Source organism: Halomonas rhizosphaerae (assembly GCF_030012485.1).
GTDB classification, from domain to species: domain Bacteria; phylum Pseudomonadota; class Gammaproteobacteria; order Pseudomonadales; family Halomonadaceae; genus Halomonas; species Halomonas rhizosphaerae.
Window position 1 is genome coordinate 1 of sequence record NZ_JASCQQ010000002.1, and the last position, 51878, is coordinate 51878.

The window sequence follows — 51878 nt, forward strand, 5'->3', positions numbered from 1 at the left end:
GACGCCAAGCAATTTGACACCGCCCAGCTTGAGTCCGTTTTCTTCGCCCCGGCGCGGGCTTTCGCCGCCCTCTCCGTCGACTTCACCGAGAAGCTGGTCAATACCCAGCTCGAGGCCACCAAGGTCTATGCCGACATCAACCTGGCGCAGCTGCGCAGCCTGACCGAGGTCAAGGACGCCGAAGGCCTGAAGGGCTATCTGGAAGGCCAGCAGCAGGTGGTCCAGGACCTGACCGAGCGCCTGAAGGGTGATGCCGAGAAGGTGATGGCCCTGCAGCAGGAGTTCGTTCAGGAAAGCCAGAAGCTGACCGAGGGCAGCGTCAAGCAGGCCCAGGAAAGCGCCAAGGAGACCACCGAGACCGCCACCAAGGCCGTCAAGGAAGCCACTCCCAAGGCCAAGTAACTCCTGGCCCGCCGCGCGGGCCGCGATGACGTAATACCACAGGCCGCCGATCCATGATCGGCGGCCTGTTTTCGATGTGCGTCAGGCATGGCGCGCAGCGCGTGACTGACGCACCTACGAAGAACGCCGGGTTCAAGGCCCCGGCGTCGTTGCTGGAAACGCTCCAGCCTGGTCGCAGGTGTCGCGCTTCTCTCGGGTGGGTTACGCCCCCTCGGCGTCCGGGAGGGGGTCCGTGGTGTCGCCTGGCAGAGCAGCCCGTCGAGTCTACTCGGCCGTCGCCAGCAGGCTTGCGTTGCCACCCGCGGCGGTGGTGTCGATGCACAGATGGCGCTCCACCGCATAGCGCTCCGGCGAGATGGTCTGGGTCTCCAGCGACACGATGGCACCGTCGCGCTTGGCGAGCGCGATGCGCAGCTCGCGGGTCCAGTCGCTGTCGCCGGCAGCGGCCACGGCCTCGATACCCTTGACCGCGGTCAGCGTCTCGGCCTCGACGCTGCCCTCGAGCGCGGCGACGGGCGCCCCGGCATCGATCAGCGGCTGAACGGCCTGCGCCGCGCCCGGGGCGACGAGTACCGCCGGGCAGCCCGCACCGAGCGCCTGCGCTGCCTGGGCGACGGCGATGTCCAGGGTCGGCCCGAGGCAGAGCACCGGGCCCTTCGGGTACATGGCCAGGCGGTTGCTTTCCCCCGTCGGCCCCGGCAGCGTCTGCGGTGTCATGTCCAGGGCCGCGGTCTCGGCGAGCGCCTTTCGGACCACGCCGCCCTTGCCGGAAAGCGCCTTGCGCAGCACCTCGACCCGGTCGGGTCGCGCCGCCCAGTTGCGCGCGTCCAGCCCGTCGAGGGCCGACTGGAGGTCGCCGAGTGTCACGGTTCGCCCTTTCGGCGCGTCATGGCGCTCTGCTGCGGCGGTGCGGCGGAAGCGGGTGACGTAAAGGGGACCGCCGGCCTTGGGCCCGGTGCCCGAGAGACCTTCGCCCCCGAAGGGCTGGGAGCCGACGATGGCGCCGATCTGGTTGCGGTTGACATAGATGTTGCCGACATGGACACGCTCGACGATCTGCTGCACGCGGTCGTCGATCCGGGTATGCAGGCCGAAGGTCAGGCCGTATCCCCTGTCATTGATCGCGTCGACCACCTTGTCGATGTCCCGCGCCTTGAAGGTGGCCACGTGCAGGACCGGGCCGAAGATCTCGCGCTCGAGATCCTCGATGCCCCCGACCTTGACCACGGCCGGTGTCACGAAGGTGCCGACGTCCGGCGCGGACAGTTTCTTCAGCACCTTGCCGCCCTTTTCCTGCGCCGCCACATAGGCGTTGATGTCGGCCTGGGCCTCGGCGTCGATCACCGGCGAGACGTCGGTGTCGGTGTTCCAGGGATCGCCGATGGTGAGCGCGTCCATGGCGCCATCGAGCATGTGGAGCAGGCGGTCGCGCGCCTCTTCCTGGACGTACAGCATCCTGAGCGCCGAGCAGCGCTGGCCGGCCGACTGGAAGGAGGAGATCAGGATGTCGCGTACCGCCTGCTCGGTCAGTGCCGTGGAGTCCACGATCATGGCATTCAGTCCGCCGGTCTCCGCGATCAGCACCGCATCCGGCCCCGCATTCTGCGCCAGGGCCTTGTGGATGATCTGCGCTACCGGGGTCGAGCCGGTGAAGCAGACGCCTGCAATCCGCGCATCGCTGGTCAGCGGCCCGCCCACCGTCGGCCCGTCACCGGGCAGCAGCTGCAGCGCCGCCTCGGGCAGGCCGGCCTCGCGCATCAGCTCGACGGCCCGGGCGGCGATCAGCGGTGTCTGCTCGGCCGGCTTGGCCAGCACGGCGTTTCCCGCCGCCAGCGCCGCCGCGATCTGGCCGGTGAAGATGGCCAGCGGAAAGTTCCATGGGCTGATGCAGACGAAGATGCCGCGGGCATTGCCGGGCTCTTCCGCCTCCAGCCGCTCGCCCTCGTTGGCGTAGTAGCGCAGGAAGTCCACCGCCTCGCGCACCTCGGCGATGCCATCGAACATCATCTTGCCGGCCTCGCGGGTCGTGATCACGGTCAGCTCGGCGATGTGTTCCTCGTAGAGGTCGGCGGTGCGGCGCAGGACCTCGGCCCGCTCGGCCGCAGGCCGCGCCGACCAGTCGCGGTAGCCATCCTCGGCGGCGTCGAGGGCTGCCGCCACCTCCTCCGGGGTCGCCTCGTGCACCTTGCCCACCACGCGAGAGCCGTCGGCGGGAGACACGGCATCGCGAGCCGGTCCCTGCGGTGCCGGGCTCCCCGACAGCATGGGGCCGGCGGTCCAGGTGGCGTCGGCGAAGCGCTCGCGCGCCGCCAACAGCGGCAGGATCGAGGCGGGTTCGTTGATCCGGTAGCCGCGGGAGTTCTTCCGCTCGGGGGCGAAGAGCTCGCCGGGCTGGCGGATCAGCGGACTGGCGATGGCGTCGCCCAGCTGCTGCATCCCGGCCACCGGGTCCTTCGAGACCTCGCTCGGGGGAATGGAGTCGTCCACTACCTGGTTCACGAACGAGGAGTTTGCCCCATTCTCCAGCAGACGGCGCACCAGGTAGGCCAGCAGGTCGCGATGCGCGCCCACCGGGGCGTAGATCCGGCAGTGCGTCCCCTCCGACTGCTTGACGATGTGGTGTAGCGATTCGCCCATGCCGTGCAGGCGCTGGAACTCGTAGCTGTCCTTGTCGTCGCCCGCCATGGCCACCACGGCGGCGCAGGTATGGGCATTGTGGGTCGCAAACTGCGGATAGATGCGGTCACGCCGGTCGAGCAGCATCTGGGCGCAGGCCATGTAGCTGACGTCGGTGTTGACCTTGCGCGTGAAGACCGGGAAGGTCTTGACCCCCATCTCCTGGGACAGCTTGATCTCGGTATCCCAGTAGGCGCCCTTGACCAGCCGTACCATGATCTTGCGGTCGTACCGCTCGGCGAGGTCGTAGAGCGTCTCGATCATTGGCGCAGCGCGGCGTCCGTAGGCCTGCACCACGACCCCGAAACCGTCCCATCCCTCGAGGCTGGGGTCGGACATCAGCGCCTCGATGACGTCGAGGGACAGGTCCAGCCGGTCCTGCTCCTCGGCATCGATGTTGAACCCGATATTGGCCTTGGCCGCCTGCTGCACCAGCTCCTTTGCTCGCGGCACGAGTTCTGCCATCACCGTGTCGCGATGGGTGTATTCATAACGGGGATGCAATGCCGAGAGTTTCACCGAGATGCCGGGGCTTCCGCGCACGTCGCCCTTGGCCTGCTTGGCGATCGCAGTGATCGCCTTGGCGTAGGCCTGATGATAGCGGACCGCATCTTCGTCGGTACGTGCCGCCTCGCCGAGCATGTCGTAGGAATAGGTATAGCCCTGCTTCTCGAGCTCACGGGCATTCTTCATGCCTTCCTCGATGGTCTGGCCAAGCACGAACTGGCGCCCGAGGATCTTCATCGACTGGCCGACCGCGGTACGCACTACCGGCTCGCCCATGCGACGCACCAGGCCGCGCAGCGCCCGCGCCGGGCCCTTGGGGTCGTCTTCCAGTACCTTGCCGGTCAGCATCAACGCCCAGGTCGAGGCGTTGACCATCGACGACGACGACTTGCCCAGGTGCGCCCCCCAGTCGGATGGCTCGATCTTGTCGTGGATGAGGTCGTCGATGGTTTCCGCATCGGGTACACGCAGCAGCGCTTCCGCCAGGCACATGAGTCCGACGCCCTCGGCGGTCGAGAGTCCGTACTCGGCCAGGAACGCCTCCATCATCGACGGCGACCTTTCCTTGCGCACACGCGCCACGTAGTTGGCGCCGACATCGGCCACCTTGCGGCGGTCGTCCTCGGACAACTTGAGTCGTTCGACAAGCCCATGCAGCACCGTTGCCTCATCGGCGTCATAGTTGGCGCGGATGCGCGCCCGGAGCTCGCTCACGGCGCCATGCGGGTGAAGGTTTGCTTCGTTCATGTTCGATACCCTTTTGCTACTCGAAACGCATCGCCGATGCCCAGGCTCGGATGCTGTCGTCATTGTCGAAAGTCGTCCATCCAGCTTAGGCGTCCTGGCGGGAATTGTGTGCACTGCCTGTGGACACGCTATCAACGGACGACCCGCCGGGTTGTCCGGGTGGGTATCGAGCATCGGCAGGGAATCGGGCAGGGGGCGAGCGCTATCCGGCGATGGCGGGGGTGCCGGCGGTGCCGAGTCCGCACGGCGTTCGGTGAAACGCCGGATTCCACGGCCCCCTCGAAGGTGAGACACCGACCTTGCTCTCCGCTGACGACATGGGTTGGCAGAAATGTCGCTTAATGTGGAATTTTCGTCGCGCTGCGTCAAAGCGTCAGGCCGGGATGCCCCCACACTGTAGGCACATCCTTGTTGAGCCACAGGAGGCCGAACGTGAACCGCCATGTCATCCTGACCTGCGCCGTCACCGGCGCCGGCGACACCACCGCCAAGAACCCCAACGTCCCCGTCACGCCGAAGCAGATCGCCGACGACTGCATCGCGGCCGCCCGCGCCGGCGCCAGCGTGGCCCATATCCACGTGCGCGACCCCGAGACCGGCGCCATCAGCCACTCCGTCGACCATTTCCGCGAGGTGATGGAGCGGGTGCGCGAGGCGGATGTCGACATCGTCATGAACATCACCGCCGGCGGCGGCGGCGACTGGATCCCCGATGCTGAGGACCCTGCCCGGGGTGGCCCGGGCACCGACATCCAGACCCCCGCCCAGCGCCACGAGCCGGTGGGTGCGCTGCTGCCGGAGCTCTGCACCCTGGACTGTGGCAGCCTCAACTTCGGTGACATGGTCTACGTGAACCCCGCCGACTGGCTGCGCGAGCACGCCCGCCTGGTGCAGGCCGCCGGCGTCAAGCCGGAGCTCGAGTGCTTCGACCTCGGCCACGTCTGGTTCGCCCGCCAGCTGCAGGAGGAGGGCCTGATCGATGGCGACCCCCTCTACCAGCTTTGCCTGGGCATTCCCTGGGGCGCAGAGGCCGACACCGAGTCCATGCTGGCGATGCGCAACAGACTGCCGAGAAACGCCAACTGGGCGGCCTTCGGCATCGGCCGCCAGCAGATGCCCATGGTCGCCCAGGCGATGCTGCTCGGCGGCCACGCCCGGGTCGGCCTGGAGGACAACCTCTACCTCAAGAAGGGGGTGCTCGCCACCAACGGCGGGCTGGTCGAGAAGGCCGGGGACATCATCGAGAACCTCGGTGGCCGGGTGATGACGCCGGCCGAGACCCGCGCCCACCTCAGGCTGCGCGACCCGCGCACCGGTGAGGTCGTTGCACAGGTCCCAGGAGGTGGGGCATGAGCCGCCAACTCTCCGTGATCGGTACCGGGGTGATCGGCAACGGCTGGATCGCCCGCGCCCTGGCCCGCGGCTGGGACGTGGTGGCCTTCGACCCCGACCCCGAGGCCCCCGCGCGCACCCGTGCCTTCGTCGATAACGCCTGGGGATCCCTCGAGCGCCTGGGCCTGGCCGAGGGCGCCAGCCCCCAGCGGCTGACCTTCGTGGATAGCCTGGAAGCCGCCGTCCAGGGCGCCGACCTGATCCAGGAGAACGTCCCCGAGCGCCTGGCACTCAAGCGAGAGGTCCTCGCCGCCCTGGACGCCGCCGCCGAGGAGGGCGTGGTCATCGGCTCCTCCACTTCCGGCTTCAAGCCCAGCGACCTGCAGCACGACTGCCCCCGGGCGCCGGGCCGGGTGATTGTCGCCCACCCCTTCAACCCGGTCTACCTGCTGCCGCTGGTGGAGCTGGTGGGCGGCGAGGCCACCGAACCCGGGCACATCGAGCGCGCCCAGGCCCTCTACCAGGCGCTGGCCATGCGCCCCCTGGTGGTGCGCCGCGAGATCGAGGGGCATATCGCCGACCGCCTGATGGAGGCGCTGTGGCGCGAGGCGCTCCACCTGGTCAACGACGGCGTGGCCACCACCGAGGAGATCGATGCCGCCGTGGTCTACGGCTGTGGGCTGCGCTGGTCGCTGATGGGCACCTTCCTCACCTTCCACCTGGCCGGCGGCGAGCAGGGCATGCGCCATATGCTCGAGCAGTTCGGCCCGGCGTTGAAGCTGCCCTGGACGAAACTGGAAGCCCCCGAGCTCACCGACGAGCTGATCGACCGCGTGGTGGAGGGCTGCGAGCACCAGGCCGCCGGTCGCCCGGTGGCCGAGCTGGACCGCCGCCGCGACGACTTCCTGGTCGAGCTGCTCGACCTGGTACACAAGTACTGGCCCGAAGCCGAAGGCCTGGAGGGACGCATCTGATGGTGATCCTGGAGAGCCGCGTCGCCCCCGAGTGGGTCGACTACAACGGCCACATGAACGACGCGGAGTACGCCCGGGTGTTCTCCCTGGCGGTGGAAGCGCTGATGGATCGCATCGGCCTGGACGCCGCCGGCCGCGCCCGTCATGGCGTCACGATCTACACCCTGGAGACCCACCTCTGCTACCGCCGCGAGGCCCACGAGGGGCAGCCGCTCAGGGTCGAACTGACCCTGCTGGATCGCGATGCCAAGCGTCTGCACGTCTTCTTCGAGCTGTTCGACGAGGCGGGCACCCTGCTGGCCACCAGCGAGGAGATGTTGATGGGCATCGACAGCCAGGCGGGGCGCCCGGCGCCCTTCCCCGCGCCCATCGAGGCCGCCATCGCCGCGCTGCCCCACGCCGCGCGGGACGCCTGGCCGGCGCTGGCCGGGCGCACCATCGGCATACGCCGCTGAGTCCGCTCCTGCGCTCCCCCCTTCTCCTCTGTAACGCCCAGGAGGCCGAGATGCCCCGAGAACTTCCTCAGACGCCCGACTACGATGCCTGGCCCATCGAGGCCGACCTCGAGACCGTCTCCTTCTCCCCGCGCCTGGTGGCGGTGCGCTGGGACGATGGGCGTGAGAGCCGCTACCACGGCATCTGGCTGCGCGAGAACGCCGCCGACGAGTCCACCGTCAACCCGGCGACCCGCGAGCGCATCCTGGATCTCTCCACCCTGCCCGGCTGGCCGGAGATCACCGGCGCCGAGATCGATGACGCCGGCGCGCTGTGCGTGACCTTCGCCCCCGAGGATCGCCGTCTACGCTTCCATCCCGGCTGGCTGCGCGCCCACGACTACGACAACGCCGTCGATCCCGAGGCGCCGCCGGTGCCAGTGACCACCTGGCAGGGCGGCCCCGGGGAAGGCCCGGACAGCCTCGACGCCGTCGGCCTGCTCGACACCGAAGCGGGCGGCGAGGCCGAGGAGGCGATCCTCGCCCCGGCCCTGGAAAGCGTGCTGGGCAAGGGGCTGGTGCGCCTGCGTGGCCTGCCCACCCGGCCCGGCTCGCTGGAGGCCATCGCCCGGCGCATCGGGCCGCTGCGACCCACCAACTTCGGGCTGCTGTTCGACGTCAAGGCCAAGCCGGACCCGGACTCCAACGCCTACACCGCCATTGCCCTGCCGCCCCACGTCGACCTGCCGACCCGGGAATACCAGCCGGGGCTGCAGATGCTGCACTGCCTGGAGAACAGCGTGGAAGGCGGCGAGGCGGTGATGCTCGACGGCTTCGCCGTGGCCGAGGCGCTGCGCGAGCGACATCCCGAGGCCTTCGCCACCCTGATCCGGGTGCGCTGGTGCTACGCCAATACCGCCCGGACCACCGACTACGTCTGGTACGCGCCGATGATCCGCCTCGACGCGCGCGGCGAACTGCTCGAGGTGCGCATCGCCGACTTCCTGCGCGGTCCCCTGCAGGCACCCTTCGCGGAGGTGGAATCGGCCTACGAGGCGCTGATGACCCTGCAGCGGCTGCTGCACGAACCGGCCTTCGCCATCCGCTTCACCTACCGGCCCGGCGACCTGGTGATCTTCGACAACCGCCGGCTGCTGCATGCCCGTGACGCCTTCGAGGGCAGTAAAGGCCATCGCTGGCTGCAGGGCTGCTACATGGAGCGCGACGAGATCCGCTCGCGTTACCGCATGATCCTACGCGCGCGGCGGCAGCGGCGACTCACCGGCGAGGCCTGAGGCTTCAGGCAGGTCCTGCAATGGGCAAGAGGGGCGTCGGGCCCTCAGGGCCCGGCGGGGTTCCACGGGTAGCGGGTGAGAACCTGAAACGCCCCGGCCTTAGCCGGGGCGTCCTCTCGCGAGAGATGAGCGGGATGGGCCCCCCTCAGAGCGTCATGAAGGCCGCCTCCTGTCGGTCGGTGAACTGGTAGACCTCGTAGGGTGCCTGCTGGGGGCCGGGCATGCCGGGGGTGCCGATGGGCATGCCGGCGAGGCCGATGCCATCGATGGCCGGCCGCTCCTCGAACAGCGTCTCCACCGCCGCCAGCGGCACATGGCCCTCGATCACGTACTCGCCCATCTCGATGGTGTGGCAGGAGCCGAGTCCGTAGGGGAGGCCCGAGGCTTCCTTGATCTGACCGAGATCCCGGTCGTCGATGACGGTGACCTCGATGCCCATCTCCTCGAGATGTTCGGCATAGCCATCGCAGCAGCCGCACTGCGGGTTCTTGTAGAGCGTGGCCTCGTCCGGCAGGGCGGCCTGGGCGGTAGCAGCGCCGGCCAGCAGGGCGGTGGAGAGGACGAGGGTGGGGGCGATGCGGTTCATGAGCGGTCCTCCTGGGAGCGACGGGACGTGAAGACATATTTGGCCAGGGCGGCGATGCCGAGGCCCAGCAGCAGCATGAAGGCCAGCGGCATCAGCCAGCCGATCCAGCCCATGGAGCCCATGAGGGCGAAGCAGTCGGTGCTCATCATGTCGAGACTCCTGACGAAAGTGCACAGGTAAATCCGGTGGCAGGCGGAGGGCCAGCTTCACCGAGGTGATAGAGGCACGGTCAGGGTCTGGGAGGTTCGCGCGGGGGCGGGGCGATGAATTCGACCGCGGCCGGTCCGTCGGTGTCGGCCAGGGTATCGGGGGTGGCAGGAGTGACGAGGGGCATCGCCGCCAGGGCCGCGCAGCCGGCGCATTCGGGGTCGGCGTGATCGAACATCTCGACCTGGGTCGTGCTGCAGTCAGCGGCGCAGCTCTCCATGGCCGCCTGGCCGGCCAGGCTGGTCACCGACAGCAGCACCGCGAGCAGAAACGCCAACAGGCGTCCTCCTCGGGTGAGATGCAGTTGTCCGGCCTTGGCGGTCATGGTGATTTCCTCGTCATCGCTACGTCATTCTGCGCCAGTCGTGCGAGTCGCCACATTGATCCAGCGCAAGAGAGAACGGGATGGCTGAGCGGTGCCCGCCAGGCGGCGGGCATCAGGTTCACTGCGGGCTTTTGCGAGAAGAGGCGCCCTGCTTCAACTGTTCGCGCTGCTCGTCGGTCAGCAGGTCCTGCATCCGATTCCGCATGCGCACCTTGTCCGCCATCATCTCGCCGTGGAGGGTGGCCATCTGACCATGGAGGGCCTGCACTTCCTCCGGATCCGGGCGCTCTGCCTGCATCAGCAGCATCATGTCGTCACGCAGGTTCATCATCTCGCCCATGCGTTCGAAGTGGGCGGAACGGTGCTCCCTGCGCATCTCGCGCAGGGAACTCAGCTGCTCCTCGTCGAGGATTCCGGCCATGCCGCCCTGGCCACCCATCATCATGCTGGGGCCCATGCCGCCCTGGCCGCCCATCATCATGCCGGGGCCCATGTTGCCCTGGCCGCCCATCATCATGCCGGGGCCCATACCGCCCTGGCCGCCCATCATCATGCCGCCAGGCCCATGGGCGCCCTGCTGCATACCCTGGGCAGCAGCGGTGCCACTGGCGACGATCCCCATGCTGGCGGCCAGGACGACGGCGAGAAACTGCTTGTACTTGACCATGGTATTTCCCCTCATCTTGCGGATAGTAGAGAAGTTGACTTCCTCGGCAGAAGAAGGCGAGCTAGCTATCGTTATAAGCCTACAACCCATGGGCGGCCCCAAGGTCAAGATGTCGCGTTGCAGCGAAACCCTTTTGGCCGAGTTCAGCCTCGTTTCAGGTTGTTGCGGTACAACCGAGTCTCCCCTGATACGACACGAGAGGTACCATCGATCATGCGCAAGATGCTTCTGGCCCTGGTCCTGGGGCTGACGACCACGACGGCCTTTGCTGCCGGGCAGCACGACGCTTCCCACGCAGCGACAAGCGAGGCCGACGTCGACCGCACCATTCGCGTCGAGGCGGGCGACATGTGGTTCGATCCCGAGGGGATCGAGGTGGCGCCGGGCGAGACCATTCGCTTCGAGATCACCAACACCGGTAATATCGAGCACGAGTTCGTTATCGGCGACGCTCAGGCCCAGGAGGCGCATCGCGAGATGATGCAGGAGATGGATGGCAGCCACGGCGACGGCCATGAGGGACACGGCGGCCACGACATGGCGGAGGGGGCGCATGGCGGCGAGATGCCTGCCGTGACCATCGCCCCCGGTGAGACCGCCGAACTCGTGTGGACCGCTCCGGGCAACGTGGAGCGCCTCGAATACGCCTGCAACCTGCCCGGGCACTACGAATCAGGCATGTCGGGGAACATCGATATCCGGGAGTGACCCGCCTCCATGAAACTGTTGCTGCTCGAAGATGACGACCTGCTCGCCGAGAGCCTGGTCGAGTGTCTGAGGGACAACGGTTACCGTGTCGATCTGGCCACTTCACTGAGAGTGGCCACGTTGCTCATGGCAACCGAGCACTATGAGCTCGCGATCCTCGACCTTGGCCTTCCAGACGGTTCCGGGCTGGATCTGCTCAAGCAGTGGCGCAAGCAAGGCCGGGACTTGCCGGTGCTGATTCTCACCGCGCGCGACACCTGGGAAGACAAGGTGGTCGGACTCGAAGGCGGTGCGGATGACTACATGACGAAGCCCTTCCATGAAGCCGAGCTCATCGCCAGGGTGATGGCGCTGCTGCGCCGGAAGTCCGGACACCTGTCCCGGGAGCTGACGCTCAATGGCGTCTCGCTGGATGAGGCGAACCAGCGTGTCCGTGTCGATGGTGGGACCTGGCACTCCCTCACCGGCACCGAATTTCTCCTGCTGCGCTACTTCATGCACCACCCGGGGCGCGTTCTTTCCAAGGACCACCTCCTCAACCAGCTCTATACCCTGGATCAGGATGCGGCGGCACCCAACCTCATCGAGGTCTACATCGCGCGGCTGCGGCGCTATCTGGGCAAGTCGATCATCCAGACCCGGCGGGGCCAGGGTTATGTCTTCGTCACGCCTTGATCGGCGCAGCCTGCGTATCCGGCTGCTGGCGTGGCTGTCAGGCATCGCCCTGGTGGTGACCGGGATGACCTGGCTGCTGCATGGCATCCTGCTGAAGGATCTGGCGCGCGACTTCCTCGGGGCGCGGCTCGAGCGTGAAGCCGCACATGCCATCGAGCAGCTGCGGCGCGACTACCTCTCCACCGCCGCCGTGCTGGATTCGGCCAGTCGCGGTTTCCAGGTCTTCCACCACCTCTACGTGTTGCGCCTCGGCGATGACACCTCGGCCTCGGATCCGCGCTGGCAGGCAGCGCTGCAGTCGCTGCTCGGTGCGTCCAGCGAAACGCTCGTGGAGGTGCGGGAAGGGCAGCAGCACCTGCTGGTCTATCGGCAGCCCTTCGTGCTCAACGGCGAGGATGGGGTGCTGCTGATCGGCGAGGACTTCTCGCAGGTGGAAGCGGGGCTCCACCGCTTGCACTGGTGGGTCGGCGGTATCGCGGCAGCCCTGCTGGTGATGCTCGTGGCGCTCAATCTGCTGGCGGTCAATCGTGGGCTTATTCCCCTTTCACGGCTGCACGACCAGCTGGGCGAGCTGCGCAGGGGGGAGCGCGAGCGTCTCTCCCTGGATGTGCCATCCGAACTGGACGATCTGGTCATGCAGCTCAACCGCTTCATGGACGAGATCGATAGTCGCCTGCAGCGCTCTCGCGACTCGGTAGCCAACCTCTCCCACGCCCTCAAGACGCCGCTGGCGGCGGTGACCCAGGTGTTGCGTGGTACCCGCCCCATCGATGAGTCGCGCCGCCGGCGGCTGGTGGAGCGCCTGGACGTGGTTCATGCCCAGCTGGATGCCGAGCTGCGCCGTTCGAGAATCGCCGGTCCTCACGCCGGGCGCATGTCGGAGCTGCGCCACGACGGCTCTCGACTGGTGGAGATGTTCCGCGCCCTCTACCCAGACAAGCGGTTCCGCCTGAGCCTGCCGGATCGGCTCGACCAGCGTATTCCTGTCGAATCACAGGACCTGTCCGAGATGCTCGGTATCGTGCTGGATAATGCCGGCAAATGGGCCTCCCACCAGGTTCACTGCCAGCTGCGCCTGGATGGCTGTCTCACCATTCTCGTCGAGGACGATGGGCCCGGGGTGGCCGAAGCGGACCTGCCCAGTCTCGGCCAACGCGGCAGACGCCTGGACGAGAGCCAGCCCGGCTACGGCCTTGGCCTCTCGATCCTGAATCAGCTGCTGACACGCTACTCGGGGCGGGTTCGGTTCGCGCCGAGCTCCCTCGGGGGATTGCGCGTGGAGATCACGGTGCCTGTCGGCGAGTGCCTTCCGTGAGCCTTCACGTTCAGCTGTGATTCAGCTTGACCCGTCAAGATGCTGCGACCAGACATTGACGGGAGTCACACATGGCAAGCGCGCGCGTCATCACCCACCCGCTGTCACGCCGTCAGATCCTGAAAGGCGGGGCGGCGCTTGGTCTTGGGTCGGCAGCGGCCCTGGGCTTGCGTCCCAGCTGGGCCAACCCTTGGGGGCAGACCAATATCTATTCCAAGGGCATCGAAGAGGGTCCCGAAGTGTCGCTGGCCATCCGCCGCGAATCGATCCCGATCGATGGCAAGGAGGCACGGCCGTTCAGCATCAATGGCACCAGCCCCGGGCCGATGATCCGACTCAAGGAAGGCCAGGACGCCGTGCTGCGAGTCACCAACCTGCTCGACGAGCCCACGTCCATCCACTGGCATGGGCTGATCCTGCCGCCCGGGATGGATGGCGTGCCTGGGGTGAGCTTTCCCGGCATCGCGCCGGGCGAGACCTTCACCTACCGTTTCCCCGTTCACCAGAACGGTACCTACTGGTATCACAGCCACTCCGGCCTGCAGGAGCAGCTCGGCCATGCCGGTCCGCTGATCATCGATGCCGCCGAGCGCGAGCCCTTCCGCTACGACCGTGAGCATGTGCTGCTGCTCACCGACTGGACCTTCGAGGACCCCATGTCGGTCTTCCGCAACCTGAAGACCTCCGAGGGCTACTACAACTTCCAGGAGCGCACCATCGCCGACTTCTTCGCCGACGTGCGCGAGAAGGGCCTTGCGGCGACCGCCGAGATGCGCGGCATGTGGGCGAAGATGCGCATGAGCTCGCGCGATATCGCCGACGTCACGGGCAGCACCTACAGCTACCTGCTCAATGGTCACTCGCCGGAGGAAAACTGGACGGCGCTGTTCCAGGCCGGTGAGCGGGTACGCCTGCGGGTGATCAACGGCTCGGCGATGTCCTACTTCGACCTGCGTATTCCAGGGTTGAAGATGACCGTGGTATCAGCCGACGGCCAGCCGGTACAGCCGGTTCCCGTCGACGAGTTCCGCATTGGGGTGGCCGAGACCTATGACGTCCTTGTCACGCCCGAGGACGACTCCGCCTACACCATCTTCGCCGAGGCAATGGATCGCAGCGGCTACGCGCGTGCCACCCTGGCGCCGCGCGAGGGCATGGCGGCCGAGATTCCCGAGCGTCGCAAGATCGCCGACCGCGGCATGGAGGCCATGGGCGCCCATGATATGGAAGGCATGGACCACGCCGAGATGGAGCGGGGCGCGGACGGCGACAGGGAGGGCATGGATCACTCCACCATGCAGGGCATGGACCATTCCAACATGCAGGGCATGTCGGGTGAGCGCAGCAGGATGAATGCCAACGGCATGTTGGCGGCGGGGGCAGCCCAGCCGGGCTCTCGCTACGACCAGGCCGGCATCGGCATCGATTCCGGCGAGCGTCGGGTGCTGGTCTACCGGGATCTCAAGGCCTTCACCCCCTGGCCGGACCGCCGTGAACCGGAGCGAGAGCTGGAACTGCACCTCACCGGCAACATGGAGCGCTACATGTGGTCCTTCGACGGCAAGAAGTTCAGCGAGGTGACGGGGCCCATTCGCGTCAACAAGAACGAGCGCCTGCGCCTGATCCTGGTCAACGACACCATGATGGAGCACCCCATCCATCTTCATGGCATGTGGATGGAGCTGGAGAACGGTCAGGGCGAGCTGATCCCGCGCAAGCACACCCTGAACGTCAAGCCCGGGGAGCGCGTCTCGGCGCTGATCACCGCCGACGCCGAGGGCAGCTGGGCCTTCCACTGCCACCTGCTGTACCACATGGATGCCGGCATGTTCCGGGTCGTCAAGGTTGCATAAGGAAAGCGCATGAAAACCAGGAGATTACTGAGCGGAACCGGCACCGTATTGGCCATACTGACGTTCTCCACTGCCTACGCGGAGGAGGGTTACGATGCGCCCGCTGACTGGCCGTCCCCCATGGCCGAGCACAACATGGCCATGGCACTGTTCGACCGACTCGAGTACGCCGTGCCCGACAAGGGGCACGAGGAACTGGTCTGGGACTTCCAGGCCTGGTATGGCGGCGACGTCAACCGTGTCTACCTGAAGTCCGAAGGCGAGAACGTCCAGGGCGATGGCGAGGATGCCGAGTTCGAATCGCTGGAGCTGCTCTATAGCCGGTTGATCGCCGACTTCTGGGAACTCCAGGGCGGCATCGGCTACCAGGGTGGTGTGTTCTCGGATGACCATGCCGAGCGCACCTATGGGGTGATCGGCCTGCAGGGGGTGATGCCCTATGGCATCGAGACCGACGTTGCGCTGCAGGTCAGCGACGAGGGTGACGTCTCGGGGAGTTTCGAAGGGGAGTACGACCTGCGCCTGACGCAACGCCTCAATCTGCAGCCGCGCACCGAGATTGCCATGGCCGCCAGCGAGGTCGAGGAATTCGGGGTCGGGGAGGGGCTCAATTCCGTGCGGGTCGGCATGCGCCTGGGCTACGAGGTTTCCCGCCGTCTCGCCCCCTACGTCGGCGCCTATTGGGAGAAACGGTACGGCGATACTGCCGACCTGGCCCGAGCGAGTGGCGACTCCACCGAGGATACCGGGGTCGTGGCCGGGGTACGGCTGATGTTCTGATTGGCCTCGGTGAGCATCTCCTTGACCCTTGGGTGGCACAAGGGTTCTAGGTTGAACAGGGTGGGGTGACCACGAACATGCCTGCCAGTAAGCGTATGGCCGCAGGATCCTGCCCCCGAGTCATCTCTTGGTACCGCAAGGAGGTTGAGCCCATGAGTACCGTCACTTCGGCGTCTTCCACACAGCACGAGACGGCTCGCGTCTACCGCATGAAAACGGAAGAGCACCTCTGCCCGTTCGGTCTGAAGACCGTGGACCTGCTCAAGCGCAAGGGCTACGAGGTGGACGATCACACGCTCACCTCGCGCGAGGCCATCGAGGATTTCCAGGAGCAGGCCGGGGTCGACACCACCCCTCAGGTCTATATCGGCGAAAAGCGTGTGGGGGGCTATGAAGAGGTTCGTGCGTTTCTGGGATTGAGCGTGCCCGGCGAGAAGGAGACGACCTATCAGCCGGTCATCGCCATCTTTGCGACCTCCCTGCTGATCGGCCTGGCGGTGAGCTGGGCGGCCAGCGGTACACTCCTCTCCTTGCGCATGCCGGAATATGCGATTGCCACCGCCATGGTCCTGCTGGGGCTTCAGAAACTGCAGGATGTCGAAAGCTTCAGCACCATGTTCCTCAACTATGACCTGCTCGCTCAGCGCCATGTCCGCTACGGCTACGTCTACCCCTACGCCGAGACCCTGGCCGGACTCCTGATGCTGGCAGGGGCTCTGATTTGGTTCGCCGCCCCCTTGGCGCTGTTCATCGGCACGGTGGGCGCCATCTCGGTCTTCAAGGCCGTCTATATCGACAAGCGTGAGCTGAAGTGCGCCTGTGTCGGGGGAAACAGCAATGTCCCCCTGGGATTCGTGTCCTTGACCGAGAACCTGATCATGATCGCCATGGGTCTCTGGATGCCCCTGAAACAGCTCATCCTGTGATGACAAGGAGGCTTGGGTGACGGATTCCACGGATCGAACCCCCAAGTACGAGGAAGGGAGCCTGTCTCTGGTGGGGGCGATTGCCTTGGGAACAGGTGTCATGATCGGGGCAGGCATCTTTGCCCTGACGGGACAGATGGCCGAGATGACGGGTCGCCTGTTCCCGCTGGCTTTCCTGTCGGCCGCCCTGATCGTCTCCTTCAGCGCGTATTCCTACGTCAAGATGTCACGTGCCTATCCCTCGGCAGGGGGGATCGGCATGTATCTGCAGAAAGCCTATGGCCCGACGCTACCTACCGCTTTCCATGCATTGCTGATGTATTTCTCCATGGTGATCGCCCAGAGCTTCCTGGCGAGAACCTTCGGCTCCTACACCCTTGAGCTCTTCGATGTGGAAAACAGGTCTCTGCTTGTCCCTTCGTTGGGCGTTGCCTTGCTGATTTCCGCATTCTTGATCAATCTCTCTGCCAACAAGCTGATTCAGGGTGTTGCGTCAGTGCTGGGCGTCATCAAGATCGGCGGCATCATCGTGTTCGGGGTAGTAGGCGTCCTGGTCGCCGACTCCTTGGAGATGGAAGTCTCGAGCTCGGCGCCTGATGCCTCACTGTCGGGGTTCCTGGGCGCCACAGCGCTGGGTATCCTGGCCTTCAAGGGCTTCACGACCATCACCAACAGCGGTTCAGAGATCAAGGATCCCCACCGCAATCTGGGCCGGGCGATCATGATCTCGATCGCCCTGTGTGTGGTGATCTATGCGCTGGTGGGCTTCGCCGTCGCCAGTAACCTGTCGCTGAGCGAGATCATCGAGACGAAGGATTACTCCCTGGCAGCTGCCGCCCGGCCCGCACTGGGGGAGGCCGCCGTCTGGTTCACCGTCATCCTCGCCATGATAGCCACCGCGGGTGGCATCATTGCCAGTATATTTGCGGTCTCACGCATGTTGGCGATGCTGACGGAAATGAAGCTGGTGCCGCATCGCCATTTCCACATGCCTGGCAGCATCCAGAAGCATACCTTGGTTTATACGGTCGTGCTTGGCTTGATCCTGACGGCATTCTTCGATCTCAGCCGTATCGCTGCACTTGGTATCATTTTTTATCTAATCATGGATATCGCCATTCATTGGGGAGTGTTGCGTCATCTGCGTCGGGAAATTGATGCAAGCGCAACTGTGCTAGTGATTGCGATACTGCTGGATGCCGTCGTACTGGCAGGCTTCCTTTGGGTGAAAGCGACGACAGATCCCCTAGTGCTGATTGTGGTATCGATTACCATGGCGGCTATCCTGGTTGCCGAGCGTCTCTTTCTTTCTCGGTAAGAGGCATCAAATCACAGTGATAACATTCATCCTCATTGATTTCAGAGGAGAAGTATCATTGAAATAAGAACCTTTGGCGATTTTGTTGACTGGACGCGGCAGCTTCATGAACATTTGGCGCACTGTCTTGCTCACTGTTCTGATCATGGCGAAGAAGAGCGTGCCAATATGCTCCTGAATTATCTGTCAGCTCATGAGGATGAGATGGAGTATGTTGTCGGTGAGTTCATGTGGCCGAGGACGTCATGTTCATGATTCGCCGATTACGTTCTTGATTGAGGACTAAGAAAGACGGATGTGGGCCAGTGGTCTAAAGGACCAGTGACGCGCAGGACCTGCAGCCCTCGTCGTGTCGTCATTCGTTTCAGGAAAACCAGCGATACAATGGAACGAACAAGACGGCGAGGTACCAGCCGTACAGATAGGTTTCTACCAGGCCGATCACAAAGCCCCTCCAGGTGAGCCATTCGAAACCGGGCAGCAGCGGCGCCCATGATTCGTACATGCGCACATTTTCCGGAGCGAGCAAGCTGAAGCCCACGCACAGGAGATAGCTGATCACCAGCAGCAGCGACAGGCTGTTGCCCAGAGGGGTGATTCGCAAACGGCTGGCAGCGTTTAGGTGTGTCATGTCTAGCCTCCTTCTCCGTTCAAGTCAGGCTGCAGGACAATCCGGCAGCTTTGACATGATGAGGTTGTTAAAGGGTCCCGAAGTGAAGCGCAGCAGCACGAAGTCTGTTGTTAGAGCCTAAAGAACGGAACCGAGAAGGATCGCCAAACGCGTGAGTTCCATGTCTCCGGCTGCCGTCACCTCATCGACCCGCGAGGAAAAACTGGGCGGCCAGTCCGATGATCAGTGTAGCGGCAAACGTGATCATCACCACGACGCCGGGCCATGTGGCCGGTGCAACGGTTGTCGTTTCCGCCGGCCGGTACATCGGCATGACGATGCGTAAATACACCGCGAGCGACAGCACGCTGTTGATGATAGCCACGACTGCCAGCCAGGTGAACTGGACATCGATGGCGGCAGCGAAGAGCAGGAACTTGCCGACGAAGCCAGAAAGTGGCGGGATGCCGACCAGCGACAACAGGAAAATCACCATTGCGATCCCTGTCAGCACCCGTGCGCGCCCCAGCCCGCTGAACTCTTCCAGAGTTCGCCCGGTCGCGGAGGCGACAGCGAAAGCGCCTAGGTTCATGGCGGCGTAGGCAGCGGCGAACAGGATGATCGACGGCAAGGCAAGCTCACTGGAGCCCACCGCCACGATGCCGAGAAGGAAATAACCGGACTGGGCAATCGACGAGTAGGCCAGTAGTCGGATGACGTTATCCTGCACCAGTGCGGCTAGATAACCATAGGTCATGCTCAGCACGGCCAAGCCCGCCATGACGGCAGGCCAGCCACTGTCCACGGGCAGGTCGCGCACCACCTGGGTTAGTGCGAAAAGGGAACCGACCTTGGGCACGACGGACAGGTAGGCGGCAATCGACAGCGGCGCACCCTCGTAGGCGTCGGGTGCCCAGAAATGAAACGGAACCAGTGACGCCTTGTAGCCGAGGCCGACGACGACGGCCACCAGCCCGAGGATGGCAGCCAGCGGCATCGCGTCCGTGCGTGCTAGATCGGTGAGCAGCGTGGAACCGGTGGCGCCGAACCAGTAGCTGAGCCCGAAGATCATGACTGCCCCGGCAACCGAGCCGAACACGAAGAACTTCATGGCGGCCTCGGTGGCCGGGTCGTCGTCCGGATAGGCGACCAGCGCGAAGGTAGCCAGGCTGGTCAGCAGCATGCCCAGCACCAGGAACATCACATCGCCCGCTCCAGCCAGCACCAGCGCGCCGAAGGTCGCCAGGCATATCAGACTGTAGACCGTGCCCTCGCGGACGGTGCCACCGATGTCGTTTCGTGCCAGCAGCAGTGACAGTACGGTAGCCGGCAACAGGATAAGCTTTGCCCAGATGCTTAATGCGTCGATCCGGAAGCTTCCGCCGAACACGGTGGTGTCCGTGCCGAGCAAGGGTACCGTCAAACTCGTGGCGACGAGCAAGCCCGCGGCGGCGAGGGCCAGCGAGATTCGAGGTCGGCGCAGCATTTCCGCGATCAGCGCGCCGACGGCCGTCAACAGGACGGCGATTTCGGGAGTCAGTAAAGCGAGGTCACGGCCCATTACAGCACCAACGACGATGTGGTCCGGTGAATGACGTCAAGCACCCAGGATGGTGCTACGCCGGTGGCGACGGTGAGGACCAGGAGCGGCGCTACGGCCAGCAATTCTCGTTTACTCAGGTCCGGCATGGCATGCCACCGTTGGCGGGGCTCGCCGAGGAAGGTCTCGCGGATCGCCTTGAGAAAGGTGCCGGCAATGATGGCAATACCCAGTACCACGACAACCGCTGCGGGCACGCTACCCAGCGTACCGAGGAATATCTGGAACTCGGCCGGAAAGTGCGCCAGCCCTGGCAGGCCCAGGGACGCAAAGGCAGCCAATATAAATGACCAGCCAATCAGCGGGACCGTCTTGAGCAGGCCGCCGAACTCGCCCATTTCACGGCTATGGGCGCGTTCCTGAATCATGCCCACCAGGAAGAACAGGGCGCCGGTGACCAGGCCGTGGCTGAACATCTGCAGCACCGCGCCATCCAGGGCGACGGTACGCACCGACGGGTCCAGCGTCAGTGCGGCCACGGAGACGCCGACGATTACATAGCCCATGTGGTTGATCGAGGTATAGGCCACCAGACGTTTGAGGTCCGTCTGCGCCAGGGCGGCAAAGGCGCCGTAGAGTGCGCTGACGACGCCGAAGATCAAGACAACGATGCCGGCTTCGCGGAACGCCCCGGGGGTCATTTGCAAGGCAAAGCGGACCAGGCCGTAGGTGCCGAACTTCAGCATGATGCCGGCCAGGATGACGCTGCCGACGGTTGGCGCCTGGACATGGGCGGCGGGCAACCAGGTGTGTAGTGGCACCGCGGGGATCTTGACTGCGAACGTGATCAGCATGGCGATCAACGCCCACATGGCCGCCGCCCCCTCTAGAGGCGGATTGGCGATCCAGGCTCGCATGTCAAAGCTGAGCTCGGGGCTGCCCAGATAGAGTCCCAGGATAGCGAGCAACAAAGGCAGGCTGCCGAGCAGCGTGTAGAGGAAGAACATCAGGGCCGCCCTTTGCCGTTCCTCATGCCCCCAGCCGGCGATCATGAAGTACATCGACACCAGGGAGACCTCGAAGAACACATAGAACAGAATCCCGTCGAGGGCGGTGAAGGTCCCGATTGCCGTGGTTTCGAGAAGCAGGACCAGGACCACGTAGGCGCGCGGGCGTTCGCGAAGCGACGAAGTGAAGATGAACGCCACCAGGAACATCACGGCGCTCAGCAGCACCAGCGGCAGGCTGATGCCGTCGACCCCGACCCGGTAGGCGGCGCCGATGGCCGGGATCCACTCCAGCTCCTCGACCTGGGAAAAGCCCGCGCTACTTACTCCCTCCAGCCACATGGCCAGGGCGCCGGCCAGGGTCAGGACTGCGGTGCCAATGCCGATGCCGTGTACGGTCCGCGCCGTGGGTCTCGGCAGGCACAGAATCAGGACGGCGCCGACAAGTGGCAAGAATAGGGTAATGGAGACGAGTGGTAGCATGGGCAGGGCTGTCCTCTAGAAACGCAATGAAGCCAATATCAGGATGAGCAGCATCACGGCGGTGACCACGGCGCTGATGGCGAGACTATGGTGAATCAGGCCGCTTTGCAGGGTTCGAGCGCGATCTCCCCAGGCGCGCACGCTAGCTACCAGGGCAAAGATCAGGCCGTCGATGCGGCGCTCATCGCCGACGCGCACCAGATGGCCCATGGCCAGGTTGGCATGGCCGGCACCCAGCACGACCGCATACAGGCTCAGTTCCAGGCGCTCGCACCCCCGCGCAATGGTGAGGCCTCTCCGGCCGACGCGAAGCGCGGCCGCATACAGGCGGTCTTCCAAACGTTCACAGCCCCGGGAAACGGCCATTGCGGGCCTCCCCACCACGGCCGTAAGCCCGCCCGCGACCGTTAGCCCCGATTGCGCCCATGGGTTGGCAGGGCCAAGCAGTCGCCGGGCCGGCACTAGCCAGCCCAGCGCCAGGCCGCTCACCGCAGCGAGGAGTCCGAGCAGCACGGCCCATGCCCCTTCGGCTTCAGGGGCGGGTAGGTCGAGAAGTGCCTCGATGGGGCCAAAGGCCAGGCCCAGGGCAGCGGCTGGGATCGCCAACCCCCAAACACCTACGCCCATCCAGGCGGCACCGGCCACCGGCCGGGTTCCGCCAGCGCCGCGCCACAGCAGGCGCAGCGCCCGGGCCAGGTAGGCACCGGTCAACAATGTGCCCGCCAGCGCCAGCGGTGCGAGCCAGACGGCGCCAGCTGCGGACAGCGCGGCGGCGATCACCGCGTCCTTCGAGAAGAACCCGCTCAGCGGCGGGATGCCCGCCAGCGCCAATGCTGCCAGTGTAAAGCCAGCGAAGGCCCAGGGCCTGATGCGACCAACGCTCTCTAGTCGATCGAAACCGGTACCACCGCGTGCATGCTGGAAGTCGCCGGCGGCGAGAAACAGGGCACTCTTGATGGCGGCATGGGCGACCAGATGCAATAGGGCAGCCAGCGGCGCCCCGGCGCCGATCGAGATCAGCATCAGGCCATATTGACTGGCGGTGGAGGCGGCCAGTAGGCGCTTGAGGTCGCGCTCGGCGAGAGCGACCAGACCAGTCGTCACCGTGGTAAAGCCGCCCACCAGCCCGATGGCGAGGAGGACCCCCGGCGCGAGCAGCGGTGTCACGCGGATCAGCAGGATGGCACCTGCGGCCACCAGCGTCGCCGAGTGCAGCAGCGCCGAGACCGGCGTCGGGCCCGCCATGGCGCGCATGAGCCAGTCCTGCAAGGGAACCTGGGCGGACTTGCCCATGGCGGCCAGCAGCAACAACAGCCCCGCGGCAAACGCAACACTTCCGCCAACATTCATTGTGGCGGCGATTTCGCTGGTGCCCGCCGACCCGATGAGGATGAATACCGCGATGTACAGGCCAAGGTCGGCGCTACGAGTGTAGAGGAAGGCGCGGCTGGCGGCGTTCGCAGCTTCGGACCGCTGAAACCAGAAACCGATCAGCAGGTAACTGCACAACCCGATCAGCTCCCAGGCGGCCAGCAGCAGAACCCAGTCGCCAGCCAGCACCAGGGCCTGCATCGCGGCGAGGAACAAGGACATGACAGCATAGAAGCGGGGCAGGCCGGATTCCTGCTTCATATAGCCGACCGAATGGATGAGTACGAACGTCCCCACCGTGGCGATCACCACAGTGAGCAGCGCAGTCAGCGGCTCGGCGGTCAGCCGCAAGGGCATATCCGGCAGGCCCGGCAGCAGCAGTGTTTCAAGGTGACCTTCGGCGACTCGGCCCATGAGCCAAAGGCTCACTGCCAGGCTTAGCGTGGCGCCGGCCAGGGCCAGGGCGGGTGCCCAGCGCCGCAGCACCAGAATCGCCACGGCTGCGAGAAGGGGAAACACTACCGGCAGCGCTATCTCGTTCATCCCTTGAGATCCCCCGCTTCCTCCATCTCGACCGAGCCCTTGGCCCGGAAGCGCGCGATCGCGATGCCCATGCCGACTGCCATCTCCACCGCCATGACCGTCATTACCACCAGCACGAACATCTGCCCGGCGTAGATCTCGGGATGCAGAAAGCGCCAGAAGGCCACCAGATTCACCAGCGCGCCCGCGAGGATGAGTTCCACGCCCATCATGATCATGACCAGGTTGGTCTGCGACAGTGCACCATAGAGGCCGACACCGAAGAGGATGGCGCCGGTCAGAAGCGCCACGATCAGGACCGGGGTCATCTTGAGGCCTCCTTGTCGTTCTCGTCTTTACCATCGTTACGGGCCGGCTCGTGCACCGGAATCGCTACTGCCGTGGCCGCGATCATCGCGGTCAGGATGGTGACAGCGGCGGTTTCGAAGATCAGCATCGACCGCCCCAACATCTCGATGCCCAGCTCCCGCGCTTGCATGGCCGCATCCGGAGCCTCGACTGTGACAGGACCCCAGTCGGACACTAACGCCACCGCGAAGGCGGTGCCGGCGGCAATCACCCCTGCGCCGATTGAAAAGCGTTTCTGGTGACTCATATCCATGCCACCAAGCCCACCGGGATCCATCATGAACATCACCATGAAGATGGCCATGATGCTCATTTCAGTGGCCATCATCATGATCTGCAGTACGCCCAGGAATTCGCTCTGCATGGCCAGGAACATGCAGCCGACCGCGGCCTGCGAGAACAGCAGCGCCAACGCGGAACGCACCATGGACGCGGTACGAAACACCGCCACGCCGAAGCCGATCGCGGCCAGACCGAACACGGCGACAAAAAAGGCCTGTAAAAACATCAAGGCACCACCAGGATCATCAATCCGACGATGAGGATATTGAGCAGCGCCAGGGGAATACCCAGCTTCCAGCACCAGCTCAGCAGATCCGCCTCGCGAATACGCGGGAGATAGTGGCCGGCCAGCAGCATCGACACGGCCACGGTCAGTGTCTTGATCAGGCTCCACGCCCAAGGCGGCAAGAGTGGCCCGTGCCAACCGCCGAGATAGAACACCGTGGTTGCTGTGGCCAGGGTGATCACCAGCACCAGCCGCGCCAGCCTCAATACCGCCAGGCGCATGCCTGTATATTCAGCGTCTACGCCCCCGGCCAGTTCCCCTGGCGCAGTTGGCAGGTCGAAGGGCGCACGGAAGGCCAGTGCCATCGCGGCGATGAAAAACAGCACGAAGCCGAGCGGTTGGTAGACGATGTTCCACAAGCTTGCCTGGGAGGCGACGATGGCGGTGTTCAGCAGTGACTCGGCGCGCATGGCCACGGCCGTGATGGGCATCACGATAAGCATGGCGTAGGCGATGAGCTGCCCCAGGAAGCGCCAGCCGCCGACCATGGCGTAGGCGCCGTTCGGGCCCCAGCCGGCCATGATCAGCGCAACCAGTACATAGGCCAGCGCCGCGTTGACGAACAGGGCGCCGGTGGCCAGGTCCGCGATCACCAGTCCTGGCGCCAGGGGCAGGACCGCGGCGCCAAGCACCGCTACCACCAGCAGCAGTACCGGCGCGGTCTCGAAGAACAGCCGGTCGGGTTTGCGCGGCAGAAGGGACTCCCTGCCCAGGTGTGACAGGCCGGCAAGCAGCGGCGCGACGGGGCGCAGGCGTCCGGTCGAAAGCCAGGCCTCGATCACGGCAAGTAGCCAGGCGCTAACCATCAGCGCGAGTAACACGGCAGCGATGGTCAAGAGATCACCTCCCAGGGCGACAGATCTAGCGACCCGACCGCCACCAAAGCATCGCCTAGCTCTCGGCCCTCGACGAGGTTCGCGACCAGGCCGATATGGTGGCTGCAGGCGGTATCCAACTCGACCGATACCACCTGGCCATGCTCCAGAGTCAGCCGCAAAGCGGCGCGCCCGCGCGGGGTTTCCACGCTGGCCTCACTTATCCCGGAGGTACTGCCGATGTCGCGCAGGGTGGGCATTCCAGGGTCCACGCCAGCCTCGATAAGGTCTAGGCTGGCCATGATCTCCATCAGCCGCTGCTGAAGACGCCCCCAGGCGTCGCCGCCGGTGGTGCCAGTGCGTATCTCGAAACCCAGCTCGCGATAGATAGTATCCGCCTGCCGAACGTCTTCGGCGCTGCCCGCGGCGCGCGCTACCGGACCCCGAAAGTCGTGGGAACCGCCCGGCAGAGCGCCGATTCCTTTCAAGCGCGCCTTGAGCAATGGCGTGAGCTCTAGTCGAACGTTCAGCGCCCACAGTGCCGGTCTCATGGCCACAAGCTGCTCCCGATTGGCGCACCGGGTTTTTAATTGCAGAGTCGTGGCGCGACGCATCAGCCAGACGAAGCTGAGCTGACGACCCAACTGGGCCAGCCAGCCCAGATGGCTGGCGATGCGCTCGCGTTCCAGGGCACAAGCGCGGGCCCGGGCGGTAGCCGGGTCTTCCTTCAGACCAGCCGCCTGCTCGATGGCCCGGCAGGCCAACAATCGGTAACTTACCGGCGCCAGCGCCATTGCTGTCGCCAGACGCTCGACGAAGGTCTCGGCAGCGCCCTCTTCAGTGACGGCACTCATGCCCACCAGGGACGTCGCTTGCCCTTCGGCCACCCCGTCGCCGTCGAGCGTCAGCGTCAGTCTCAGTCCACCCGGCAGGCCGGGAAAGACCGGACCGAACGGCACCTTGATCCAGTCCATCGCTAAACCATCGGCGCTGCGGGGCAGGTCCTTGGTAACTTCGACCATGGACATGAACCCCGAAGCACCGTGGTCGTGACCGGAATGGTCGTGGCCACCATGATCGTGCTTGTGTTGCCCGTGTTCATGGTGGTGTTCGTGGTCATGGCCCTGGTGTCGTTCGTGCTCATGATGCTCGTGATCATGGTGATCGCCGTGCTCCGACATCCCTTCCGTCGCGCCCGATTCGGCGCCGGCCTCGCGGGCCACCAGATCCATGCCGCATTTGGGGCAGCGGCCCGGCTCGTCCTCGACCACTTCCGGGTGCATGGGACAGACATACTCAATCCTGGCTTGCAGGACCGAGGCGTCGAAATCCTCGGGCGAGGCCGTAAAGGCGCCTTCGGCAAGCGCCTGCTGTAGCCGACCGGTCGCTTCGATCAGCTCGGCTTGAGAGAGGTCCGTGGAGACATCGGCCGGTGGTAAAGATGACGGAGTTGGTCCACCCAGCACGAGCACGGCGCGCGGCCGGGGCATCTGCGCATAGAGCACCGCCGTGGCCTCATCCAGTTTCCGTGACAGCTCCCCGATAACCACGAGCACGGCCGCGTCGCGCGGCGTGGCGGCGATGCGCATGCCAGCCGCTGCCAGGTCCAGACCGTGCGCCAGAGCCACTTCCGGTCCTGGGACGATCAGGCAGCTCAGGTTGCGCGCCTGGGCCCGTCCAACCAGCCTCTGCACGATAGATGGGCGCCCCTTGCGCGCTCCTGCAATGGTCATTGTTGACTCAGACATCACTGCCGCCTTAGAGCACCCTGGCTCCATCCGTAGAGCAGGCCGAGAAAGAGAATGGCAAGAAACACGCCCATATCAAGAAGAGCCACCAGCCCCTCCTGCTTGTACACCACGGCCCAGGGGTACATGTAGGCCATCTCCATGTCGAAGGCCAGAAACAGCAGTGCGTAGCCGTAGTATCGCGCGTGATAGCGCCCCCACACCGGATCCCGCGAAAGCACCCCGGCGCTTGCCGGTACGTCCTTGCCCGGCTCCCCGTGTGTCGGCCCCATGCTGCGGGCCAGACCGTACAGGCACAGCACCACTCCCACGGTACCCAGCATCAGGCCCAGTAGTAGTAGGTATTGTTGCGTAGCGCTCATGAATCCTCCCACTTACTCTGTTGCACGTCGGTGAGCCTCTGATTCGCTATTTCAAGCTGGTCGCTGGTGAACCCCTCGAGCGAATGCTTGACGCACATTCACTGGTAGGGCAATGCTACCCAGTCAGGGCTATATGCGCCCTCGCTGTCGGTCAGTATGAACGGGATCAGAGGTCAGCTCTTGCACAAAACCGGCGATTTCTCAGAAAAGACAGAAGCAGAAAAGCTGAACCAGCACTGTGCCTGCGTTACTCTCGATCGACGAGCAATCACCCGGGCACTCGCTGACCAGTTGGGTGATGACGCCTACGAGATCCAGACCAACCCAAACTGGCGTCAACTCTTCTCAAATGTAGCCGTCTTCGTTCCTCCTCGGGACCTGGAACAAATGGGAGCCATTGTTCAAGCCCTGGAGGAAGCTGCTGCGCTCCCCGCCTATCAGCGACGGGTACTGTCCTGGGCCCCGCAAAGTGCACAGTTCAACCCCGGCCCGGTGGGTGCCTTCATGGGCTACGATTTCCATCTTAGCAAAGAGGGGCCTCGCCTGATCGAAATCAATACCAACGCCGGAGGCGCGTTCCTCAACGCCATGCTGGCACAGGCCCAATTGCAGTGCTGCAATGACTTCACGCGTGCGGCCGGGGCCAATGACTTCGATGCCGCAGTGACTGCCCAATTCGAGAGCGAATGGCGCGCTCAGCGTGGTAGTGGACGTCCGGAGAGGATAGCGATCGTCGATGACCAGCCTAGCGGGCAATACCTCTATCCTGAATTCAGGCTGGCGCAGCAGTCATTACGAAGGAATGGTATCGATGCCCTCATACTTTCGCCTGCTGACCTCCGGTATGATTCAGGAACGCTATACGGTAGTGGCAAGCGAATCGAACTGGTCTACAATCGGCTCGTGGACTTCGGGCTCGAAGACCCCGAACACACCGCCTTGCGGTGTGCCTGGTTGGACGGGCGAGTGGTCATAACCCCCAACCCCCATGCCCACGCACTGTTCGCAGATAAACGCAACCTGGCTGTGTTGTCAGATCACGAGACCCTTTCGGCTTGGGGCTTGAGCCCTGAAAAAGCCGAGTTGCTTCACTCTGGTATTCCACGCACCGTAAAGGTTACGGCTGATAACGCTGATGCACTCTGGCAACAGCGACGGGAGTGGTTCTTCAAACCTGTCGCAGGGTATGGGAGTAAAGGCGTTTATCGGGGCAGCAAACTCACCAAAAACACATTCAACCGAATTCTGGAAAGCGACTACATTGCCCAAGCCTATATTCCCCCATCGGAGCGCCTGGTTCTAGTTGACGGTGAGCGGGAGATGCTCAAGGTCGATGTTCGACTATATACCTACCGCGGCGATTTTCTCATGGCTGCGGCGAGACTTTACCGAGGACAGGCGACCAATTTTCGTACACTCGGCGGCGGATTCGCGCCTGTACTCCTCATGGTAGATTAACATCATAAAGTGTGATTTAAGAAATATGTTTCACAACTCCGGCAGTTGCCGCGACAGGGCGCGGAACTCTGACCTTCCCCCTGGTTCAGGTCCAACACACAATGTGAGAAACCGCCCCTTCATGCACATCGCTGGGCATAGGCGATGGGTGGCATATAGCCCAGTGAGTTGTGCGGTCTGACAAGATTGTAGTGGCCTCTCCATTGGTCGATTTCATGCCGCGCATCGGCAAGGATCAGAAACCAGTGCTGATTGAGGCAGCCATCCCGGAATTTGCCGTTGAAGCTCTCGATGAAGGCATTCTGCGTCGTCTTGCCCGGTTGGATGAAGGCCAGCGTAACCTTCCACTCACGCGCCCAAAAGAACATCGCCTTGCTGGTCAGCTTGGGACCGTTATCACAGACAATCGAGGCAGGTAGAGCGCGCTACTGTGCAAATTCGTAAAAGAACCTGGCCAGGCGCCGCCCGGAAATGGACGTGTCCACCAGCTGGCCGACGCGTTCCCGACTGAAGTCATCCACGATGTTTAGCACGCGGAATCGGCGCTCCGAGGCCAACTGATCCGAGACGACATCCATCGACCAGCGTTGGTTGGCCCTGTCCGGACACGGCATAGGTGCTCTTGGCCGTACCAGTCGCTTACGCCGCCGGATGCGGACCTGAAGCCCACTCTCACGGTACAGCCGGTAAGTTCGCTTGCGATTCACCACCATCCCCTCATGATGTAACAGGGCGTGCAGCAACAGGTAGCCGTAGCGGGGGTAGCAGGTCGCCAAGACGTTTAGCCGAGCCCTAAGCGGCTCATCATCACGCGGCAACGCCTGGTAGCGGGCCACCGATCGTGGCAGGCCCAGCAATCGATAGGCATGTCGCTGGCTGAGCCAGCCGCCTGTCACCAGGTGCGTTACCGCCCGACGCTTCGCTTCGGGCGTCACCACTTTCCCGAGACGATCTCCTTGAAGGCAGCATTGTCGAGGGCGCTTTCCGCCAGCAGCTTCTTCAGGCGGGCATTCTCTGCCTCCAACTCCCGGAGACGCTTGGCCTCCGATACCTCCATACCACCGTACTTGGCCTTCCAGCGATAGATGGTCTGCTCGGTCACGCCATTCTGTCGGGCCAGCTCGGCGACCGACACGCCGCGCTCATGGGCCTTGAGGAGGGTGATGACCTGCTCTTCGGTATGTCGATTACGCTTCATCGCGAGATCTCCGGCTATCAGGGTAAACGTAGCGGAAATCTCGCATTGCCGGTGGACCGGTTTATGGGGTGAAGGTCAGGGCAACGAAGCGCCTTGCTATGTTTCCCATGGGTCAGACCATGTCGGAGATCCTGACATGGATTTTACTCTAAAACTTGATATCAAGCACTTAGTGTGTGCTAACGCACAGAAGCCCGAGTGGATAGACACCTACCATGATGATGAGGTTCGTTCGCGTCGGTTGATCGCCGTAGTATCGGTCGCCACTACCTGCGCCAGGTAGCTAATGGCGCATTATGGAAATGCCATCTTAACAATGTAAGCAGGGAGCTCATCATGATAAGAGTCAACACTGCGGTAATCACTTTTTGTCTTCTCGGTGCACTGCCTATGGCAGCATCCGCCCAATCCTCAGAGTCCGGCCCACACGAGGGCGACCGTGAATTTTCTATCTCCGGGACCGGCAGTAACGACCGGAATTTCAATAGCGGCAACTTCGGCGTGACCGGCGACCTTGGTTGGTATCTGCGGGATAACATGGTTGCCGGTGTCAGGCAAAGCGTCAATTACGCTGATATCGAAGGTGAAGACGTCACAGATGATTTCTGGAACGGATCAACCCGTGGTTACATCAACCATCAGTTCCTCGATGATCGTGCGCGGCCCTTCATCGGCGCCAGCCTTGGCGGAATATACGGCGACGGCGTCAAGGACAGCGCCTTCGCGGGTCTGGAAACGGGCATAAAGTACTATGTTCAGACCAAGACCTTTTTCCTCGCCCGCGCTGAGTATCAGTTCTTGTTCAGCGACACCGATGATGCTACCGATGCGTTTCAGGACGATGGTGTCTGGGCCTATACGGTTGGCCTGGGCTATAACTTCTGAACCACGTCAAGGCGTTGGTTTGAAATGATGGGTTCTTCGTCACATCATGTGGATTTGGCCTGATCCAGCAGGCCCCCCACGGGGCTGCCAATCAACGTGCGCGTGATCGGGCCCCCTGGAACAAACCGTTCATGCCTTCCAGACGGGCGTTGGTCAGGCCGTTCTCGGCATCCTCCAGCCAGCATGGCAAGGCCGCGCGCAGCTGGCCAATGCCGGTGGGCGCCACCCGGCCGATCAGGCCACGAATCTGGTTGGCCTTGGAGGTACGCTGCTGAACCAGTTCACTGCGGATGCGATGCGCCGCTTGAACATCCTGCTGTGCGACCGACTTGATGGCCACGAAGCGCATGTGGGGGCGGCCCATGGCCTCGCAGATGGCCTCGGCATCGACGCGACCGTTCTTGTTGCTCTTGACGTAGGACGTGAGGAACTGCGCGGCGATCAGCTTGACGTGATAGCCGCGCGCTTGCAGCGCACGGGCCAAATGGTGAGACGACGCGCAGGCTTCCATGCCGATCTCGGCCCCCATGGGGACGCGCTTGACGATGGCGTCCAGCCACCTGTCGCGCTTGTGCTTGCCGCGCCACTCGACCTGGTCATGGTGATCCACGCCGTGGACATGGAAGACGGATTTGGCAACATCGACACCTACGCGTGAAATGGGCATGGGACGCTCTCCTCTGCCAGTGGCCTCTCACCGCTCAGTGTGGTGCATCGGCGCTGGGGTAGGGTGGGGAGGACTCCATCCCATTGCTTGTCCGAGATCTCCAGCTGCCGGGAGACGGCCAGCACCGGCATCTTCTTGACCAGCGACATGGCCGCCTTCTCGAACAGCAAGGTGAAGTCGCTGCCCTGCCGCGCCCAAGGGACTTCAATGCGCTTGACGCCATGCTCGGGGCACTTGGTGCGGGGCACGTGGGCGTGCAAGTAGCAGTGGTGCTGGAAGAAATTCAGGTGCCGCCACGTCTTCTCGGCAAAGTCGTGGGCCGGGCAGGCCTTGCCGCACGCCGGACAGGGGTAGAGGCTGCCTCGCTCGGTCTCGACATAGAGGTCCACGCGGTGAGGTGACACGGCGGTATTCAGGTGCTGGTCCTTGAGAACCCAGGGCGCTTCCAGGCCCAGGCCGAGGATCAGAATCTGGGTGCCGTCCATTCCATGTCTCCTGTCTATGTGGAGGTCATATCCTGGCCCAGCTCAGGAGGCGAACTCCACACCCAATGACGAAGAGCCCCAAAATGGCAAGGCGCGTAGGGAAAAATGTGTCACTACAGAGCGTTGTCGATCCAATAAAATCAGAGATTTACATGCATATCTGTCAAGCCCGGGAGGATCAGTTCTCTGTATCTGATGCTTGCACCCAATCTTCCGAGACATCATTGGTCCAGCGCCTTTCTTCGTCAGAATCGATGTCTCCACCACAATACCCATCGAAAGAGCTTTGGTTAAGCTACCGTAATGCGTAACGGTTTGTGCACCATTACGAAGGGTCGGCCGGTACTTGAGCGGCATGGATTCACCTCTATTCACGACTCCAGTTTGAGGAGTTCCCACCTTTCGAAGCTCATTCGTTAAGGCCGCTCGCTAGTTCTTTGCACGACCTGTTCGATCTTGCGCGCCATTTCGGGTGTGATTTCCGTGGATCGCGGGGGCAACTCCTCAGCTCCTTGCTCTCCATTTTGTTCAATATCCTTCAGGAGTAGTTTCATTTCGGCTATTTCGCGGACCTGAGCTGCAATGATCTCATCTGCGAGCTTGCGAACGCGGGGATCGCTAATGCTCGCTTTCCTTGAGCTGTTTATGGCAATTGAGTGGTGAGGGATCATGGATTTCATGAAGTCATCATCACCGATCAGCGACTGACTTCTATTCGCGAAAAGAAAAATTACGCACAACAGCGAGGCCAAGACAAGCACCCCGATTTTGGTTTTCACCCCTTTATACATAGACCACATGAAAGCCAACATCACAACGGTCATGACGCACCCCATCACCAAAGAGGCGATCAGGCGGTTTGTGCTTAACATTGCGTGATCGAATGAATAGACGAGTTGATACATCAAGAAAAACATGATGAATGTCGATGTCGCGATCATCGCCGCGAATCGACCCCAGCCCATTCCCGTCATCTGCCTTTTTTCGTCCATCTTTGGTATTCCTTCTGGTGTGTGACGTATGATTCAATGCGAAGCCTAACGTGCGTCACTTGGTCATTGCGGTCGTCAGGCATCTTCAGGATTGTCATGGTTTTCAAAAATATCGGCTATTCATCAAGGCTCTCGAGCCGCTAAGAGAATTTTATGCTTATTCAGGTTGACGCTGCTCTTGGTGTTATCGAATTAAAGCTCCTCCATGGTGATAAATAGTTTTCCTCTGCTCATTTAGGCAAGTATGTTTTAAACCATGGCAGCATTTATCAGAACTCTCTGTGCGCCGTCGCACATTACGCTAAAAATGATACATAAACCCCGCTGGAGCTATCTGTTAGCCTCCGACGGGGTTTAATCTGTCTTTACTGATTTCAACTAATAAAGTGGCAGTGCGGCATCGGCGTTGCGTGTTTGTTACCGATGCCGCTTGGCTGTTTTAGCGCTTATTATTCATCACGATCAGGCTCATGGTGCCCGAGACGACGGTGCATCAGGAAGTGCATGCCGAGACAGAGGGCCAGCGGCAGTACCAGCCAGGCGCCGCTGCTCAGTGATTGCCCGCGCCACATGAACAGCAGCACGGCGCCTCCCATCAGCACCACGCAGGCGGTCATCATCCATTTATGGAGTGCCCCGGCATGGGAAGACGGCTCTTGCTGTGATTCGGCCTCTCCCGAGGGGGGCTTGGTGGACTCTGGTCGTGTCATGAGCGGTCGCCTTTGGCTTGGACCGATGGGGTGGCAGTGGAAGGCTCTCCGCGGGGCTGCTCGCGGGCGTAACGCCGCTTGAGCAGCAGCGAGTTGCCGATCACCGAGAGGGAGCTGGTGGTCATGGCGATGACGCCGATCATCGGGTGCAACAGGCCGATGGCGGCGATGGGGATGGCGGCCACGTTATAGGCGCTGGCCCAAATCAGGTTCTGGACGATCTTGCCGAAGGTGGCACGCGAGAGGTGCATGGCGTCTACCACGGCGGTGAGCTCGCCGCGTACCAGGGTCACGTCCGCCGCCTCGATGGCCACGTCGGCACCGGCGCCGATAGCAATACCCACGTTGGCCTGCTTCAGCGCTGCGGCGTCGTTGATGCCGTCGCCGACCATGGCCACGTGGTTGCCGTGCTTTTCCTGCAGCGCGCGGATGGCATCGACCTTGCCTTCCGGCAGTACGCCGGCCTGGACCTCGTCGATGCCCACCTCGTCGGCCACGGCGCGGGCGGCGCGTTCGTTGTCGCCGGTGATCATCACCACGTGCAGGCCGAGATCATGCATGCCACGGATGGCCTCCACCGACTCCTGCTTGAGGGTGTCGGCCACGGCGACCAGACCCAGGGACTGCCCGTTGGCGGCGACGATCACCACGGTGCGTCCCTTGCCCTCGAGCTCGCCCATGGCGTCATCCAGGGCCTCGAGGCCGGTCACGCCTTCCTCTTCCAGCAACCGGCGATTGCCGATCAGCACCGCTTCGTCGCCAACCTTACCCGAGACACCGCGCGCACCGGTGGAACGGAACTCGCTGACCTCTCCGGGTTTCACATCACGCTCCCGGGCACCGTCGACGATGGCCCGGGCGATAGGGTGCTCCGAGGCGTTCTCCACGCTCGCCGCCAGGGTGAGCAGGCGGTTTTCGTCGACGCCCTCGGTGGCGACGGCCTCGGTGAGTTTCGGCTCGCCGCGAGTAATGGTGCCGGTCTTGTCGAGCACCATCACCTTGACGTCCTTGAAGGTCTGGATCGCCTCGCCTGAACGGATCAGGATGCCACGCTCGGCCCCGATGCCGGAGCCCACCATCAGCGCCGTGGGAGTGGCCAGGCCCAAGGCGCATGGGCAAGCAATGACCAGCACGGCGATGGCGGCGAGAATCGCCAGCACCGGCGTGGCGGCCTCGGGGTTCACCCAGGGCAGGAAGGTCGCGCCCCAGTCGAGGATCGGTCGCAGGGCATCCGGGAACAGTGCCCAGGCAATCAGGCTGGCCAGGGCAATGGCCAGCACTGCCGGCACGAAGCGTCCGGTCATGCGATCGGCGAATTCCTGGATCGGCACCCGCGAGCCTTGAGCCTGGTCGATCAGGCGCACCACCTGGGAGAGAAAGGTATCGCCGCCGACGCGAGTCGCCTTGACCCGCAATCGTCCCTCCTTGTTGATGGTGGCACCGATCACGCTGTCCCCGGGGCTCTTGTAGACCGGTATCGACTCGCCGGTGGCGATGGACTCGTCGAGATGGCTCTCGCCCTCGACCACTTCGCCGTCGGTGGGAATCTTGTCGCCGGGACGTATGATCATGATGTCGCCCGGGGCAAGCTCCTTCACCGGCACCTCCACCTCCTCGCCATCGCGTTCGACGCGCGCCGTCTTGGCGCCCAGGTTCATCAGGCGGCGGATGGCCTGGGAGGCGCGCCCCTTGGCCAATGCCTCCAGGTAACGCCCCAGCAGGTGGAAGGTCATGATGGTGGCGGCCATTTCGATGAACGAGGTCATGGGGTAGACGAAGCCGACCAGGCCGATCAGATAGGGCGGCAGGCTGCCCATGGAGATCAGCACATCCATGTTGAAGGTACCGTTCTTCAGCGAGCGCCAGGTCGACTTGTGGGTGGCGATACCGCCATAGAGGAACACCACCGGAAAGGCCAGCACGGCGATGATGGCCAGGTAGCCGGGAATCGGCTGCCAGAACATGTGCGGCATCATCAGCAGCATGATCAGGGTGGTGGGGACCGCAGCGATGATCAGCCGCTTGCGGGCCTGGCTCAGGTAGGCTTCCTCGATCTCGGCGTCGCTGTCGGCGTCCTCCGCCTCGTCGGCCTGCACGGCGGCCACATCATAGCCGGCCCCCTCCACGGCGCTCTTGAGCGCGTCACCATCGGGGCCATCCCGGGCGACGGTTACCGCCACACGGTGGCTGGCGATATTGGTGTCGATCGATTCGACACCCTCGAGCCGCGCCAGGGTGCTGCGGATGATGCCGGCACAGTGGTCCGAGCCCATGCCGGGTACCGTCAGGCGGACCTGTTGCTTGCCGGCCCCTCCACTGACGGCGGCCACGTCATAGCCGGCGCCCTCGACGGCTTTCTTCAAGGCGTCACCGTCGGGCCCACCTTCCTCGATGGTCATGCTGACATGGTGGTTGGCGATATTGGTCTGGATGTCGTTCACGCCATCGAGGCGTTCCAGCGTCTTGCGCACGATACCGGCACAGTGGTCACTGCCCATGCCGGGGACCGTCAGGGTAATCGTGGTCGGGGTCGAATCGGTCATCGCATGCCTCCTGAGGCGGAGCCGAAGGGGCGGCCAAACTGTGGCCGCCCGGACATCCTGGCGCTTCTATCGAAGCGGTTCAGTGATGGGCGTCGTGGTCGTCGGGAGCGACGCTGCTCTCAGGTGTGGCCTGCTGAAGCTGCTGACGTTGCTCGTCGGTCAGCAGGTCATGCATGGCATTTTGCATGCGCACCCTCTCGGCCATCATCTCGCCGTGAAGCTCGGCCAGCCGGCCATGCAGGGTCTTGACTTCTTCGGGATCCGGGCGTTGGCCATGCATTTCCGCCATCAGGTCGTCGCGCAGGTTCATCAGGCGGCCCATGCGTTCGAACTGGGCGGGGCGGTGCTCCTGCATCAGCGCGCGCATCTCGTCGCGCTGCTCCGGGTCGAGCATCCCCTGCATCATGCCCACGCCCGCGCCGCCCATCATCGGGCAAGGCATCATGCCGCCGCCCATCATGCCGTTCGTCATGCCGCCTCCCTGGTCGGGCGGGTTGTACGGCATGCCCTGGGCGAGGGTGACGCCGGAAGCACTGGCGCCGAGTGCCAGGACGAGTCCGAGGGCGAGAGTATGCTTGCGAATTTCCATGATCGTTCTCCTGGCGAGCTATTGGGCCCATTCAAGGCCTTTGCCCACATTATTCCGGCTACGTGCGGCACACAGGTCAATGCCAAGCAACAACGACGGGGTGTGAGGAAAGCCACCCAGGACTCAGGATCTGAACCGGTGCGTCAGCAGGTAGACGGGAAGGGGAGAAGGATCGGGCAGGGCTTGCGGGGCGCCGCTGCTGGCGATTATCCGAGGAGCCGGGTCCATACCGCCCAGGGACTCGTGAACCGTAGCGAACTTGATGTCTTGCTGCGTTACGTGCGACATGACACCAACGAGATGACGCGTGCCATGACCGTGGTGGCAGCTGGGCGCATCCTGGGGGGCGTCGATATGTTGCCCGGTCTCTACCTCGCCCTGGAAGGAGGTCTCTTGGTGGGCGGTGGTTTGGGTCGCAACCAGAAAAAGACCCATTAGCATCAGTGCGGCCATCCCGATACGCATCCACGTCAAGGCATGGACAAGTCTGAGGCGGCGTTTCGGTGGGCTCTTGGCCATGGTGGCAGACAAGTGGTTGGAAGCGGCTCTCTTACCGTAGACCAGTGAGGCCACCTGCCCATTGATCTGCATCAATCTTGCAGAATGCAGGAAACTTGTGTGCGGGGCCCGGGTTTCCCAATCTGGCCACCATCAGATACTGACACTTATCGTTATGAGGCCCGGTTATGGGTCGGCGGTCTCATGTCCCATCCTTATTGCTAATAACTGCTTTACGCACTGCCGGCATTTGCCTTGGCCGTGGCATCGTCAGTGATGGCATGCGGAGACCATGGTGACGAGTCTTGACTGACCCGCCTGCTTGAGTGCTTGCGCCCTACCGGTGCTGGTACTGGAGGGGCGGTCATGTAGTCGGACTCGATCACTTGGTTGCACCGCAGGTCTCGAACTGGGGCCAGCTCGTTCAGTCACGCCCGTGGTCGCCTGGGCCGTAAGGCCCTTCTTCGACGACGAGTCCTCGGTAGCCGGATGATTCTCGACGCCTCTCCCGGCGCTGGGCCACTTTCACGGCGAGGCTAACGGGGTGAGTGCGCGATTTACCCTGCCTGCCGTTCCTGTCATCGTATGGGTCAGATCCCGACACGGAGCCAGCATCTCGGGCCGGGCAGCGATGCGGAGATGGCCATGAGGGAGCACGGCAATGCACTCACGGATGGGGGCTGAAGAGGCCTTTCGCCAGCTGGCGGAGGGCCTTGGCAGGAGCGGGACCCCCGAGTTCTACGACACCCTCGTGGCGCGGCTCGCGGCCATCCTGGGGGTCGACCATGTGCTGGTGGCCCGGGTCACCGGGGATGCCATGGTCCGGACCCTGGCGGTCTGGTCGCATGGCCGGTCTCGGCCGAACCTCGCCTATCCGCTGGCGGGCACGCCCTGCGAGACCGTGGTCGTCGAGGAGGCCTGTCTCTACGCGAATGATGTCCAGGCCCGCTTTCCCGACGATGGACTCCTGCGTCAGCTGGGCGCGGTCAGCTACCTCGGCCTGCCGCTCCTGGCCGCGGACGGGACCCCCCTGGGCCTGCTCGCGGTGCTCAAGAACACGCCCATGCAGACCGCTGGCCTGGAGAAAGAGGTGCTGCGCATCGCCGCGGTCCAGGCCGGCGCCGAGCTGGACCGCAGCCGGGCCGAGCGGGCGGTGAAGGAGAGCGAGCGTCGCCTCGACACCCTGCTCAACCACCTGCCCGGCATGGCGTATCGCTGCCTGAATGATCGCGACTGGACCATGCGGATCGTCAGCCAGGGGGCGCACGCGCTGACGGGGTACCGGGCCGACGAGCTTCAGGACAACCGGGTCGCCAGCTATGCCGCGCTGATCCATCCCGCCGACCGTGAGCGGGTGTTCGAGGAGGTCCAGGCCGCCGTTTCACGCAGAGAACCCTTTCGCGTGATCTACCGCCTGCACCATGCCGGGGATGGCACCCGCTGGATGTGGGAGCAGGGCCAGGGGGTCTTCGATGCCGCCGGTGAGCTCCTCCATCTGGAGGGCTTCATCACCGACATCACCGAGCAACATGAGGCACAGCGTGTCCAGGAGGCGGTGATGCAGGTGGCCTCGACCGTCACCACCCGCATCGGCGACGACTACTTCCATCAGCTGGTCAGCACCCTGGTCGAGATCCTCGAGGCGGATGCCGGCTTCATTGCCCTGCTCGACGCCTCCCGGCCGGACGTCGATCCCCTGAGCAGCCGCGCGTCCGCGACCATGAGCATGGTCAGCGTGGTCTCGGAGGGGCAGAGGCTCGACAACTACGCCTATGCGCTGGCGGGCACCCCCTGTGAGCAGGTCCTCGACGAGCGCGAGGCCATGGTTGAATGCGACAGCACCGCGCTGCTGCCAGGTGTGGCCGGGGTGGCCAGGGCCTGGATCGGCCGCCGCCTGGACAACGCCAAGGGCGAACCGATCGGCGTGGTCATGGTGTTGTATCGCCGTCCGCTGGAGGCCAACGCCTTCGCCACCTCGGTGCTGCGCATTCTCTCCACCGGGGCCGCGGCGGAGCTGGAACGGCGCCGTGACCATCGCCGCATGCACCAGCTGGCCTATACCGACGGCACCACCGGCTTGCCCAACCGGGTGCGCTTCATGGAAGAGCTCATGCGCCTGAGGCAGGAGGCCGAGAAGGGCCAGCATCCCCTCCTTCTGCTGCTCCTCGACATCCGCCGCTTCAAGGAGATCAACGACCTCCACGGTCATCAGGTCGGTGACCAGCTGCTCTCGACCACGGCCGGGCGGCTGGCGCGTGCCATGGGGCCGAACGAGGTGCTGGCGCGGCTCTCCGGCGACGAGTTCGCGGTGCTGGTGCCACAAGCCAAGGAAACCAGCCTCGAGCAGAGCGTGCGTCGGCTGCGTGCCGCCGTGGGCAAGCCCATCGAGCTCGGGCATCGCACCTTCGTGCTCGAGGTCAGCATCGGTTCGGCCCGGTACCCGCGGGATGCCGTCACCCCCGTGGAGCTGTTCAAGTCCGCCAGCATCGCGCTCTATCACGCCAAGCAGCAGGAGGGTGGGACCTGCCCCTTCGACGAATCGATGACCCAGGCGCTCCAGCGCCGCCAGCAGATGACGGAACGGCTGAGCGCGGCGATCAGCGGCCAGCGCCTCGAGCTTCATTTCCAGCCCCAGGTCGACCTCCGCACCGGCGAGCTGGTGGGCGCCGAAGCGCTGTGCCGATGGAACGACGAGGCATGGGGCTGGGTCAGCCCGGGGGAGTTCATTCCCCTGGCGGAGGAGCGCGGACTGGTACGCCCGCTGGGCGACTGGGTGCTGCAGGCGGCCTCCCGGCAGATGGCCGCCTGGCGGCGCGAGGGCATGGCCCTGCCCGGCCGGCTCTCCCTCAACGTCTCCGCCCAGCAGTTCGTGGATCCGCAACTGGCCGAGCACATCGCCACCCTGACCCGGGACGTCCCCGCCTCGGCCATCGGCCTGGAGCTCACCGAGAGTGACTTCATGCGCGACCCCGAGCAGGCCGTCGGCATTACCCATGCGCTGCGCGAGGCCGGCTATGCCCTGGCCATCGACGATTTCGGCACCGGCTACTCCTCGCTCTCCTATCTGCGCCGGTTCTCGGCCGATGCCCTGAAGATCGATATCTCCTTCGTGCGGGAGATGCTCGAGAGCCACCATGACCGGGCCATCATCGAGACCATCATCGCCATGGCCCAGACCCTGGGGATGAAGACCGTGGCCGAGGGCGTCGAGACGCCGGAGCAGGCCGAGGCCCTGGCCGGCATGGGCTGTGACCAGGCCCAGGGATACCATTACGGCCGACCGTTGCCGGCCGCCGACTTTGCCGCTGTCTGGGCCCGGGCCATGCGCCGTGAGGCGCCGGGCTAATGGTGGCGGCCGGTAGAACCCTGATGCCATGACATCGTCACCAGCAAGGGTCGGTGACGCCGGCCTGAGCCCTCCCTTCCCCCCCCCCACCTTGCCTGTGAGCGACACCCCATCGCCCTGAATGCGACATCATTGTCGGTATCAACTGGCGGCGCGGCGGCGGATAGGTAATTGTGACATGCCAGATCACGACGCCTTGCGGTACCTTTCGGGACGGACTTGCCTGATCGCGACAGCCAGACACCGGCGGGCGTCCGGATTCGGACACAACAACACCCTGTGTACGACCCCCCGTACAGGAGTCTCGCCATGACGACCTCTTCCCAGGCGCCGCACAAGTCGGCCGCTCCCCAGGCCATCGGCTTCCTGCTGTTGGAAAACTTCACGCTCTTCTCGCTGGCCTCGGCCATCGAGCCGTTGCGCATGGCCAACCAGCTGGCCGGCCGGGAGCTCTATCGATGGTTCACCCTGAGCCTCGATGGCGAGCCGATCTCCGCCAGCGATGGCTTAAAGGTCACCCCGGATGCGGCGATCACGGTGCCGCTGGCGCTGGACATGGTGGTGGTCTGTGGTGGGGTGGGACCGGCGCGCGCGGTACAGCGCGAGCATGTCGTCTGGCTGCAGGGTCAGGCACGCCTCTCCCGTCGGCTGGGGGGGATCTGCACCGGCAGCTGGGCGCTGGCCAAGGCGGGGCTGCTGGATGGCTACGAGACCAGTGTCCACTGGGAGTGCCTGGCCGCCATGCAGGAGTCCTTCCCCCGCGCCCTGCTCACGACCCGGCTGTTCTCCATCGATCGCGAAAGGGCCACCGCCTCGGGCGGGACCGCTCCCCTGGACATGATGCTCACCCTGATCGGCCGGGATCACGGCCGCGAGCTCGCGGCGGGGATTTCCGAGATGTTCATCTGTGACCGCGTGCGCGGGGAGCAGGACCAGCAGCGCGTGCCGCTCAAGCATATCCTCGGCACCACTCAGCCCAAGCTGCTCGAGATCGTGGCACTCATGGAGGCCAACCTGGAGGAGCCCATCGGGCTCGAGGAACTCGCGGCCTATGTCGACGTGTCGCGTCGCCAGCTCGAGCGGCTCTTCCAGAAATACCTGCTCTGTTCGCCGTCGCGCTACTACCTCAAGCTGAGGCTGACCCGCGCCCGGCAGCTGCTCAAGCAGACCTCGATCTCGATCATCGAGGTGGCATCCGCCTGCGGCTTCGTGTCCACCCCGCACTTTTCCAAGTGTTACCGGGAGTTCTTCGGCCAGCCGCCCCGGGACGAACGACTGGGCGCGAGCCAGGTCAGGCTGCCGGTGGCCCCGTCATGCGCGCAGGCAGGGACCAACCTGGAACTGCTGACCTTCGAGGCCTACCCGACCGAGCCGGTCTCCTCGGCCATCATGGCGCTCGACCAGGCGCGCGGCGAGCCGACCTACGCCAGCGTGCTCCTGCGCTCCTGAACCGTGCCTTCCTGACACCTCCTGCCGGACCCGATCGCCATGCCGACCCTCACGGGCCGGCATGGCGTCGTCGTGCGTCGTAGGCGCGACAGTCATGACGTTTTTGGAATTCTCGTCGTCGCTTCCAGGCGCCGAGCCGGGGTGGGCCAGCGCTATGCTGCCGTCGAGTCGAACACATCCCCGGAGCGGTACACATGACCCCAAGAGAGCTGCACGACGACGCCATCGTCATCGATGGCCTGATCATCGCCAAGTGGAACCGCGAGCTGTTCGAGGACATGCGGCGCGGTGGGCTGACGGCGGCCAACTGCACGGTTTCCGTCTGGGAGGGATTCCAGGCCACCGTCGACAACATCGTCCGGTCCAATGCGCTGATGGCCGAGTGCAGCGACCTGGTCCGCCCCGTGCGCACTACCGCCGACATCACCCGGGCCAAGGAGGAGGGCAGGACCGGCATTCTCTACGGCTTCCAGAACGCCCACGCCTTCGAGGACCAGATCGGCTACGTGGAGGTCTTCAAGCAGCTCGGCGTGGGTATCGTGCAGATGTGCTACAACACCCAGAACCTGGTGGGCACCGGCTGCTACGAGCGTGACGGCGGCCTCTCCGGCTTCGGCCGCGAGATCGTCGCCGAGATGAATCGCGTCGGCATCATGTGCGACCTCTCCCACGTCGGCGAGAAGACCTCCACCGAGGTCATCGAGGCCTCCGAGAAGCCGGTCTGCTACTCCCACTGCCTGCCCTCCGGGCTCAAGGAGCATCCGCGCAACAAGTCCGACGCCGAGCTCAAGTTCATCGCCGACCGGGGCGGCTTTGTCGGCGTGACCATGTTCACCCCCTTCCTGCGTGCCGGCGTCGATGCCACCGTCGACGACTACGTCGAGGCGATCGAGTACGTTATGAACATCGTCGGCGAGGACGCCATCGGCATCGGCACCGACTTCACCCAGGGCCACGACCAGGACTTCTTCGAGTGGCTCACCCACGACAAGGGCTATGCCCGCCGCCTGACCCGCTTCGGCAAGATCATCAACCCCGAGGGCATCCGCACCATCGGCGAGTTCCCCAACCTCACCGAGGCGCTCTCTCGCCGCGGCTTCAGCGAGCCCCAGGTGAGGAAGATCATGGGCGAGAACTGGGTGCGCGTGCTGAAAGACGTCTGGGGCGACTGATAACACCTTTCTCACTTTGCATCGCCCGAGGGGGCGACGGGGGCAGGCCGAAGAGGAGATCCCTTTCCAAGACAGCGCCTCCTCGATGGTCCGGCACCCCGGGACCTGCCGCCGGAAAGCCCCTGTCGACTGACTGCCAAGAACAACGAGTTTAGAGGACTACCACCGTGACCAAGATGGCCCCCGAACTGCCCATCGAAGTGGATAGCGAGACCGGCGTCTGGACCACCGATGCCCTGCCCATGCTCTATGTGCCGCGCCATTTCTTCATCAACAACCATGTGGCCGTGGAGGAGGCGCTCGGCGCCGAGACGTACGCCGAGATCCTCTACCACGCCGGCTACAAGAGCGCCTGGCACTGGTGCGAGAAGGAGGCCGAGTGCCATGGCCTCGAGGGCGTGGACGTCTTTGACCACTACATGAAGCGTCTCTCCCAGCGCGGCTGGGGCCATTTCATCACCGAGGCCATCGACCTCGACGCCGGCACCTGTCGGGTGCGCCTGGAACACAGCGCCTTCGTCTATCAGCTGGGCAAGGTCGGTCGCAAGGTCGAGTACATGTTCACCGGCTGGTTCGCCGGCGCCATGGACCAGATCCTCGCCGCCCGCGGCAGCGACCTGCGCACCGTCGCCGAGCAGACCCAGAGCGCCGCCGAGGAAGGCTGCGAGGTGGGCGTTTTCGAAGTCAAGCCGCTGACCGGCGCCGCCCGCTAAGCCCGGGAACGAGGAGAGAGAACCATGGCATTCGACGCGATCTTCCAGCCGATCGAGATCGGCAAGCTCACCATCCGTAACCGGGTCGTCAGCACCGCCCACGCCGAGGTGCACGCCACCGACGGCGGCATGACCACCGAGCGCTACGTCAGGTACTACGAGGAGAAGGCCAAGGGCGGCTGCGGCCTCAGCATCTGCGGCGGCTCCTCGGTGGTCTCCATCGACAGCCCCCAGGGCTGGTGGAGCTCGGTGAACCTCGCCACCGACCGCATCATCCCACACTTCCAGAACCTCGCCGATGCCGTGCACAAGCACGGCGGCAAGATCATGATCCAGATCACCCATATGGGGCGCCGCTCGCGGTGGGACGGCTACGACTGGTCGACTCTGCTGTCGCCCTCCGGCATCCGCGAGCCGGTGCACCGCTCCACCTGCAAGACCATCGAGGAGGAGGATATCTGGCGCATCATCGGCGATTTCGCCCAGGCCGCGCGCCGGGCCAAGGAAGGGGGCCTCGACGGCGTCGAGCTCTCCGCCGTGCACCAGCACCTGATCGACCAGTTCTGGAGCCCGCGGGTCAACAAGCGCGAGGACCAGTGGGGCGGCAGCTTCGAGAACCGCATGCGCTTCGGCATGGAGGTGCTCAAGGCGGTGCGCGCCGAGGTCGGCGACGACTTCGTGGTGGGCATGCGCATCTGCGGTGACGAGTTCCACCCCGACGGCCTCTCCCACGAGGACATGAAACAGATCGCCGCCTACTACGATGCCACCGGGCAGGTGGACTTCTTCGGCGTGATCGGCTCCGGCTGCGACACCCACAACACCCTGGCCAACGTGATTCCCAACATGTCCTACCCGCCGGAGCCTTTCCTGCACCTGGCGGCGGGCATCAAGGAAGTGGTCAGCGTGCCGGTGATCCACGCCCAGAACATCAAGGACCCCAACCAGGCCCAGCGCATCCTAGAGGGCGGCTATGTGGACCTGGTGGGCATGACCCGGGCGCAAATCGCCGACCCGCACATGATCGCCAAGATCAAGATGGGCCAGGTGGACCAGATCAAGCAGTGCGTGGGCGCCAACTACTGCATCGACCGCCAGTACCAGGGCCTGGACGTGCTGTGCATCCAGAACGCCGCCACCTCCCGCGAGTACATGGGCCTACCGCATATCATCGAGAAGAGCGAAGGCCCCAAGCGCAAGGTCGTGGTGGTCGGCGGTGGCCCCGGCGGCATGGAGGCGGCCCGCGTCGCCGCCGAGCGCGGCCACGACGTCACCCTGTTCGAGGCCGCCGAGGCGCTCGGCGGGCAGATCACCATCGCCGCCCAGGCCCCGCAGCGCGACCAGATCGCCGGCATCACCCGCTGGTATCAGCTGGAGCTGGCGCGCCTGAACGTCGACCTGCGCCTGGGCACCCGCGCCGACGAGGCGACCCTGCTCGACCTGCGCCCGGATATCGTGGTGCTGGCCACCGGCGGTCATCCCTTCCTGGAGCAGGATCCGCAGTGGGGCTACTCCGAGAATCCCGAGGAGAGCCTGGTGGTCAGCACCTGGGACATCCTCTCCGGCAAGGTCGCCCCGGGCAAGAACGTGCTGATCTACGACACCATCTGCGAGTTCTCCGGGCTCTCGGCGGCGGACTACCTGGCCGACAAGGGCGCCAAGGTGGAGATCGTCACCGACGACATCAAGCCCGGCGCCGCGGTGGGCGGCACCACCTTCCCGACCTACTACCGCAGCCTCTACGAGAAGGAGGTGATCATGTCCTCCGACCTGTTGCTGCACAAGGTCTACCGGGAGGGCGACGGCCTGGTGGCGGTGCTCGAGAACGAGTACACCGGTGCCCTGGAAGAGCGCGTGGTCGACCAGGTGGTGGTGGAGAACGGCGTGCGTCCCGACGAGGGGCTCTACTACGCCCTCAAGGCGCAGTCCCGCAACAAGGGGCAGGTGGACCTGGAGGCGCTCTATGCCATTCAGCCCCAGCCCTGCCTGAGCGAGGCGGGGGACGGCTTCCTGCTGTTCCGCCTGGGCGACTGCACGGCGCCGCGCAATACCCATGCGGCCATCTACGACGCCCTGCGGATCTGCAAGGACTTCTGACCACCCGCTGGAAGCCAGAAGCTTGACGCTGGAAGTGAAACGCGGCCTTTCGCCCTTTCTTCCAGCTTCCGGCTTACAGCTTCCGGCTCGCCTATGAGGTGAGCACCATGCTCGAGACCCTGCTACCGATACTGATCTTCGCTGCCCTGGGCGTGGCGGTGATCGGCGCCTGGCGGCGTGTTCGCCTATGGCGCCAGGGGCGGCCCTCCGCCGTGCCGCTGCTCAAGGGCCTGGCCGCCATGCCGCGCCGCTACCTGGTGGATCTGCACCATGTGGTGGGGCGTGACAAGGTGATGTCCAACACCCATGTGGCCACCGCCGGTGGCTTCGTGGCCGCCGCCGTGCTGATGACCCTGGTGCATGGCCTGGGGCTCGCCAATCCCTGGCTGGGTGGACTCTTGTTGCTGGCCAGCGCGACCATGTTCGTGGGCAGCCTGTTCGTGGCCCGGCGCCGCCGCAACCCGCCCGCGCGCCTCTCCAGGGGCCCCTGGATGCGCCTGCCCAGGAGCCTGATGGCCTTCTCCCTGGGCGTCTTTGCTATCACCCTGCCGGCGGTCGGCATACTGCCGGCCGGCGTCGGTCACTGGCTGCTGGGGCTGCTGCTGGCCGCGGTGGTGGCCTGGGGCCTGGCCGAGATGGTCGTCGGCATGACCTGGGGCGGGCCCATGAAGCACGCCTTCGCCGGCGCCCTGCACCTGGCCTTCCATCGCCGCCCGGAGCGCTTCTCCACCAAAGCAGGAGGGGAGGGGCGCTCCACCGGCCTCAAGGCGCTGGACCTGGAAGACCCGTCGGCGCCGCTGGGCGTGGAGACGCCCGCCGACTTTACCTGGAACCAGCTGCTGGGCTTCGATGCCTGCGTGCAGTGCGGGCGCTGCGAGGCAGTCTGCCCGGCCTTCGCCGCCGGCCAGCCGCTCAATCCCAAGAAGCTGATCCAGGACATGGTGGTGGGCATGGCCGGGGGCAGCGATGCCCATTACGCCGGTTCTCCCCACCCTTCACAAGGGCTTGGGGGCAAGCCGGTGGGCGAGCACCATGGCACCCCCCATGGGCCCATCGTGGCCCGCGAGGGCAAGGCGCTGGTGGATGCCGAGACCCTGTGGTCCTGCACCACCTGCCGCGCCTGCGTGGAGGAGTGCCCGATGATGATCGAGCACGTGGACGCCATCGTCGACATGCGCCGCTTCCTGACCCTGGAACGCGGCGAGACGCCCAACAAGGCCCCCGAGGTGCTCGACAACCTGATCGCCACCGACAATCCCGGCGGCTTCGCCCCCGGCGCACGCATGCACTGGGCGGCCGACCTCGATCTGCCGCTGATCGCCGACCTGCAGCAGGTGGACGTGCTGCTGTGGCTGGGCGATGGCGCCTTCGACATGCGCAACCAGAGGACGCTGAGGGCCCTGGTCAAGGTGCTGCGCGCCGCCGGCGTCGACTTTGCCGTGCTCGGCAACGAGGAGCGCGACAGCGGTGACGTGGCGCGTCGCCTGGGCGACGAGGCCACCTTCCAGTCCCTTGCCAGGCGCAATATTGCCACCCTGGCGCAGTACCGCTTCCAGCATATCGTCACCTGTGACCCCCACAGCTTCCACGTGCTGGGCAACGAGTATGGCGAGCTCGGCGGCCACTACCGCGTCTATCACCACAGCACCTACATCGCCGAGCTTTATGAGTCCGGCCGCCTGGCCTTCCGGCCCTGGAAGGGTGGCAGCGTGACCTATCATGACCCGTGTTATCTGGGCCGCTACAACGGCGAGTACGAGGCGCCCCGCAACGTCCTGCGCGCCCTGGGCATCCAGGTTTCCGAGATGGAGCGCTCCGGCTTTCGCTCGCGGTGCTGCGGCGGCGGCGGCGGTGCGCCGATCACCGATATTCCCGGCAAGCGGCGCATCCCCGACATGCGCATGAACGATGTCGAGGCGACCGGCGCCTCGCTGGTGGCGGTGGGCTGTCCGCAGTGCACGGCCATGCTGGAGGGCGTCGTCGATGCCGGTGCCGAGGTGCGCGATATCGCCGAGCTGGTGGCCGATGCCCTGGTGGCGCGTCCCGCCGTCGGTGCGTTCGATGCGACCCGCCGGCCCCAGGCCGAGGAGGTGATCTGATGCGCGAGATTCATCGCCGCGATCCACGTCGCGAGTGGATTGTCCGTAACCGCCTGCATCCCGAGCACCTGAGCGTGCTCGCCGAGCAGGGAGGCGGGGCCGCCAGCGAGTGGCTGGGGCCCCAAGGGGTGATTCGCAAGAATCCCCACGCCATCGGCTTTATCGGCCCCAATGGCGTCAAGCGCATCGACCGTAGCGGCGCCCAGCAGGGTGGCCAGGCCGCGGGCGGTGCCCGCCAGGCGGCCCAGGATAGCCGTCGCCAGGTCACCATCGAGGCCCCGGCCTTCCTGGTGGCGGTGGTGCCGGAGCTCTCCGGCGGTCGCCTCTCCGGCCATGACAAGGACCTGCTGGGCCTGGCCCGGCGCCTGGCCGATGCCGACGCCGAGCGCCCTGGTGCCGTACTGGCCGTGGTGTTCGGCGAGCACAAGGAGGAGGGGTTTGGCGAGGCGGGCATCGATCGGCTGCTGCACCTCGACGACGGCGGCTATGCCGGCTTCGCCCCCGAGGCGCGCCTGGCGGCGCTCTCCGCCGTGGAGCGGGAGCTGGCGCCGCGTCACTGGCTGCTGCCTGATTCGCCCCTGGGCGGGGCCGACCTGGGCCGGCGCCTGGCGCTGCGCCTGGGCGAGCGGCCCGCCACTGGCGTCTGGCAGCTCGAGGCGTCCGAGTCCGGCTGGCGCTGTACCGCCCGCGGCGCGGCGGAGAGCCTGGATATCCAGCGCCCCCTGCCGCGGGTCGCCTTGGCCCTGGCCGAATGCGCCGAGCCGGTGGACGAGACCCGTCACGCCGCCGAGCCCCTGAGCCTGGCGGAGGCGATTCCCAGCGCCCTGTCACGTATCGAGGATCTGGGACAGGTGGCGGTGGATCCCGCCGGGGTGGCGCTCGCCGAGGCGGAGTTCATCCTCTCCGGCGGCAACGGCGTCAAGGATTGGGATGGCTTCCACCACGCCGCCAGGGTGCTGGGGGCCACCGAAGGGGCCTCCCGGGTCGCCGTGGATGACGGTTTCATGGACCGCCACCGCCAGGTGGGGGCCACCGGCACCTGGGTCACCGCCCGAGTCTATATGGCGGTGGGCATCAGTGGCGCCATCCAGCACCTGCAGGGCATTCAGAGCTGCGACAAGGTGGTGGCCATCAACCTCGACCCCGGGTGTGACATGGTCAAGCGCGCCGACCTGGCGGTGATCGGCGAGAGCGCCGAGATCCTCGCCGCCCTGGTGGCCAAGGTGGAACAGCAGCGAGGAGGGCAGCGCGATGCGGCCTGAGCAGCAGGGAGTCGAGGTGGCGGTACTGGTCTCGGTGGGACGCCACCCCATCACCGGGCGCGCCCGCCGCGCCGATCAGGATGCCCGGGGGCTGGAGCTGGCCCTGGGCCTGGAGCGCCAGTTGCCCGGCAGCCGGGTGAGCCTGTTGCATGCCGGCCCGCGCGGCGAGGAGAGTGAAGCGGCGCTGCGCGGCTACCTGGGCATGGGGCTGGAGACCCTGACGCTGCTGGAGCAGGCCGAGGGGGCCGATGCCATCCCGGCCCTGGCCGAGCACTTGGCCGCGGCGCCGCCGCAGCTGGTGATCACCGGGGCTCGGGCCGAGCGAGGCGAGGGCTCGGGCCTCCTGCCCTATGCCCTGGCCGAGCGCCTGGGCTGGCCGCTGGTCAATGGTCTGGCCGCGGTGGAGAGGGTCGAGAACGGCGTGGCGACCCTGCTCCAGGCCCTGCCCCGGGGCCAGCGGCGGCGCCTCAAGGTGCGCCTGCCGGCCATCGTCAGCGTGGATGGCGCCGCCCCGGTGGCGCGCCAGAGCGCCTTCGGTCCGGCTCGCCGGGCCGAGCTCGAGGCCACCCCGGTGGCCGCCGAACCCGACCGGGAGCTGGCCCAGTGGCAGCTGGCGCCGGCCCGCAAGCGGCCCAAGCGCCTGAAGGTCATCAAGGCCGCCTCGGCCCGGGATCGCTTCAAGGCCGCGGCGGCCAAGGCCGAGGGTGGGGGCGGGCAGGTGCTTGCAGACGTCACCCCGGCGCAGGGGGCCGAAGCGATCCTCAAGCTGCTGCGCGAGGAGGGCGTCCTGCCCCGCTGACCAGGCGGCCTGTCAGACGACGACAGCCCCGGCCAGGTGCCGGGGCTGTCGTCTGTGCGGGGCAGGCGCGATCGTCAGGGCGCGATGCGCTCGCTGGCGTCGGTGAAGCCCATCAGGGAGATGTCCAGGTCCATGCGGTTACCGCGCGGCCCGATCAGGCTGAGGGTCGCGCTGCTGCCGCCGCGCAGTTCCTGCAGCAGCGACGGTTCGAGGGGCAGGTCGGCGCGGCAGCTCTGTTCCAGGCAGACCTGGTAGGGGAACTGGGCCGGCTCACCGCCACCGACGCTCAACTGCAGGCCCGGGGCGAGTCGCACGCCCAGTGGCAGCAGGAAGGTCATCGCCGGGCGTCCTTCGAGCTCGGGGGGATAGCCCACGATCACCCGCATCAGGGGGTCGTCGCTGTCCGGGTTGGTGACCAGCTGGCTCATGGTGCAGGCCCCCTGGCTGCGCTCGGGCGGGCAGATCACCTCCCAGTCCCGGAACTGTTCGGTCTCGACATCGGCACCGGGGCTCCCAGGAGATGTCTGCTGGGCGACGGCATGGGAGGCAAGGGCCATCAGCGACAGCAGGGCGGTCAGGCACAGGCGTCTTGCGAAACGGTTCGACATGGGGGGGTCCTCCTTGGCGTGAGTGGCCATGAACGCTGGGTCGGTGGGTGTCACTCCGGTATTCACCCGACGTCCTGGTGGATACCGAGAGGATAACCATGCCTGCTTGACCCTGCGAGGTCGAGTCCAGTACCGCTTCTGCCATGAGGTGCGGCAGTCATCGACAAGAACCCCGGCGGGTTGCCGGGGTCGTCGGTTCGAGGGCAGGGCAGGGTCAGGCAGTCGGGACGAGCCCAGGGCGGCGTTGCTCCTCGTGCAGCCCCTTGACCAGACTGAACGCCATCGCCAGCAGGATCAGGGTGAAGGGCAGCCCGGTGGCCACGGCGCCGGCCTGGAGGGCGCCGAGTGCGGCGTCGCCGCCGCCGTAGAGCAGGATCCCGGCGATCACCCCTTCCAGGGTGGCCCAGAAGACCCGCTGGCTGCGCGGGGCATCGGTCTTGCCGCCGGCGGTGATGCTGTCGATCACCAGCGAGCCGGAATCCGACGAGGTGACGAAGAAGATCAGCACCAGCAGGATCGCCAGGCTGGAGGTCAGGGTGGTCAGCGGCAGCTGCTCGAGCATCTGGAACATCGCCAGGGAGACGTCGCTGATGCCATGGGCCAGCTCGCCGACGCCGGCCGCGGACTGGGCCAGGGCGGTGCCGCCGAAGGCGCTCATCCAGACGATGGTGACCACGGTCGGTACCAGCAGCACGGCGGTCAGGAACTCGCGGACCGTGCGCCCGCGCGAGACCCGGGCGATGAACATGCCGACGAAGGGCGACCAGGAGATCCACCAGGCCCAGTAGAACACCGTCCAGCCGTGGTACCAGGTGGTGTCGTCTCGGCCGATCCAGTTGGAGAGCGGCACGACATGGCTGGCGTAGGCCAGGGTGGTGTCCCACAGGCCGTTGAGGAACAGCAGGGTGGAGCCGGTGATCACCACGAAGGCCAGCAGGGCGAAGGCGATCACCATGTTGATGTTGGAGAACAGCTTCACGCCCCCGTCGATGCCCCGCCATACCGAGAACAGCGCCACCACCGTGACGCCGACGATGATCGCCAGCTGGGTGCCGAGGGTGTTGGGGACGTCGAACAGGTAGTTGAGGCCGCCGGCGGCCTGGGAGGCCCCGAAGCCCAGGGAGGTGGCCAGGCCGAAGATGGTCGCCAGTACCGCGGTGATGTCGATCAGGTGGCCGGCCCAGCC

Annotated in this window: 45 protein-coding genes and 1 pseudogene; 23 read left to right on the forward strand and 23 right to left on the reverse strand. The window is 65.0% G+C overall.

Features of this window, described 5'->3' with window-relative positions; genetic code table 11:
* Window positions 1–402: phasin family protein (locus QLQ86_RS00015; protein ID WP_282815545.1), on the forward strand; the 402-nt coding region annotated here is incomplete at its 5' end.
* 264 nt (window positions 403–666) lie between these two features.
* On the opposite strand, the gene putA is transcribed toward QLQ86_RS00015, so the two are convergent.
* On the reverse strand, window positions 667–4332 hold the full coding sequence (gene putA / locus QLQ86_RS00020; RefSeq protein WP_282734007.1) for a bifunctional proline dehydrogenase/L-glutamate gamma-semialdehyde dehydrogenase PutA: 3666 nt from the start codon (window positions 4330–4332) through the stop codon (window positions 667–669).
* 432 nt (window positions 4333–4764) lie between these two features.
* Between putA and QLQ86_RS00025 the strand changes: the two genes are divergently transcribed.
* Genes QLQ86_RS00025 through QLQ86_RS00040 form a run of 4 tightly spaced genes read left to right on the forward strand, consistent with a single transcriptional unit; the run spans window position 4765 to window position 8367 of the window.
* Entirely contained in the window at window positions 4765–5685 is a 921-nt protein-coding gene (locus tag QLQ86_RS00025; RefSeq protein WP_282734008.1) for a BKACE family enzyme, read from the forward strand.
* Window positions 5682–6638, forward strand: coding sequence for an L-carnitine dehydrogenase (locus tag QLQ86_RS00030; RefSeq protein ID WP_282815546.1), 957 nt, complete (start codon window positions 5682–5684; stop codon window positions 6636–6638). The genes QLQ86_RS00025 and QLQ86_RS00030 overlap by 4 nt, the downstream gene beginning before the upstream one ends.
* Window positions 6638–7093: a thioesterase family protein gene (locus QLQ86_RS00035; protein ID WP_282734010.1), complete on the forward strand. Its 456-nt coding sequence runs from the start codon at window positions 6638–6640 to the stop codon at window positions 7091–7093. Before QLQ86_RS00030 ends, QLQ86_RS00035 begins: the two co-directional genes overlap by 1 nt.
* A 50-nt stretch (window positions 7094–7143) precedes the next feature.
* The gene (locus QLQ86_RS00040; RefSeq protein WP_282815547.1) at window positions 7144–8367 is read left to right on the forward strand and encodes a TauD/TfdA family dioxygenase; all 1224 of its coding nucleotides are present in this window, start codon (window positions 7144–7146) and stop codon (window positions 8365–8367) included.
* 145 nt (window positions 8368–8512) lie between these two features.
* On the opposite strand, the gene QLQ86_RS00045 is transcribed toward QLQ86_RS00040, so the two are convergent.
* The 4 genes from QLQ86_RS00045 to QLQ86_RS00060 form a co-directional block, all read right to left on the reverse strand.
* Window positions 8513–8953, reverse strand: coding sequence for a DUF411 domain-containing protein (locus QLQ86_RS00045; protein WP_282815548.1), 441 nt, complete (start codon window positions 8951–8953; stop codon window positions 8513–8515).
* Window positions 8950–9102 carry a hypothetical protein gene (locus QLQ86_RS00050; protein ID WP_166644568.1) on the reverse strand — a complete coding sequence of 51 codons (153 nt, stop codon included), beginning with the start codon at window positions 9100–9102 and terminating at the stop codon, window positions 8950–8952. Before QLQ86_RS00050 ends, QLQ86_RS00045 begins: the two co-directional genes overlap by 4 nt.
* 80 nt (window positions 9103–9182) lie before the next feature.
* Window positions 9183–9485 carry a hypothetical protein gene (locus tag QLQ86_RS00055; protein ID WP_282815549.1) on the reverse strand — a complete coding sequence of 101 codons (303 nt, stop codon included), beginning with the start codon at window positions 9483–9485 and terminating at the stop codon, window positions 9183–9185.
* Window positions 9486–9603: 118 nt separating this feature from the next.
* Window positions 9604–10152, reverse strand: coding sequence for a Spy/CpxP family protein refolding chaperone (locus QLQ86_RS00060; protein ID WP_282815550.1), 549 nt, complete (start codon window positions 10150–10152; stop codon window positions 9604–9606).
* A 213-nt stretch (window positions 10153–10365) separates the two neighbouring features.
* Here QLQ86_RS00060 and QLQ86_RS00065 point away from each other — a divergent pair, with 213 nt between their 5' ends.
* The 7 genes from QLQ86_RS00065 to QLQ86_RS00095 all read left to right on the forward strand — a co-directional run bounded on the left by QLQ86_RS00065 (window position 10366) and on the right by QLQ86_RS00095 (window position 17727).
* Window positions 10366–10860 carry a cupredoxin domain-containing protein gene (locus QLQ86_RS00065; RefSeq protein ID WP_282733622.1) on the forward strand — a complete coding sequence of 165 codons (495 nt, stop codon included), beginning with the start codon at window positions 10366–10368 and terminating at the stop codon, window positions 10858–10860.
* Window positions 10861–10869: 9 nt separating this feature from the next.
* The gene (locus QLQ86_RS00070) at window positions 10870–11535 is read left to right on the forward strand and encodes a response regulator transcription factor (RefSeq protein ID WP_282815551.1); all 666 of its coding nucleotides are present in this window, start codon (window positions 10870–10872) and stop codon (window positions 11533–11535) included.
* Window positions 11516–12850 carry an ATP-binding protein gene (locus QLQ86_RS00075; protein WP_282815552.1) on the forward strand — a complete coding sequence of 445 codons (1335 nt, stop codon included), beginning with the start codon at window positions 11516–11518 and terminating at the stop codon, window positions 12848–12850. The genes QLQ86_RS00070 and QLQ86_RS00075 overlap by 20 nt, the downstream gene beginning before the upstream one ends.
* A gap of 71 nt (window positions 12851–12921) precedes the next feature.
* Window positions 12922–14703: a copper resistance system multicopper oxidase gene (locus QLQ86_RS00080; RefSeq protein WP_282815553.1), complete on the forward strand. Its 1782-nt coding sequence runs from the start codon at window positions 12922–12924 to the stop codon at window positions 14701–14703.
* Window positions 14704–14712: 9 nt separating this feature from the next.
* Window positions 14713–15483, forward strand: a complete 771-nt coding sequence (locus QLQ86_RS00085) for a copper resistance protein B (protein WP_282815554.1) — start codon at window positions 14713–14715, stop codon at window positions 15481–15483.
* Window positions 15484–15635: 152 nt separating this feature from the next.
* The gene (locus QLQ86_RS00090; protein ID WP_282815555.1) at window positions 15636–16409 is read left to right on the forward strand and encodes a glutaredoxin; all 774 of its coding nucleotides are present in this window, start codon (window positions 15636–15638) and stop codon (window positions 16407–16409) included.
* A 16-nt stretch (window positions 16410–16425) separates the two neighbouring features.
* Window positions 16426–17727: an APC family permease gene (locus tag QLQ86_RS00095; RefSeq protein ID WP_282815556.1), complete on the forward strand. Its 1302-nt coding sequence runs from the start codon at window positions 16426–16428 to the stop codon at window positions 17725–17727.
* 364 nt (window positions 17728–18091) lie between these two features.
* On the opposite strand, the gene QLQ86_RS00100 is transcribed toward QLQ86_RS00095, so the two are convergent.
* The 9 genes from QLQ86_RS00100 to QLQ86_RS00140 form a co-directional block, all read right to left on the reverse strand.
* Window positions 18092–18358: a DUF5676 family membrane protein gene (locus tag QLQ86_RS00100; RefSeq protein ID WP_282815557.1), complete on the reverse strand. Its 267-nt coding sequence runs from the start codon at window positions 18356–18358 to the stop codon at window positions 18092–18094.
* A 181-nt stretch (window positions 18359–18539) separates the two neighbouring features.
* A complete protein-coding gene (locus QLQ86_RS00105) occupies window positions 18540–19898 on the reverse strand; it encodes an NADH-quinone oxidoreductase subunit N (protein ID WP_282733614.1) in 1359 nt (452 codons plus the stop codon).
* On the reverse strand, window positions 19898–21367 hold the full coding sequence (locus tag QLQ86_RS00110; protein ID WP_282733613.1) for a complex I subunit 4 family protein: 1470 nt from the start codon (window positions 21365–21367) through the stop codon (window positions 19898–19900). The genes QLQ86_RS00105 and QLQ86_RS00110 overlap by 1 nt, the downstream gene beginning before the upstream one ends.
* 15 nt (window positions 21368–21382) lie before the next feature.
* Entirely contained in the window at window positions 21383–23281 is a 1899-nt protein-coding gene (locus tag QLQ86_RS00115) for an NADH-quinone oxidoreductase subunit 5 family protein (protein WP_282815558.1), read from the reverse strand.
* Window positions 23278–23589, reverse strand: a complete 312-nt coding sequence (gene nuoK, locus QLQ86_RS00120) for an NADH-quinone oxidoreductase subunit NuoK (RefSeq protein WP_282733611.1) — start codon at window positions 23587–23589, stop codon at window positions 23278–23280. Before nuoK ends, QLQ86_RS00115 begins: the two co-directional genes overlap by 4 nt.
* A complete protein-coding gene (locus QLQ86_RS00125) occupies window positions 23586–24137 on the reverse strand; it encodes an NADH-quinone oxidoreductase subunit J family protein (RefSeq protein WP_282733610.1) in 552 nt (183 codons plus the stop codon). The genes nuoK and QLQ86_RS00125 overlap by 4 nt, the downstream gene beginning before the upstream one ends.
* Entirely contained in the window at window positions 24137–25033 is an 897-nt protein-coding gene (locus QLQ86_RS00130) for a complex I subunit 1/NuoH family protein (protein WP_282733609.1), read from the reverse strand. The genes QLQ86_RS00125 and QLQ86_RS00130 overlap by 1 nt, the downstream gene beginning before the upstream one ends.
* Window positions 25030–26601 (reverse strand): heavy metal-binding domain-containing protein, encoded by a 1572-nt coding sequence (locus tag QLQ86_RS00135; RefSeq protein WP_282815559.1) that lies wholly within the window; start codon window positions 26599–26601, stop codon window positions 25030–25032. Before QLQ86_RS00135 ends, QLQ86_RS00130 begins: the two co-directional genes overlap by 4 nt.
* Before the next feature lie 158 nt (window positions 26602–26759).
* Window positions 26760–27122 (reverse strand): NADH-quinone oxidoreductase subunit A, encoded by a 363-nt coding sequence (locus QLQ86_RS00140; RefSeq protein WP_282733607.1) that lies wholly within the window; start codon window positions 27120–27122, stop codon window positions 26760–26762.
* 180 nt (window positions 27123–27302) lie between these two features.
* Between QLQ86_RS00140 and QLQ86_RS00145 the strand changes: the two genes are divergently transcribed.
* A complete protein-coding gene (locus QLQ86_RS00145) occupies window positions 27303–28580 on the forward strand; it encodes an ATP-grasp domain-containing protein (protein ID WP_282815560.1) in 1278 nt (425 codons plus the stop codon).
* 119 nt (window positions 28581–28699) lie between these two features.
* Here the strand turns inward: QLQ86_RS00145 and QLQ86_RS00150 are convergent.
* Window positions 28700–29778, reverse strand: a pseudogene (locus QLQ86_RS00150) (IS3 family transposase).
* 336 nt (window positions 29779–30114) lie between these two features.
* Between QLQ86_RS00150 and QLQ86_RS00155 the strand changes: the two are divergent.
* Window positions 30115–30663, forward strand: a complete 549-nt coding sequence (locus tag QLQ86_RS00155) for an outer membrane beta-barrel protein (RefSeq protein WP_282733588.1) — start codon at window positions 30115–30117, stop codon at window positions 30661–30663.
* Between the two features lie 91 nt (window positions 30664–30754).
* On the opposite strand, the gene QLQ86_RS00160 is transcribed toward QLQ86_RS00155, so the two are convergent.
* The 6 genes from QLQ86_RS00160 to QLQ86_RS00185 all read right to left on the reverse strand — a co-directional run bounded on the left by QLQ86_RS00160 (window position 30755) and on the right by QLQ86_RS00185 (window position 36649).
* Window positions 30755–31330 (reverse strand): IS110 family transposase, encoded by a 576-nt coding sequence (locus QLQ86_RS00160; RefSeq protein ID WP_282815561.1) that lies wholly within the window; start codon window positions 31328–31330, stop codon window positions 30755–30757.
* Window positions 31312–31815, reverse strand: a complete 504-nt coding sequence (locus QLQ86_RS00165; protein ID WP_282815562.1) for a helix-turn-helix domain-containing protein — start codon at window positions 31813–31815, stop codon at window positions 31312–31314. The genes QLQ86_RS00160 and QLQ86_RS00165 overlap by 19 nt, the downstream gene beginning before the upstream one ends.
* A gap of 416 nt (window positions 31816–32231) precedes the next feature.
* Entirely contained in the window at window positions 32232–32807 is a 576-nt protein-coding gene (locus QLQ86_RS00170) for a DUF305 domain-containing protein (protein ID WP_282733591.1), read from the reverse strand.
* A gap of 449 nt (window positions 32808–33256) precedes the next feature.
* On the reverse strand, window positions 33257–33517 hold the full coding sequence (locus QLQ86_RS00175) for a hypothetical protein (protein ID WP_282733592.1): 261 nt from the start codon (window positions 33515–33517) through the stop codon (window positions 33257–33259).
* The gene (locus QLQ86_RS00180; protein ID WP_282733593.1) at window positions 33514–36060 is read right to left on the reverse strand and encodes a heavy metal translocating P-type ATPase; all 2547 of its coding nucleotides are present in this window, start codon (window positions 36058–36060) and stop codon (window positions 33514–33516) included. The genes QLQ86_RS00175 and QLQ86_RS00180 overlap by 4 nt, the downstream gene beginning before the upstream one ends.
* A 79-nt stretch (window positions 36061–36139) precedes the next feature.
* Complete coding sequence (locus QLQ86_RS00185) at window positions 36140–36649, reverse strand: Spy/CpxP family protein refolding chaperone (RefSeq protein WP_282733594.1); 510 nt, start codon at window positions 36647–36649, stop codon at window positions 36140–36142.
* Between the two features lie 138 nt (window positions 36650–36787).
* Here QLQ86_RS00185 and QLQ86_RS00190 point away from each other — a divergent pair, with 138 nt between their 5' ends.
* The 9 genes from QLQ86_RS00190 to etfB all read left to right on the forward strand — a co-directional run bounded on the left by QLQ86_RS00190 (window position 36788) and on the right by etfB (window position 50084).
* Window positions 36788–37087, forward strand: coding sequence for a hypothetical protein (locus tag QLQ86_RS00190; RefSeq protein ID WP_282815563.1), 300 nt, complete (start codon window positions 36788–36790; stop codon window positions 37085–37087).
* A gap of 721 nt (window positions 37088–37808) precedes the next feature.
* The gene (locus QLQ86_RS00195) at window positions 37809–40493 is read left to right on the forward strand and encodes an EAL domain-containing protein (protein WP_282733596.1); all 2685 of its coding nucleotides are present in this window, start codon (window positions 37809–37811) and stop codon (window positions 40491–40493) included.
* Window positions 40494–40802: 309 nt separating this feature from the next.
* On the forward strand, window positions 40803–41942 hold the full coding sequence (gene gbdR / locus QLQ86_RS00200) for a choline metabolism transcriptional regulator GbdR (protein ID WP_282733597.1): 1140 nt from the start codon (window positions 40803–40805) through the stop codon (window positions 41940–41942).
* Window positions 41943–42136: 194 nt separating this feature from the next.
* Window positions 42137–43114 (forward strand): dipeptidase, encoded by a 978-nt coding sequence (locus QLQ86_RS00205; protein ID WP_282733598.1) that lies wholly within the window; start codon window positions 42137–42139, stop codon window positions 43112–43114.
* A gap of 167 nt (window positions 43115–43281) precedes the next feature.
* Window positions 43282–43827 (forward strand): 4-vinyl reductase, encoded by a 546-nt coding sequence (locus tag QLQ86_RS00210; protein ID WP_282733599.1) that lies wholly within the window; start codon window positions 43282–43284, stop codon window positions 43825–43827.
* Between the two features lie 24 nt (window positions 43828–43851).
* The gene (gene dgcA, locus QLQ86_RS00215; protein WP_282733600.1) at window positions 43852–45924 is read left to right on the forward strand and encodes a dimethylglycine demethylation protein DgcA; all 2073 of its coding nucleotides are present in this window, start codon (window positions 43852–43854) and stop codon (window positions 45922–45924) included.
* A 107-nt stretch (window positions 45925–46031) separates the two neighbouring features.
* Complete coding sequence (locus QLQ86_RS00220) at window positions 46032–48023, forward strand: (Fe-S)-binding protein (protein WP_282815564.1); 1992 nt, start codon at window positions 46032–46034, stop codon at window positions 48021–48023.
* Complete coding sequence (gene etfA, locus QLQ86_RS00225; RefSeq protein ID WP_282733602.1) at window positions 48023–49285, forward strand: electron transfer flavoprotein subunit alpha; 1263 nt, start codon at window positions 48023–48025, stop codon at window positions 49283–49285. The genes QLQ86_RS00220 and etfA overlap by 1 nt, the downstream gene beginning before the upstream one ends.
* Window positions 49275–50084, forward strand: a complete 810-nt coding sequence (gene etfB / locus QLQ86_RS00230; RefSeq protein WP_282733603.1) for an electron transfer flavoprotein subunit beta — start codon at window positions 49275–49277, stop codon at window positions 50082–50084. The genes etfA and etfB overlap by 11 nt, the downstream gene beginning before the upstream one ends.
* Window positions 50085–50158: 74 nt before the next feature.
* Here etfB and QLQ86_RS00235 read toward each other — a convergent pair whose 3' ends face one another.
* Window positions 50159–50692 (reverse strand): invasion associated locus B family protein, encoded by a 534-nt coding sequence (locus tag QLQ86_RS00235; protein WP_282815565.1) that lies wholly within the window; start codon window positions 50690–50692, stop codon window positions 50159–50161.
* Window positions 50693–50906: 214 nt separating this feature from the next.
* Window positions 50907–51878 (reverse strand): BCCT family transporter (locus QLQ86_RS00240; protein ID WP_282815566.1); only part of this gene is annotated, 972 nt, incomplete at its 5' end.

Excerpts from the sequence above, each read along its gene's own strand:
- QLQ86_RS00160 (WP_282815561.1), bottom strand. The coding sequence starts at position 31,330 with ATGCCCATTTCACGCGTAGGTGTCGATGTTGCCAAATCCGTCTTCCAT.
- QLQ86_RS00090 (WP_282815555.1), top strand. The coding sequence starts at position 15,636 with ATGAGTACCGTCACTTCGGCGTCTTCCACACAGCACGAGACGGCTCGC.
- QLQ86_RS00060 (WP_282815550.1), bottom strand. The coding sequence starts at position 10,152 with ATGGTCAAGTACAAGCAGTTTCTCGCCGTCGTCCTGGCCGCCAGCATG.
- QLQ86_RS00050 (WP_166644568.1), bottom strand. The coding sequence starts at position 9,102 with ATGATGAGCACCGACTGCTTCGCCCTCATGGGCTCCATGGGCTGGATC.
- QLQ86_RS00040 (WP_282815547.1), top strand. The coding sequence starts at position 7,144 with ATGCCCCGAGAACTTCCTCAGACGCCCGACTACGATGCCTGGCCCATC.
- QLQ86_RS00075 (WP_282815552.1), top strand. The coding sequence starts at position 11,516 with ATGTCTTCGTCACGCCTTGATCGGCGCAGCCTGCGTATCCGGCTGCTG.
- QLQ86_RS00235 (WP_282815565.1), bottom strand. The coding sequence starts at position 50,692 with ATGTCGAACCGTTTCGCAAGACGCCTGTGCCTGACCGCCCTGCTGTCG.
- etfA (WP_282733602.1), top strand. The coding sequence starts at position 48,023 with ATGCGCGAGATTCATCGCCGCGATCCACGTCGCGAGTGGATTGTCCGT.
- QLQ86_RS00115 (WP_282815558.1), bottom strand. The coding sequence starts at position 23,281 with ATGAACGAGATAGCGCTGCCGGTAGTGTTTCCCCTTCTCGCAGCCGTG.
- QLQ86_RS00085 (WP_282815554.1), top strand. The coding sequence starts at position 14,713 with ATGAAAACCAGGAGATTACTGAGCGGAACCGGCACCGTATTGGCCATA.
- QLQ86_RS00180 (WP_282733593.1), bottom strand. The coding sequence starts at position 36,060 with ATGACCGATTCGACCCCGACCACGATTACCCTGACGGTCCCCGGCATG.
- QLQ86_RS00175 (WP_282733592.1), bottom strand. The coding sequence starts at position 33,517 with ATGACACGACCAGAGTCCACCAAGCCCCCCTCGGGAGAGGCCGAATCA.
- QLQ86_RS00195 (WP_282733596.1), top strand. The coding sequence starts at position 37,809 with ATGCACTCACGGATGGGGGCTGAAGAGGCCTTTCGCCAGCTGGCGGAG.
- QLQ86_RS00100 (WP_282815557.1), bottom strand. The coding sequence starts at position 18,358 with ATGACACACCTAAACGCTGCCAGCCGTTTGCGAATCACCCCTCTGGGC.
- etfB (WP_282733603.1), top strand. The coding sequence starts at position 49,275 with ATGCGGCCTGAGCAGCAGGGAGTCGAGGTGGCGGTACTGGTCTCGGTG.
- QLQ86_RS00080 (WP_282815553.1), top strand. The coding sequence starts at position 12,922 with ATGGCAAGCGCGCGCGTCATCACCCACCCGCTGTCACGCCGTCAGATC.
- QLQ86_RS00045 (WP_282815548.1), bottom strand. The coding sequence starts at position 8,953 with ATGAACCGCATCGCCCCCACCCTCGTCCTCTCCACCGCCCTGCTGGCC.
- gbdR (WP_282733597.1), top strand. The coding sequence starts at position 40,803 with ATGACGACCTCTTCCCAGGCGCCGCACAAGTCGGCCGCTCCCCAGGCC.
- QLQ86_RS00065 (WP_282733622.1), top strand. The coding sequence starts at position 10,366 with ATGCGCAAGATGCTTCTGGCCCTGGTCCTGGGGCTGACGACCACGACG.
- QLQ86_RS00070 (WP_282815551.1), top strand. The coding sequence starts at position 10,870 with ATGAAACTGTTGCTGCTCGAAGATGACGACCTGCTCGCCGAGAGCCTG.
- QLQ86_RS00030 (WP_282815546.1), top strand. The coding sequence starts at position 5,682 with ATGAGCCGCCAACTCTCCGTGATCGGTACCGGGGTGATCGGCAACGGC.
- QLQ86_RS00220 (WP_282815564.1), top strand. The coding sequence starts at position 46,032 with ATGCTCGAGACCCTGCTACCGATACTGATCTTCGCTGCCCTGGGCGTG.
- QLQ86_RS00170 (WP_282733591.1), bottom strand. The coding sequence starts at position 32,807 with ATGGACGAAAAAAGGCAGATGACGGGAATGGGCTGGGGTCGATTCGCG.
- QLQ86_RS00135 (WP_282815559.1), bottom strand. The coding sequence starts at position 26,601 with ATGCGCATCGCCGCCACGCCGCGCGACGCGGCCGTGCTCGTGGTTATC.
- QLQ86_RS00035 (WP_282734010.1), top strand. The coding sequence starts at position 6,638 with ATGGTGATCCTGGAGAGCCGCGTCGCCCCCGAGTGGGTCGACTACAAC.
- QLQ86_RS00055 (WP_282815549.1), bottom strand. The coding sequence starts at position 9,485 with ATGACCGCCAAGGCCGGACAACTGCATCTCACCCGAGGAGGACGCCTG.
- QLQ86_RS00205 (WP_282733598.1), top strand. The coding sequence starts at position 42,137 with ATGACCCCAAGAGAGCTGCACGACGACGCCATCGTCATCGATGGCCTG.
- QLQ86_RS00125 (WP_282733610.1), bottom strand. The coding sequence starts at position 24,137 with ATGTTTTTACAGGCCTTTTTTGTCGCCGTGTTCGGTCTGGCCGCGATC.
- QLQ86_RS00155 (WP_282733588.1), top strand. The coding sequence starts at position 30,115 with ATGATAAGAGTCAACACTGCGGTAATCACTTTTTGTCTTCTCGGTGCA.
- QLQ86_RS00110 (WP_282733613.1), bottom strand. The coding sequence starts at position 21,367 with ATGCTACCACTCGTCTCCATTACCCTATTCTTGCCACTTGTCGGCGCC.
- QLQ86_RS00165 (WP_282815562.1), bottom strand. The coding sequence starts at position 31,815 with ATGGACGGCACCCAGATTCTGATCCTCGGCCTGGGCCTGGAAGCGCCC.
- QLQ86_RS00140 (WP_282733607.1), bottom strand. The coding sequence starts at position 27,122 with ATGAGCGCTACGCAACAATACCTACTACTACTGGGCCTGATGCTGGGT.
- nuoK (WP_282733611.1), bottom strand. The coding sequence starts at position 23,589 with ATGACCCCGGTCCTGATCGTGGCGCTTCTGACCGGCGCCATCCTCTTC.
- QLQ86_RS00105 (WP_282733614.1), bottom strand. The coding sequence starts at position 19,898 with ATGGGCCGTGACCTCGCTTTACTGACTCCCGAAATCGCCGTCCTGTTG.
- putA (WP_282734007.1), bottom strand. The coding sequence starts at position 4,332 with ATGAACGAAGCAAACCTTCACCCGCATGGCGCCGTGAGCGAGCTCCGG.
- QLQ86_RS00185 (WP_282733594.1), bottom strand. The coding sequence starts at position 36,649 with ATGGAAATTCGCAAGCATACTCTCGCCCTCGGACTCGTCCTGGCACTC.
- dgcA (WP_282733600.1), top strand. The coding sequence starts at position 43,852 with ATGGCATTCGACGCGATCTTCCAGCCGATCGAGATCGGCAAGCTCACC.